General features: G+C 67.7%; 43 protein-coding genes and 3 pseudogenes. 19 read left to right on the top strand and 27 right to left on the bottom strand.

All coding sequences use genetic code 11. The features are described from left to right. Positions 1–349 precede the first annotated feature (349 nt). The 6 genes from AC0I8G_RS24160 to AC0I8G_RS24135 form a co-directional block, all read right to left on the bottom strand. The gene (locus AC0I8G_RS24160; protein ID WP_471732221.1) at positions 350–2647 is read right to left on the bottom strand and encodes an FtsX-like permease family protein; all 2298 of its coding nucleotides are present in this window, start codon (positions 2645–2647) and stop codon (positions 350–352) included. A 74-nt stretch (positions 2648–2721) separates the two neighbouring features. Continuing rightward, complete coding sequence (locus AC0I8G_RS24155; protein WP_471732224.1) at positions 2722–3375, bottom strand: ABC transporter ATP-binding protein; 654 nt, start codon at positions 3373–3375, stop codon at positions 2722–2724. A 57-nt stretch (positions 3376–3432) separates the two neighbouring features. Further along, a complete protein-coding gene (locus AC0I8G_RS24150; RefSeq protein WP_471732220.1) occupies positions 3433–3804 on the bottom strand; it encodes a hypothetical protein in 372 nt (123 codons plus the stop codon). A 484-nt stretch (positions 3805–4288) separates the two neighbouring features. Continuing rightward, positions 4289–4552, bottom strand: a complete 264-nt coding sequence (locus AC0I8G_RS24145) for a hypothetical protein (RefSeq protein WP_471732219.1) — start codon at positions 4550–4552, stop codon at positions 4289–4291. A 102-nt stretch (positions 4553–4654) separates the two neighbouring features. After that, positions 4655–5872, bottom strand: a complete 1218-nt coding sequence (locus AC0I8G_RS24140) for an MFS transporter (protein WP_471732218.1) — start codon at positions 5870–5872, stop codon at positions 4655–4657. After that, on the bottom strand, positions 5869–6669 hold the full coding sequence (locus AC0I8G_RS24135) for a methyltransferase domain-containing protein (protein ID WP_471732223.1): 801 nt from the start codon (positions 6667–6669) through the stop codon (positions 5869–5871). The genes AC0I8G_RS24140 and AC0I8G_RS24135 overlap by 4 nt, the downstream gene beginning before the upstream one ends. Before the next feature lie 449 nt (positions 6670–7118). Here AC0I8G_RS24135 and modA point away from each other — a divergent pair, with 449 nt between their 5' ends. The 3 genes from modA to AC0I8G_RS24120 all read left to right on the top strand — a co-directional run bounded on the left by modA (position 7119) and on the right by AC0I8G_RS24120 (position 9038). Further along, the gene (gene modA, locus AC0I8G_RS24130) at positions 7119–7934 is read left to right on the top strand and encodes a molybdate ABC transporter substrate-binding protein (RefSeq protein WP_471732217.1); all 816 of its coding nucleotides are present in this window, start codon (positions 7119–7121) and stop codon (positions 7932–7934) included. Positions 7935–8120: 186 nt separating this feature from the next. Continuing rightward, positions 8121–8336 carry a TOBE domain-containing protein gene (locus AC0I8G_RS24125; protein ID WP_471732216.1) on the top strand — a complete coding sequence of 72 codons (216 nt, stop codon included), beginning with the start codon at positions 8121–8123 and terminating at the stop codon, positions 8334–8336. A 57-nt stretch (positions 8337–8393) separates the two neighbouring features. Then, entirely contained in the window at positions 8394–9038 is a 645-nt protein-coding gene (locus tag AC0I8G_RS24120) for a pyridoxine/pyridoxamine 5'-phosphate oxidase (protein WP_471732222.1), read from the top strand. Positions 9039–9070: 32 nt separating this feature from the next. Here AC0I8G_RS24120 and AC0I8G_RS24115 read toward each other — a convergent pair whose 3' ends face one another. Further along, the gene (locus tag AC0I8G_RS24115; protein ID WP_471732215.1) at positions 9071–9280 is read right to left on the bottom strand and encodes a hypothetical protein; all 210 of its coding nucleotides are present in this window, start codon (positions 9278–9280) and stop codon (positions 9071–9073) included. Positions 9281–10100: 820 nt separating this feature from the next. Next, a complete protein-coding gene (locus AC0I8G_RS24110) occupies positions 10101–11687 on the bottom strand; it encodes a methyl-accepting chemotaxis protein (RefSeq protein WP_471732214.1) in 1587 nt (528 codons plus the stop codon). A 283-nt stretch (positions 11688–11970) separates the two neighbouring features. Here AC0I8G_RS24110 and AC0I8G_RS24105 point away from each other — a divergent pair. Beyond that, positions 11971–12481 (top strand): annotated as a pseudogene (locus AC0I8G_RS24105) (GNAT family N-acetyltransferase). A 332-nt stretch (positions 12482–12813) separates the two neighbouring features. Further along, positions 12814–13665 (top strand): GAF and ANTAR domain-containing protein, encoded by an 852-nt coding sequence (locus AC0I8G_RS24100; protein WP_471732213.1) that lies wholly within the window; start codon positions 12814–12816, stop codon positions 13663–13665. On the opposite strand, the gene AC0I8G_RS24095 is transcribed toward AC0I8G_RS24100, so the two are convergent. From AC0I8G_RS24095 to AC0I8G_RS24080, 4 genes and pseudogenes are all read right to left on the bottom strand, one after another. Next, positions 13616–13948, bottom strand: a complete 333-nt coding sequence (locus AC0I8G_RS24095) for a hypothetical protein (RefSeq protein WP_471732212.1) — start codon at positions 13946–13948, stop codon at positions 13616–13618. The genes AC0I8G_RS24100 and AC0I8G_RS24095 overlap by 50 nt on opposite strands. A gap of 138 nt (positions 13949–14086) precedes the next feature. Beyond that, positions 14087–15310, bottom strand: a complete 1224-nt coding sequence (locus AC0I8G_RS24090; protein WP_471732211.1) for an MFS transporter — start codon at positions 15308–15310, stop codon at positions 14087–14089. 506 nt (positions 15311–15816) lie between these two features. Continuing rightward, positions 15817–16434, bottom strand: coding sequence for an IS5 family transposase (locus tag AC0I8G_RS24085; protein WP_471732210.1), 618 nt, complete (start codon positions 16432–16434; stop codon positions 15817–15819). Further along, positions 16434–16535 (bottom strand): annotated as a pseudogene (locus AC0I8G_RS24080) (transposase); the annotation flags it as partial. The pseudogene AC0I8G_RS24080 and the gene AC0I8G_RS24085, both read right to left, overlap by 1 nt. 741 nt (positions 16536–17276) lie before the next feature. Here AC0I8G_RS24080 and AC0I8G_RS24075 point away from each other — a divergent pair. The 5 genes and pseudogenes from AC0I8G_RS24075 to AC0I8G_RS24055 all read left to right on the top strand — a co-directional run. Continuing rightward, positions 17277–17363: pseudogene (locus AC0I8G_RS24075) on the top strand (SOS response-associated peptidase family protein); the annotation flags it as partial. A 78-nt stretch (positions 17364–17441) separates the two neighbouring features. After that, positions 17442–18806, top strand: a complete 1365-nt coding sequence (locus AC0I8G_RS24070; protein WP_471732209.1) for a mycothione reductase — start codon at positions 17442–17444, stop codon at positions 18804–18806. Between the two features lie 46 nt (positions 18807–18852). Further along, a complete protein-coding gene (locus AC0I8G_RS24065) occupies positions 18853–19458 on the top strand; it encodes an SOS response-associated peptidase family protein (protein WP_471732208.1) in 606 nt (201 codons plus the stop codon). Between the two features lie 688 nt (positions 19459–20146). Beyond that, positions 20147–21019 carry a GmrSD restriction endonuclease domain-containing protein gene (locus AC0I8G_RS24060; protein WP_471732207.1) on the top strand — a complete coding sequence of 291 codons (873 nt, stop codon included), beginning with the start codon at positions 20147–20149 and terminating at the stop codon, positions 21017–21019. A gap of 65 nt (positions 21020–21084) precedes the next feature. Further along, the gene (locus AC0I8G_RS24055) at positions 21085–21831 is read left to right on the top strand and encodes a potassium channel family protein (protein WP_471732206.1); all 747 of its coding nucleotides are present in this window, start codon (positions 21085–21087) and stop codon (positions 21829–21831) included. Positions 21832–22221: 390 nt separating this feature from the next. Here the strand turns inward: AC0I8G_RS24055 and AC0I8G_RS24050 are convergent, their stop codons facing one another. The 3 genes from AC0I8G_RS24050 to AC0I8G_RS24040 form a co-directional block, all read right to left on the bottom strand. Further along, complete coding sequence (locus AC0I8G_RS24050; RefSeq protein ID WP_471732205.1) at positions 22222–22671, bottom strand: hypothetical protein; 450 nt, start codon at positions 22669–22671, stop codon at positions 22222–22224. A gap of 134 nt (positions 22672–22805) precedes the next feature. Next, positions 22806–23024, bottom strand: coding sequence for a hypothetical protein (locus AC0I8G_RS24045; RefSeq protein WP_471732204.1), 219 nt, complete (start codon positions 23022–23024; stop codon positions 22806–22808). Between the two features lie 400 nt (positions 23025–23424). Next, positions 23425–23733, bottom strand: a complete 309-nt coding sequence (locus tag AC0I8G_RS24040) for a hypothetical protein (protein ID WP_471732203.1) — start codon at positions 23731–23733, stop codon at positions 23425–23427. A 216-nt stretch (positions 23734–23949) separates the two neighbouring features. Here AC0I8G_RS24040 and AC0I8G_RS24035 point away from each other — a divergent pair, with 216 nt between their 5' ends. From AC0I8G_RS24035 to AC0I8G_RS24005, 7 genes are all read left to right on the top strand, one after another. After that, positions 23950–24282, top strand: coding sequence for a histone-like nucleoid-structuring protein Lsr2 (locus AC0I8G_RS24035; RefSeq protein WP_471732202.1), 333 nt, complete (start codon positions 23950–23952; stop codon positions 24280–24282). Positions 24283–24664: 382 nt separating this feature from the next. After that, complete coding sequence (locus AC0I8G_RS24030; protein WP_471732201.1) at positions 24665–25207, top strand: hypothetical protein; 543 nt, start codon at positions 24665–24667, stop codon at positions 25205–25207. Positions 25208–25405: 198 nt separating this feature from the next. Next, positions 25406–25777, top strand: a complete 372-nt coding sequence (locus tag AC0I8G_RS24025; protein ID WP_471732200.1) for a hypothetical protein — start codon at positions 25406–25408, stop codon at positions 25775–25777. Positions 25778–25924: 147 nt separating this feature from the next. Further along, positions 25925–27151 (top strand): ATP-binding protein, encoded by a 1227-nt coding sequence (locus tag AC0I8G_RS24020; protein ID WP_471732199.1) that lies wholly within the window; start codon positions 25925–25927, stop codon positions 27149–27151. A gap of 89 nt (positions 27152–27240) precedes the next feature. Beyond that, the gene (locus AC0I8G_RS24015; protein WP_471732198.1) at positions 27241–27492 is read left to right on the top strand and encodes a hypothetical protein; all 252 of its coding nucleotides are present in this window, start codon (positions 27241–27243) and stop codon (positions 27490–27492) included. Then, on the top strand, positions 27458–28651 hold the full coding sequence (locus AC0I8G_RS24010) for a PDDEXK nuclease domain-containing protein (protein ID WP_471732197.1): 1194 nt from the start codon (positions 27458–27460) through the stop codon (positions 28649–28651). Before AC0I8G_RS24015 ends, AC0I8G_RS24010 begins: the two co-directional genes overlap by 35 nt. A gap of 900 nt (positions 28652–29551) precedes the next feature. Further along, positions 29552–29725 (top strand): hypothetical protein, encoded by a 174-nt coding sequence (locus AC0I8G_RS24005; protein WP_471732196.1) that lies wholly within the window; start codon positions 29552–29554, stop codon positions 29723–29725. 39 nt (positions 29726–29764) lie between these two features. On the opposite strand, the gene AC0I8G_RS24000 is transcribed toward AC0I8G_RS24005, so the two are convergent. From AC0I8G_RS24000 to AC0I8G_RS23970, 7 genes are all read right to left on the bottom strand, one after another. Then, on the bottom strand, positions 29765–30013 hold the full coding sequence (locus tag AC0I8G_RS24000) for a hypothetical protein (RefSeq protein WP_471732195.1): 249 nt from the start codon (positions 30011–30013) through the stop codon (positions 29765–29767). Between the two features lie 66 nt (positions 30014–30079). After that, positions 30080–31138 (bottom strand): aminotransferase class I/II-fold pyridoxal phosphate-dependent enzyme, encoded by a 1059-nt coding sequence (locus AC0I8G_RS23995; RefSeq protein WP_471732194.1) that lies wholly within the window; start codon positions 31136–31138, stop codon positions 30080–30082. Between the two features lie 10 nt (positions 31139–31148). Next, on the bottom strand, positions 31149–32387 hold the full coding sequence (locus AC0I8G_RS23990) for an alpha-hydroxy acid oxidase (protein WP_471732193.1): 1239 nt from the start codon (positions 32385–32387) through the stop codon (positions 31149–31151). Beyond that, positions 32384–33751 (bottom strand): FAD-binding oxidoreductase, encoded by a 1368-nt coding sequence (locus AC0I8G_RS23985; RefSeq protein WP_471732192.1) that lies wholly within the window; start codon positions 33749–33751, stop codon positions 32384–32386. Before AC0I8G_RS23985 ends, AC0I8G_RS23990 begins: the two co-directional genes overlap by 4 nt. Continuing rightward, on the bottom strand, positions 33748–34527 hold the full coding sequence (locus tag AC0I8G_RS23980) for an amino acid ABC transporter ATP-binding protein (RefSeq protein WP_471732191.1): 780 nt from the start codon (positions 34525–34527) through the stop codon (positions 33748–33750). Before AC0I8G_RS23980 ends, AC0I8G_RS23985 begins: the two co-directional genes overlap by 4 nt. Continuing rightward, positions 34524–35435 (bottom strand): amino acid ABC transporter permease, encoded by a 912-nt coding sequence (locus tag AC0I8G_RS23975; RefSeq protein WP_471732190.1) that lies wholly within the window; start codon positions 35433–35435, stop codon positions 34524–34526. Before AC0I8G_RS23975 ends, AC0I8G_RS23980 begins: the two co-directional genes overlap by 4 nt. After that, positions 35432–36343, bottom strand: coding sequence for an ABC transporter substrate-binding protein (locus AC0I8G_RS23970; RefSeq protein ID WP_471732189.1), 912 nt, complete (start codon positions 36341–36343; stop codon positions 35432–35434). Before AC0I8G_RS23970 ends, AC0I8G_RS23975 begins: the two co-directional genes overlap by 4 nt. A 278-nt stretch (positions 36344–36621) precedes the next feature. Between AC0I8G_RS23970 and AC0I8G_RS23965 the strand changes: the two genes are divergently transcribed. Both AC0I8G_RS23965 and AC0I8G_RS23960 read left to right on the top strand, forming a co-directional pair. Next, complete coding sequence (locus AC0I8G_RS23965) at positions 36622–37419, top strand: IclR family transcriptional regulator (RefSeq protein WP_471732188.1); 798 nt, start codon at positions 36622–36624, stop codon at positions 37417–37419. Positions 37420–37487: 68 nt separating this feature from the next. Next, a complete protein-coding gene (locus AC0I8G_RS23960) occupies positions 37488–38822 on the top strand; it encodes an LLM class flavin-dependent oxidoreductase (RefSeq protein ID WP_471732187.1) in 1335 nt (444 codons plus the stop codon). Between the two features lie 56 nt (positions 38823–38878). Here the strand turns inward: AC0I8G_RS23960 and AC0I8G_RS23955 are convergent, their stop codons facing one another. The 5 genes from AC0I8G_RS23955 to AC0I8G_RS23935 all read right to left on the bottom strand — a co-directional run. Continuing rightward, the gene (locus AC0I8G_RS23955) at positions 38879–40012 is read right to left on the bottom strand and encodes an amidohydrolase (protein ID WP_471732186.1); all 1134 of its coding nucleotides are present in this window, start codon (positions 40010–40012) and stop codon (positions 38879–38881) included. Beyond that, complete coding sequence (locus AC0I8G_RS23950; protein ID WP_471732185.1) at positions 40009–40683, bottom strand: DUF1028 domain-containing protein; 675 nt, start codon at positions 40681–40683, stop codon at positions 40009–40011. The genes AC0I8G_RS23955 and AC0I8G_RS23950 overlap by 4 nt, the downstream gene beginning before the upstream one ends. Next, on the bottom strand, positions 40680–41102 hold the full coding sequence (locus AC0I8G_RS23945) for a RidA family protein (protein ID WP_471732184.1): 423 nt from the start codon (positions 41100–41102) through the stop codon (positions 40680–40682). Before AC0I8G_RS23945 ends, AC0I8G_RS23950 begins: the two co-directional genes overlap by 4 nt. After that, positions 41102–42391: a flavin-containing monooxygenase gene (locus AC0I8G_RS23940; RefSeq protein WP_471732183.1), complete on the bottom strand. Its 1290-nt coding sequence runs from the start codon at positions 42389–42391 to the stop codon at positions 41102–41104. Before AC0I8G_RS23940 ends, AC0I8G_RS23945 begins: the two co-directional genes overlap by 1 nt. 100 nt (positions 42392–42491) lie before the next feature. Continuing rightward, positions 42492–43506: GMC family oxidoreductase (locus AC0I8G_RS23935; protein ID WP_471732182.1), on the bottom strand; the 1015-nt coding region annotated here is incomplete at its 5' end.

The following is a 43506-nucleotide window of genomic DNA, read 5'->3' as shown; positions in this document are numbered from 1 at the left end:
TCGGGTTTGGGACGTCCGGTCCGAGGCATGCGACGAACCTACGACTTATCGAGCGAAACTCAAGTGCGGGACACTAGCTACCTGCTAGCAAACGACTGGCACGCATCCTGGGTACATAGAGCGACCGGCAGTAGGAGCGTCCCTTAGTGCGGCGGGTGGTGACACAACCGGGCCAGTGGTGGTGGTTGCAGCCCTCGGTGATGAGCCGGGGCAGGACGCTGATGGCGGCGGTGAGGTGCGGTGGCGGGGTCTGTGCTCATGAATGAGCCAGCCTTACGTACCCCAACGTTGCCCGCCTTGCCTGAACAGGTGTTCATGCCACTACCGACGAATCCTCAGTGCGCAAGTTCTAATCAATGTCTACTGATCTGGAATTCATCGCACGAACAATTCCTAGACCACCAATAGAAGCCGCCAGTAGCAGCAGCAGCCAAATCCGACCGTACCCTGTGCCGTCATGCCCGCCCGAAATCCATGAAGCCAGGAAGCCCGCTAGCACGGCTATAACAGACCCGAACACCGGAAGCGCCGTAAGTCGGAGAACCAGACGATGCTGGATGCGCGACCCGCCTCCAATAAGTGACACGGTCCGTCGCACGCGCCATGTCGACTGCGCCAAAGCGGCACCACAAGCCATGAATAGCAGCACAATGGTGCAAGCGCCCACAATCGTGATCGAACGTGTAATCATTTTCTCCGATTGTTGTCCATTGTCGCTTGTTTCAGAAAACTGCACTGCAGGAGCGAGCAAGAGGATCATCCCCCGAATACCGGCCTGATCAGAAAGAGATATAGAGTCAAATCCTAAGAATTCGACTCTCGAGCTACTGGAAGGCTTGAGGTCAAGATCAACTAGTTGCTCAGTATTTGAGGCAGAGAATATGGCGCCCGGGAGCGCCCCACCCAAACCAACTTGCGGTACAGCAGGCAAAATTTTGGTCCCAACAATTTCGCCTTGAAGATCATAATCGACCAGGCCTATCTTCCCGTCTTCGATGAGACCAGGATCCGCCCGAACAGCATCGTTTTTGTTGGAGACCGTTGCTACGATATTGACGGGCGATGCCGTATTTTCTGGATAACAGTTAGAAGGAATCTGCGCGTCGTTGCTTCCGGCGGGCAGCTTTTCTACGCAGTGGACGAAGGTCGGGCTCGTAGCCCGGAGTGTATGAGAGTCCTCGATAGGAAGTTGGAAACTTCGAAGACTTGTCCCCCCTGCCTCCGTGTAGGCCGCTGCCACTTGATCAATTTTCTCGCTGGGCACTTGATCCGCAACTAGTGAGCCGACCGGCTGAAAAGGAGTGGAGTAACGGGCAGATATCTCTTCTTGATGGACCTGGCGAACGGCAAAACTTGACAACGAGTACGATGCAATGGATCCGATAAGCGACAACGCCACAAAAGGCAAACTAATTTTGGCGATCAATCGAGCAAGAGTCGGGGCTAAGCCATGACCAAGAATAGAGTAGCCCACAATGGGCACCGTTACAGCTACGATGGCCCCGAGCGGCCAAGTCAAACTTCGAGGTGCAGGGAAAATCCGTAGCGCAACTAGTCCGGAAAAAATCGTCAACAATCCTAGAACTGTTATTAGACTAGGGCGTGCCCATCGTTGCGCAGCTTCGAGATGGCGTGCGGCGCCAAGCAGTGATGGGAAACGAACCTGCACCAGTCGGAGTGCCAATACCCCAAGGACGACCGGCCCGGCCACGGCAACTACAACGACTGTGAAAACATGGAGCCATGGAACGCTGATGGACAGCCACGACTGTCCAATCGCCTCGCTAATCCTATGTTCGAAAAGTCGAATGACGATAATTGCCAGAAGACCGCCCGTGATCGCACCGACTGTCACATAGGCGGTGGCCGCGGTGAATGGGACGCGCCACGCTCTCGCACGCGGCAGGCCAGCTGCTCGAAGCGTGGATACATCCTGGGTGGCAGTGCGCGCATTTGCTGCGTAGATAAGCCCTATCAGGAGTACTAACACCAAGGGCAATGTCCGAGCTACGTACCGAAAAGCTGTTAATGAAGTACTGGACAGGCTGTCAATTCGCGCTTGTTCAAGACTTCTGACTTCCCGATAAAGAATGGTCCGGTCAGCGAGCCGGTCGTAGAGTTCGCCTCCTTGAGCAAGGGGGTCATCGTTTGTCACCCAGGTTGCGTTTGTTGCTCGACTCCGGAAGCCGGCCTCGCCAAGAGTGATGATGCTCGATGCGTGGGAGTTGGCTGGATCCCGTGTAATTCCCACAACACGCATTCGTCGCGGCTCATCCGTATCCTGCGTGAGTGTTACGTAGGATTGCTCGCTAACTCCGAGCGACGTAGCAACGTACTCAGGCAACACCACTTCGGCGTCCGTTTTTGGGGGTTCGCCGCTAACTAAGCGCCCCGGAAAGATCCCCTGCTCAGAGGAAAGGACCGAAACCGGAGCCGCCTTACTGCTGATTTGCAGAACGCCCCTCTCCTCCACAATTGGATGGAGACTGTCGTTGCCTGCCAGGAGACCAACTTTTGCCGGATCATTCAACTGAAGAGAATATGAATTCTCTCCGTAAGCAGCCGAAACTGACTCTTTCGCGGACTTCACGGCTGACGAATAGATAGTCGCTGCGCAGCAGGACAGGAAGATCAGGAGAGAGACCATCGCTGTAAGCGGAACAAGCACTCGCCGCCTCGCACTGCCATACCTCCAAGGCAGTCGAGACGTTGCAGTATCCGTCATGATTCGATCTTCTCTAGACGGCCGTTCTCAAGATGGTAGACCGCGCTCATGGCGTCCGCCACCTCCTTGTCGTGCGTTGCTATTACAACCGAGCGGCCCTGCTCAAAAGCAAGATTGGCGAGCAAGACAGCAATGTCGCGGCTATTCTTGCTATCCAAAGCTCCCGTGGGCTCGTCTGCGAGGAGGACCGCACTTTGAACCGCGATAGAGCGCGCAATGGCGACTCGTTGCTGCTCCCCGCCAGAAAGGGTCATGGGCTTCCGGTTTTCATAGCCCTCTAATCCGACGAAGGCTAAAGCCTCTCGTACACCAGTTGGTGTGATCTTGCGGCCGCGAACTTCAGCCGCCAGTTGAATGTTCTCTCCGACACTAAGGAAATCGATCAGTCGGTAATCTTGATAGATGAAAGACACTTGGTTATTTAGGGTTTTGTCTCGGGATATTGCTATTTTTTTGCCCGAAATTTTTACATAACCTCGACTGGGCGCCTGTATGCCACCCAAGATTCTTAATAGAGTTGACTTTCCACTTCCGCTTGGGCCCATGATAGCGGTCGGCAAAGATCCAACTTCCAAGTTCAAGCCATCCAGTACCGTGCTAGAGGTAGCACCTTTGCCGTAAATGACTGTCAGGTCATGAACTTCGAGCATGATCACCAATCTATATCAGGGGGGGTGCTTGATGCACCCCCCCTCATGGGTTAGGTCTCAGAGACTTGCGATCTCAGTTTTGTCGCCGTAGACGTCGACTCGAGATTCCCAGCCCGAGACGTAGTGGACGTTCAATGCAGTAAACCACTGGGTCGTCTTGTTGGATGCGCCACGAATGAGCAAGACGCCGTGAGCTTTCGAGTTGGGGTTCAGTCCTGTGCACCAGGCGTTCACGCGCCTCTGGTCAAGGCCGTAAGCGATCGTCTTGGGGTCCTGACTCGAGTAGCAGGTTCCGCCCGTGACTGCCTGGGCTGGTGCTGCGCCCGCGACTGCTGCTCCTGCGGCGATCGCGCCCGCCAACAGCAGACTGGAGACCTTCTTGCTACGCATGGTTCCTCCTGGGTTCGAGGCCAGCTCAAGTCCGACCATGATCGGCACCGTAGCGCCCATACGCGGTGACGCTCTACGCTTTGCCGAGACTCGTCAGGGCGAAAATGTCCCCAAAAAGGGGGGGTTGACCGACCGGGGGAACTCACACAGAGGCGCAGCCCTCTCGGTAGCGATTCGATCGTCACGTTTGGTCGGCGACCTCACGACCTGACCATGTCGATGGTAAGAGTGACGGCAGTAGGCGGCCAAGTCTTCGTTGGCCCCTCGGCGGGCTGCTCGTTAGCAAGACCGCATTGAGCTCGTCAGCATGCGGAGCGGCCCAGCGCTTTCGCCGTCTTCCGCCTATCGCGGGTCGCTCTAGTCGATGCGTTGGACGTCCGCCGACGGGCCGTATTGCCACTCCCCTACCCGCGACCATCCGTCGCGGGCCAGGGCCTCGTCGAGCTCGTCGTGGCTCCTTCTCCGTACTACTGCGCCCTGACGCCACCGCGCGGTACCCGTCGGCGGGCCAAGCCTGCGCCCGTCAGCCGATGCGCTGGACGTCTGCTGTGGGTCCGTAGCGCCAGGGGCCAACGCGCGACCAGTCCTCACGAGCTAGTGCCTGATCGAGCTCCTCGTAGCTCCAGAGCAGGAGCACGGGCATGGTTCCTTGGTGCATGCGTTCCATCGCCTCGGCAGGGTTCATGGTGTCGTCGACGGGGATGCGGCTGTGCTCGGTCCCGTTGGCCATGGTGAGCACCAGCTCGTCGCCAGCGAGGGTGGCGATGCAGCGCGCAGTTAAGGACACCCTCCGAGGATGCACCGGCGCAAGATGGTGAACGTTCTGGCCGCGTCAGAAGGCGCCAGCGCGCAACCTCACCGTGAGGATGGCGGGGGCGGTGAGGTCCGATCAGCCTGCCGGGCGGCGAGCCCCCGGGTCGTGCGCGGTACGTACCTGTTGGTTGTAGCGACGAGCTACGAGCAGGACACCAGCTAGGCCGAGGACTATCAGCCCCAGACACAGCACCATCACGCCGCGGTAGCCCGCGGCGGTTCCCGCGCCCAGCGCGATGACCGGGCCGGCGAGGACGGCCGCCAGGCGCCGAGTGTTGGTGAACAACCCCGATGCCAGCCCCGGACGCGGGATCAGCTCCTGGAACAGGGTCAAGCCCACACCCACGACGATGGCGAAGAAACCGGCGTTCAGGACTTGCGCCGACAGCAGCAGCACCGGCCCGTGCACCTGCGTCATGACCGCGTAGTACGCCACCCCGAGCAGGCACCCGGCGATGAGCAGACGCACCTGCGACCAGCGGCGGGTAGCTCGGCCCACCAGCAGCAGAGCCGGGATCTCCAGTCCTGCCGCCACGCCCAGCGCCACCCCCGCCCACACCAGGTCCAGGCCCACCGTGCGCGAGACGAACAAGCTCATCACCGTCACCGCCGAGATGTTCGCCGCCTGCAGGCAGATGAAGACCACCACGATCCCGACCACCAGAACACGCGAAGGCGTCGACCGCTGACCCTCCGCACCTTGCTGCGGCACAACCTGTCCGCGGGCCTGTCCGTGGGTCTGCCCTCGCCGTTCGCGTCGGCCGCGGGTGAGCATGCCGGCCGCTACCGCGACCGTCGCTGCTGCGACTGCGGCCAGCACCCCAAGGACGGCTCGCTCACCGAAGGTGGTGATGACCACGGTGGCCAACGGCGGGCCGGCCACCCAGGCGAAGGAGGTGATGGCCCGGACGTTGATGACCGAGGTAGCCGCAGAGCCGGTGTGCTTCAGGTGCGCGAACAGCAGGGAGTTGCCGACCCCGGCCGGGGCACCCAGAACGGCCAGGGCGATGACCACGAGGGGCAGGGAGGTCGTCAGCAGTAGCGCCGCCGCCAGGGCCAGCGTGCACAGCCCGCACACCAGCATCGGACCCAGGTACTCACCGCGGCGGTCGGCCACCATCGGGATCACCAGCGAGGCCAGGAACCCAGCACCGTTGTAGACCGCCAAGACGACCCCAACTTCGGTGGGGTCCGCGTCGTAGACGGTAACCAGCAGCAGTGCCAGCGCTGGGTTCAGCAGCGCAAACTGCAACCCCCACAGCAGCGCCGCAGACGGCACCAGGAACCGGCTCACCGCCCCAGCTCATCGGCCGCGGAGCGTCCGATGACCAGTCGCAGCGAGCCGGCGAAGGTCGGCTGTCGGCGTAGGTGGCCGAACTGCTCGTCCCAGGCGCCGGAGTCCAGGTCGGCGCGCAGGGTCTGCTCGAAGCGCTGCTCCACCTCGGGGCCGACGAAACTCCACGCGGAGTTCGCCCGGCGCGCCCCGGGGTCCAGCAGCAGTTCGGGGCGCCCGTAGTAGGCCTCGGAGAACCCGTCCACGCACCCGAGGGGAATGTCCACCGCCTGCACCTCAACCCGCGTGCCGCCCACCCCAGCTCGGCCATCGGGGTCGGGGTCGGGGTCGGCGTCGGGGTCGGTCAGTGCCTGCTCGATCGCCGCGATCGCGGGGTAGCGGCGTGCCTCGGTGGCGATGACCTCCGGGGCGTAGCGCGTCAGCCAGGACGCCTCCAGGGCCGCGGGGTCGCAGGTCAGGACCAGCACGGGCCCGCGGGTGACGCGACGCACCTCGGCCAGGCCCGCCGTCAGGTCCGGCCACTGGTGGACGGTGAAGGTGGCCATGGCCGCGTCGAAAGCATCGTCGTCGAAGGGGAGGTGCTCGGCGGTCGCGTCGATGGCGACGCTCAGGTGCGCCGGGCGCTGCCGGCGCATCGTGGCGCTGGGTTCAACCGCACTCACCCGGCGGTCGGTGGGTTCGTAGGACCCGGCGCCGGCGCCCACGTTCAGGACGGTCACCGCCGTCCCCAGCGCGGCCCCGATCGCCGCGGCGATGGCCGGCTCGGGCTGCCGGTAGGTGCTGTAGCCGGTGCCGATGCGGGCGTAGTCAGCGTCCCCGGCGCTGCCGTCGGCGCGGCGCGTGTGAGCCGCAGCTGGACCCTTGGAGTCGCTGGACTCGACGGAGCCCGCCCAATTCTTCGGGCTGTCCGGGTCGTTGCTCACCGGGTTGGTCACCGGGTCGCTCACCGGGTCGGTCACCGGGTCGGTCACGTCTTACGCCTCCTTGTTGCGGCTTCCTCGCCGCCGCCGTTGCGTCTTGTGTGACCACAGTCGTCGCGCTGGGCTGAGACGACCAGTGGCTACAGCGCCGGTGTTCGTAAGGATCTTGCCATCGCCAACCTGTAGGCCACGGCATAGCGCGACACCTTGCGCGCCGCAGATGCGGTCTGAGGGGTCTCCTGAGGACGCTTCTGCGGGAGGTAGGGTCACTCTCGTCGAGGCTCGAACCGGACTCGATGGAGCACACCTGAACCGAGGACGTCCTGATGAAGCTGCGCGCCGCCCTGACTGTGACCGCCGCCAGTGCCCTGCTGCTGGCGAGCTGCGGCGGTGGCGACACCAGCAGCACCGCTGCCAGCTCCGCGTCCTTGAGCTCCAGCTCGTCGAGCAGTGCCCAGCAGCAGACCCTGACCGTCTTCGCCGCAGCATCGCTGAAGACCACCTTCACCCAGCTGGGCAAGCAGTTCGAGACCGCCCACCCCGGGACCACGGTGAAGTTCAACTTCGCCGGGTCCTCCGACCTGGTCACCCAGATCACCGAAGGCGCCCCCGCGGACGTGTTCGCTTCCGCCGATGAGAAGAACATGGCCAAGGCCACCGATGCCTCCCTGACCCAGGGGCAGCCGGTCAACTTCGCCACCAACGTGCTGGAGATCGCCACCCCGGCTGGTAACCCCGCCAAGGTCACCTCTCTGGCCGACTTGGCCAAGCCGGGCTTGAAGGTGGTCCTCTGCGCGCCGCAGGTTCCCTGCGGCGCAGCGGCTGCGAAGGTCGAGCAGGCCGCTGGCGTCGACATCAAGCCGGTGAGTGAGGAGAACTCGGTCACCGACGTCTTGGGCAAGGTCACCTCCGGGGAAGCCGACGCCGGCCTGGTGTACGTCACTGACGTCACCACCGCCGGTAGTCAGGTCAGCGGGGTCACCTTCCCCGAGTCCGCCCAGGCGGTGAACACCTACCCGATCGTGGCGTTGAAGGACGCCGCCGACGCCTCCCTGGCCAAGGAGTTCATCACCTACGTCACCTCCACCAAAGGCCAGTCGGTGCTGAGCGCAGCCGGCTTCGGCAAGCCGTCGGGGTCTTGACCCAGTCGCCACCGCACGCGCCACCGCACGCGCCACCGCACGCGCCACCGCACACGCCCCGGGGCCGGGAGCTCGAGGTGGGACAACGGCCCGCCCGGCGGGAGGTGGCGCGAGGTCGCGTGAGGTGGCGGGGGGCAGACTGCGCGGTGTCAGCTCGTAGACGACCGTGCAGGAAGGCTCCTCCCGATGCGCTTGTCCACCCGTAACCAGCTTCCGGGCACCGTGGTTGCTGTCGACCTCGGTGCGGTAATGGCGACCGTCAAGGTGCGCCTCGACGGCGGGCAGCAGGTGGTCACCGCCTCCATCACTCGTGAGGCAGTCGAGGAGCTGGGCCTAGTCGAGGGCAGCGCCACGATCGTGCTGGTGAAGTCCACCGAAGTGATGCTCGCCGTCGAAGACTGAGGCGCGCCATCGAAGACTGAGGCTCGCGCTTCGTGGGAGCCTGCGACGGTGACTGAGATGCGTCAGCTGCTGCGTTCACTTCCGGTCTTCGACCGAGTTCTCCCCAGCTTCGACACCGCCCAGGCTCCCGAGCAGCCGGAGCAGCTGTATGCGCAGTGGCTGCTGGCTGCCTTGGACGCCGGCGTTTCAGAACCGCACGCCGTGACGTTGAGCACCGTCGACACCGACGGGCGACCTGACGCGCGGGTGCTGATCTTGAAGGACGTCAGCGCTGATGGCTGGTTGTTCGCTTCCAGCGCGGTGAGCGCAAAGGGCCGGCAGCTCACGACGCATCCGCAGGCCGCCTTGACCAGCTACTGGCCGTTGCAGGCGCGACAGGTGCGTGTCCGCGGCGAGGTGGAGGAAGCCGAACCGGCGGCATCCGCGCGGGACTTCCTTGCACGTTCCCACCAGGCCCGGGCCGAAGCTCTCCTGGGACGGCAAAGCCGGGTCCGGGCCGAGGGGCAGGATGAGCACGAGCAGCTAGAGGACGCCGAGGAGTTGCTGCGCCGCACGCCGGACCTCGTCGCACCGGATTGGCGGCTCTACGTCCTCCGCCCGCAGGAAGTGGAGTTCTGGCAGGGAGAGGTCTCCCGTCGCCACACTCGCCTGCGCTACCGACGTGAGCAGGGCACCTGGATCCGCGAGCTGTTGTGGTCCTGAGGCCGTCCCATCGGTGATCGAGCACAGGTTCTCTATGACCGGCCGGCTCGGTGTCGGGGTGGCTCGCTAGTACGGTCAACAGTCCAGAGCAGCCGGACCGGCATGATGCCCTCGCTGATGCGCTCCAGCGCCTCGGCCGGGTCCATCGTGTCGTCGACCGGGATGCGACTGTGCACGGCCCCGTCGCGCATCGTCAGGACCAGGTCGTCACCGTCGAGCCGGGCCAACGCTCGCGCGATCACCGTTGCGTCCCGCGGGTCTCCACCGGGCGCATGAGGGGCAGGGCGGACACCAGCTCAGGCTACGACCGGGCGCACGGACGGACGTCGACTCTCATGTCTCTAGACATCGGTGACAGTTCTGCATCAGGACATCGGTGACACCGCTGCCGATCTTGGTGGTGACACTTCGCGGGCCTCGGATCTGCAGGCGGGAGGCGGGCCTGACTCCCGGCACACATGGGTGAGCAGAGCCGCATGATGATGCGACCCGTGAGAAAAGGCCTACCTCTCGGAGTTCGTCGGGGCAGGTGTCGTCCGCAGCACCCGGTGACGCACCGGGATGGGTTCGGCGTCGAGGTCCGCGCCCCGCTGGCGACAGGTGGGGCACACCCCTCGCCAAGCCAGGCGGGGACCGCGGATTCTCTTGCCGCACAGCGTCCACGGGCTGGAACTACTCACTGAACGCTCCCGCACCAGGTGGGCGCCGTAAGCGCCGCGTCCTCGCCACACCCACCTACCGCTCACGTCGATCGTCTTGATGACGCCGACTCCGTTGGCGTCGAGTCCGCTGGCATCAACTCTGCTGGTATCGACTCCGATGACGTCGACCTCGTGTGTCGGCCCGGGGCGTTCACCGGCCGGTTCGGAGACCGCGTCGTGCATGGCTGCACCTGCTTTCACGTGCCCCGGCGGCAGGGTCCGCCGCGGAGGTGGTCGGTTACGTCTCCCTCAGGAGATCAGGGATCACAAAATCAAGCGATCACGAGCTCAAGGGATCGGAGGTCAGGAGATCGAGGTCAGGCGATCGGGAGGTCAGGTGTCCTGACCTCCCGTCTCTGACTCAGGCGAGGGTGAAGTGGCTGACGAGCTCGTTCAGCTCGTTGGCGGTACGCGAGACCTCACCCGCGGTGGTGGCGGTGTGGCTCGCGCCGGAGGTGGTCTGATCCGCGGCAGCGGCGATGCCGGAGATGTTGGTGGCGATCTCCTGGCTACCGGAGGAGACCTCGGTGACGTTGCGGACCATCTCGCTGGTCGTGGCGGACTGCTCTTCCACCGCTGCGGCGATGGTGGACTGCAGAGCGTCGATGCGGGCGATGACCTCACTGATACCGCTGATCGCGAACGCAGCCTCGGTGGCGTCAGCCTGAGTGGCTGCCACCCGGGTGGTGATGGACTCGGTGGCCCGCGCGGTCTGCTGGGCCAGTTCCTTCACCTCGCCGGCGACGACGGCGAAGCCCTTGCCCATCTCCCCCGCGCGGGCGGCTTCGATCGTGGCGTTCAGGGCGAGGAGGTTGGTCTGCTCGGCGATGGAGGTGATGAGCTTCACGACGTCGCCGATCTCGCGGGAGGAGGCGGAGAGACGCTCGAGGATCTCCGAAGCCTGCGACGCACTGGACACCGCGTCAGTGGAGACCGACGAGGCTTCGGCGGTGGAGGTGGCGATCTCGCGGATGGCGGAGGTCATCTCCTCCCCGGCGGCGGCGACGGTGGCGATGTTGGCGGAGATCTCCTCGGTGGCGGCGGAGACGACCTGGGTCTGGGTGGCGGTCTCTCCGGCGCCGGAGGAGAGCTGGGTGGCGACGGTGGTCAGTTCCTCACTGGAGCCGGCGAGGGTGGCGGCGGAGTCGGTGATGCGGCGCATGGTGGTGTTCAGGCGGTCCATGGTCGTGTCGAGGGCAGCTCCGACGCGGCCGACCTCGTCGGTGGTGGTGGAGTCAACGCGCTGGTCGAGGCGGCCTTCGGCCAGGCCCTGGACGACGGTGAGGGTGCGGGCCAGGGGGGTGGCGATGGAGCGGGAGATGACGACGGCGACGACGGCGGCGATGGCGAGGGCGAGGGCGCCGATGACCAGCAGCAGTGTCACGGCGGAGTGGTAGTCGGAGGAGCCCTGCGTGGCCATCGTCTTGGCGGCGTTCTGCTCGGTGGTGGAGATGGCGTCCAGCTGGGCGACGAGCTGCTTGGCGATGGGCGCGATGGTCGTGGTGCGGGTGGCGACGAAGCCGTCGAGGTCGTTGGCCTTGGCCTGAACCACCTGCTGCTCACGGGCGCTGCGGTACTGGGCGATGAGGTCCTGGGCCTTGGCCTGGTCCGCCGTGGAGGAGGCGGGGGAGGTCTTGAGGTAGGCCTGCCACGCGGCGTCGTAGACGCCGTCGTCGGTGGTCATGGTTTGCAGTGCGGTGTCCGTGCCTGCCGCGTCGGGGGCCAGAGCGGCGTTGGAAATGTCCATGCGCACGGTGAGGAAGTCGGTCTTGACCTCGGCGATGGTCTGTACGGAGGCGATGCCGCTGGTGGAGAGGTACTGCAGGTTCGTCTGGGAGGAACCGAGTCGGGAGATGCCCAGGGCCACCACCGCCGCCAGCAGGAGGCAGACGATGCCGAAGCCGGCGAACAGCTTGGGGGCGACGTTCAGATCGCGCAGTGCCTTCATGAGATGGCAGCCTTCCGGGGGGGGCTTCGTGCTCCCAGAGGCAGGCCAGAGGCCGTGCGACGGGGGGCCGAGCGGTGCAGGCGGGCGGGTCATCGTCTGTATCGGCAGCCGGCGCAGGCAGTTGAACGATGCAGGCAGTTGAGCGGTGCCAGCAACGGTGGCTGGCGCCGCACCGTTCGTGCGCATCCATCGCGGATCGCGGCACGAGGGGGTGTTCAGGGCGACCCCCGTGCCGCGGAGCGCGAACGCTCGGTCATCCCGCGCCGCGCGCGACGTCACGCTCGTGCCGGGCGACCTCCTCACCGGCCTCGTGGAGTTGCTACGGGACGCCGTCCAGGACGGCGCCAGCGTCGGCTTCGTCCGAGTCCCTGGGGTCTCCGACGCTGAGCAGTGGTGGCGCCGCTACCTCGCGGGCGGGTGGATGTGGGTCGCAGTCGAGGAATCGCAGGGAACGGCGCGGGTCGCCGGGACCGTCAGCCTGCGCGTGGACCAGCCCGAGAACGGCCCCCACCGCGCTGAGCTGACCAAACTGCTGGTCCACCGCGACTTCCGGGGACGGGGACTCGCCTCCCCGTCTGGTGACCGCGGCCGAAGAAGTGGCTGTGCAGGCCGGCCGAACCCTGCTGGTGCTGGACACCGAGACGGGCAGCCCAGCGGAGGGCATCTACGAGCGGTGGGGCTGGCATCGAGTCGGGACCATCGAGGGTTACGCGCTGAACCCCGACGGCGGTGTGCGGGGCACGACGTTGTTCAGCAAGGTGCTGGAGGAGCCGCTGAGAGCTGCCGACGACTGACACGGGGGACGCTGAGAACCCGCCTGCATGCCAACACACCGCTGAACGCAGCGACTTGGTCACGTCGAGGAGCAGAACGCAGGGTCATCTTGCGGTACGCGCGGCAGGGGCCGGGTCTGGAGAATGCTTCTCTGACGACACCCTCCGCGCTGGAAGTCGGCGAGCATCACTCGAGGTCACTGCTGTCGGGCGGGGCGTTCTCTCCTGAGCCGAACGGGACGCTTCCAGTCAGGATGTGAAGCTGCCGACGGTGTGATTGCCTACTGACCCGGGTGCAGCAGCCGCTCGTCGCACCAGTCTTGACGGCTGCCGTCTCCCTTGGACCACCACCCGTGAACCTCGTCGACCACTTCCGCGCCGCCTGGATCTTCGAAGCCGCTCATCACCACCTGGACCTGCTGCCCACCGTTCTGGCCCGCGCCATTACCCAGGTCCTGCCCGTGGACGCCGCCGGCATCAGCTTCTTCGGAGCAGAACAGCGCGTCCCCCTGGGCGCCAGCGCTCCCGAGGCCGTCACCGCTGAACGCTCGCAGTTCACCCTCGGAGAAGGACCCTGCTTCACCGCGCACGACACCGATCAGCCGGTCATCGCTGACGAAGCCACCCTGCGAGGTCGCTGGCCCGCCCTGCACGACCTGCTGTGCCGGCACAGCCCCTACCGCTCCGTCGTCGTCCTGCCCCTGGGCCACGGCGCCCACCTCAGTGGCGCCATCGATCTGTACTCGACACAATCTCGCCCTGACACCCGGCTGGACCTGCGCTCCGCGCAGACGGTCTGCGATCTCACCCACTACGCACTGACGTACCTGTGGTCAGCCACCGACCTTGATCTCGGCTCCGACCTTGATCTCGGCTCCGACCTTGATCTCGCCTCCGCCGGCGATCTCGGCTCTGCCGTCGACGTCGAACCGGGCCAGGTGGCGTCATCCAGTGACGGTCTGAGCCGGTTCGTGGACCCGGCCCACCCCCGGGCGTGGCTGAACAGCGCCGCGGTCCGCGCCCGCCAAGAAGTATGGATCGCCGTCGGCATCTGCAACGCCACCCTGCACCTGGACACCTCCGACGCCTTCGCCCTGCTCCGCGCACACGCCTACACCCAGGACCAGACGCTGGAAGAGACCGCCGCCGACGTCGTCACCGGCCGCACCCCAGCGCAGTCCCTGACTGAAGCTGATGACCACTGATTCCGGTGACCACGACCGCGACGGCTCTGCCGCGGGCAGAGCCGAGCGTCTCGCCCACGTAGGTCGGCGTACTCGACAAGTCCAGGACCAAGCCCGAGCCCTGGTCAACACGGCGACTCAGCTGGCGGGTGAGGTCGCCGCCGTCGAAGGCAGGGTGGCCCAGACGTATCGAGAACTCGCGGTCACTGCGATGCAGCAGGGCCGACACGAGGACGTCGCCCGCCTCAATGCCCGCGCCGAGCACGCCCAGCGCTTCACCCGAGCCGAGACGGACCAAGCCCACCGCTGATTCCACTGCTGCGGACGCGAAACGACTCACACACCACAGGTCTCCATCAAACCCGGGCCTTGACGATCTATAGGACCATCACAGGACAACTTGTGTGGGTGATGCGCGCAGCGCCGTGGGCAACGTCCGCTCCTATCTACGGGCGATCTGGTCTTCAACGAACACGGGCTTTGCGAGCGTGATCGCGGGAATGGCCGCCACGAAGGAGACCGCGAGCAGGAACAGCAGCGGCAGGGTCCACCCGTCGCTCACGTCATGCAGCACCCCCACCAGCAGCGGACCGAGTGCGCCGAACGCGTACGCGACCCCCTGGGCGAAACCACTCAACGCGACGGTGCCGGCCTGGGTTCGGGTCCGCATGTTGATGAGCACGAGACTGACTGGGAAGAGGATCGACCCCGAGCCGATGAGCAGGACCCAGACCAAGGTGAGCGTTGCCGGCGCGAGTAGCAGACCGAGGTAGCCGAGGACGAAGCCCGCGACACCAGCAGCGATCAGCCAGCTGACACTGGGCAGCCGCGCAACGAGCAGGGGCGCGATGAGGGCGCCAGGCACGCTGACAAGACCGGTGACCGCGAGTAGCACACCCGCCTCAGTCGCCGTCGAGCCGGCGACATCGCCGAGGATTTCGGGCAGCCACGCGAAGGCCGCGTAGGTGCAGATCGTGCTAGTTGAGAAGAGGACCGTGATCGAGAGTGCTGCCCGTGAGCGCCACAGGCGCGTCACGATGGCGGGCGCCGACGCCTCGACGGTGACGGCGTCTCTGAGTCGCCGGCGGCGCTCCCGCACGGTGATGACCACCCACGGAGCGAGCGCGACAATTGAGCTCAGTGACCAGATGCCGAGTGAGGAGCGCCAGCCGAAGCGCTCGGCTACCGGTGCCGCGAGGGCCGCGGGCACAGCAGTGCTCACCCCAACGATGCAGGCGTAGACCGCGGTCAGCAGGGCGACCCGGTCGGGGAAGTAGCGCCGGACGATGGAGGGGAGCAGTACGTTGCCGATGCCCGTGCCCGCGAACGCGACGGTGCTGCCGACGACCAGCACCGCGAAGCCCGGGGCGAAAGCACGAACGAGGTGACCCGCGGTCATGAGCACCAGCGCGAGGACGACGCCGCCCTCGAGACCGAGGCTGCGTGCAACACGTGGCGCGATGAACCCGGACGCCGCGAACAGGACGGGTGGCAGGGTGCCGAGCACCCCGACGCCGATGTCCGACAACGGGATGTCCACGCGGATGTCGCTGAGGATCGGCGACACCGCCGCAACCGCCTGGCGAAGGGTGAAAGCGACGAGAACGATGCCCAGCAACGCGGCTGTACGTCCCGCCCACAGCGGAGGGTGGCGGTGCTCGAACATCCTGTGAGTCTAGGAAGGGGTCAAAGACTGACTGGATGATTCGGATGGGGGCGCCCGGAGCCGACTGGGGATTTCTCGTGGCCACACGAGCTCGTCGACGAGCAACTGGCCACCGCAGGCGCCCAGGCCAACGGCCCGGGAGCCCACGTGCAGCAGGGTCAGTGCACCACCGACCGGGGGTCTGCTGCCCTAATCCATGAACGGGAGACCCGGCCTGGCTGAGACGGTGTGAGGTGCTACCTGAAGCGATGGTGGACATGATCCTGATCAGCCTCTTGCTGGATGACCTGACCGTGGCCTGCCCCTCGCTCGCCGTACGGGCAACAACGACAGCGGGATCGACGACAGCGGTGGAGTTTGCTGCACCGATCAGTGACAACTACGTCACCGATCAGTGCAGCAGACCCGCTCTTCGGACCTGTCGATGGAAGGCGAGCCTGAGCTCGCCAGCGAAAGTATGCCGTTCGGCGCCGGGTCAGGCGCTGGTCTGCAGGTAAGTGACTGTTTCAGATATGGAGTGAGTGCTGCCTCGGCCTAGTCAGCCGACGCAGCATCATCCGCGTGTAGGCGATCTGGACCATGGTGAGGGCCGTACTCGCCAACCGTTCGAAGTCGCGAGCCAGACGACGGGCCCGGCTGATCCAGGCGAAGAAACGTTCCACCACCCAGCGCCGAGGCAGGACGTGGAAGCCGACCGTTCCCGGCGCTCGACTGATGACCGTGGTGGTGATGCCCAGTTCCGCGGCACGCTCGATGAAGCCGCGGCGAAAGCCCTGGTCGCACCACACTTGACGCAGGTCGGGGAACTGTTCGGCGAGTTCCTCCAGCAGGTCGATCCCGGCAGCGGTCTCACTGATGGCCCCGCCGGTGATCTGCACCGCCAACAGGTTCCCTTCAACGTCGACGGCGGTCATCCGCTTGCGGCCGTTGACTTTCTTGCCGGCGTCGTAGGAGCGGCCGTGGCCTGCTTCGCTGCTGCGGACGCTCTGGGAGTCGATGACGAAGGCCGTCGCCGCAACGGCCCGCCTTTTCCCAGGCGGTCCAGCACGCGAACTTCGTCGACCAGCTTCTGCCAGGTCCCGTCTTCTTCCAGTCGCCGTGACCAGCGGTAGCAGGTCTCCCACGCCGGTAGGTCGTGTGGCATCGCCCGCCACTTCGCACCGTTGTCGACGATGTAGAAGATGCCGTTGAGGACCTCGCGCAGGTCCTGGCGAGGGCGGCCCATCCGTCCCTGCTGAGGTAGGAGGGGCTTGATCAGCTCCCACTCCGCATCAGTCAGGTCGGATGGGTACGTTTTGCGATCACCAGCCACCGCACCAGCATGCCCGACATGGACCCACATCTGAAACAGTCACTTAGGGACACGTTGGCGTAGCGAGGCCCGGCGCTGCTGAACCCCCCAGTCGGACAGACCACTGCGCGAACCAAGGTGGGGGTTACGCGTCGCAGACACCGGTGACTGCGGAACCGGGTTGATGACGGGTCCACGCCCATGATGCGCGTGATGGGCGTAAAAGCCGCCGATCACGCTCAGACAGTGGTTGATCGTTCGAGACGCATGCCCGACCTGTCCGGAGCTCGTGGATGAGTGGCCACGCCGGGCTGGGCGTCCCGGTGTCGACTTCATCCAGCCGACCAAGGTCGCGACCTCGGTGCTGGTCGCTGCTTGCCAGTCGACCTCGAGCATCCACAGCAGCCGGAACCAGCGCAGCAGGTCGTAGCTGTAGCTGCGACAGCTCGCCGGACTCGCGTCACTCAGGGCCAGCTCGCGTAGGTAGCTGGCCACCGGTCTCACGGACTGCCCTCGGTCGCAGACCACGAAGGGCGGGAAGCGCTCACCTGTCGCTTCCACCGCTCCGCGGGGAACCAAATCGCAGGCCCCCTCGCGCAGCTGGTCACGAAGGGATGGCGGCGGTGCTGATGACCCGGACGATGCTCGTGGGAAGTTCATATGGTGCAGTCAACAGGGATGATCAACGCCCGGATCGAGACCGTCACGGAGAAGCCTGCCTTCAAGCGGGCAGCGGCCAAACGCAGGCTACTGGTGCCCGCTTATCTGGTACCCGTCTGAGCTTGTCACTGATGGACCCATGAGGTTCCCACCGGGGCGGGGCCAGGCATGATGATCGGCGTGCCTCACTTCGACCTCGTCATCATCGGCTCGGGTTCCGGCAACAGCATCGTGGACGAGAGGTTCGCCGACCTGAGCGTCGCGATCGTCGAGAAGGGCGTCTTCGGCGGTACCTGCCTCAACGTCGGCTGCATCCCGACGAAGATGTTCGTGCTGCCGGCCGACCTGGCCACGAGCCCGGCCGAGGCCGCGCGGCTCGGCGTCGACCTGGAGTTCAAGGGCGTGGACTGGCCGGCCGTCCGGGACCGGATCTTCGGCCGGATCGACCCCATCTCCGCCGGCGGCGAGCAGTGGCGGGCCGGCAACGACAACGTCACCCTCTACCGGACCCAGGTGCGCTTCACCGGGCCGAAGGAGCTCCTGACGGCCCAGGGCGAGACCCTGACCGCCGACCGGATCGTCATCGCCGCCGGCAGCCGCGCGGTCGTCCCGCCCATCGAGGGGATCGACGCGGTCACGGTCCACACCTCCGACACCGTCATGCGGCTCGACCGGCTGCCGGAGACGATGATCGTCGTCGGTGGCGGGTACATCGCGGCGGAGTTCGCCCACGTCTTCGCCGCCTACGGCACGGCCGTCACGGTGCTGCTGCGCTCGGACGCCATGCTGCGCAACGAGGACGGCGAGGTCTCGCGACGATTCACCGAGCGCATGGCGCAGCGGGTCGACCTGCGCCGCGCGGTCCAGGTGAGCCGGGTCGAACCGCTGCCGGGGGACCGGGTGCGGGCCGTCCTCGACGACGGGACCGTGCTGGAGGCCGACGTGCTGCTGGTGGCGGCCGGCCGGACCCCGAACTCCGACCTGCTCGACCTCGGCACCGCGGGCATCGGGTGCGAGGAGGACGGCCGGATCGAGGTGGACGCCTTCCAGCGCACCACGGTCGAGGGGGTCTTCGCCCTCGGGGACGTCAGTTCCCCCTTCCAGCTCAAGCACGTCGCCAACCACGAGGCGAAGGTGGTGCAGCACAACCTGCTGCACCCGCAGGAGATGATCGAGACCTCGCGCCGGTTCGTCCCGCACGCGGTGTTCTCCGACCCGCAGGTCGCCTCGGTGGGGCTGACCGAGGAGCAGGCCCGCGAGATGGGCCTGCCCTACGTCAGCGCCGTCCAGGAGTACGGATCGGTCGCCTACGGGTGGGCGTTGGAGGACCAGCACCACTTCGCCAAACTGCTGGCCGACCCGCAGTCGGGCCGTCTGCTGGGGGCGCACGTCATGGGGCCGCAGGCCTCCTCGCTGCTGCAGCCTCTGATCCAGGCGATGGCGTTCGGCCTGGACGCGCGGACGATGGCCCGGGGGCAGTACTGGATCCACCCGGCCCTGCCGGAGGTCGTCGAGAACGCCCTGCTGGCCCTGCCCTTGAGTTGATCGCGGTGCCCGGTGGGTCCGGGGTCCCCCTGTAGGGTTTCCCGTCGTGGACCTGGGGCTCGCGGGACGTGTGGCGCTGGTGGTGGGTGAAACCGGCCTGATCGGTTCCGCCGTCGTGGAACGGTTGCGCGCCGAAGGGGCCACCGTCGTCGCGGCGTCCCGGCGCACGACCGACGGGTTGGTCCTGGACGGCAGCGACGAGAACTCGGTGCGGGCCGGGGTTTCCGCGGTGCTGGCCGAGCACGGCCGGCTGGACGCGTTGGTGGTCACGGCCGCCCCGTCGGCGCGCACGCTCGACCCGGCCAGGAACTCCGACCCCGCCCAGGTCCTGGCCGCCGTCGAGGCCTTCGCCGGACTCTACGAACTGTGGCCGGACCCGGCCAAGGACGAGAACGACCCCGACCGCTGGCTGTGGACGTTCACCACCCAAGCCACCCAAGCCACCGACGCCCTCGGCCACATCCACGACCGCACCCCGGTCCTCCTCCCGCCCGACATGCGAGACGACTGGCTGGACCCCCAGCTGACCGACCTGGATCTGGTCCGCCAGGTTCTGGATGCTTTGCCGGAGCCGACGTTGAGCACCCGAGAGGTTTCCCCCGCGGTCAACTCGCCTCGCAACGACTCCCCGGACCTCATCGCTGCTGTTTGATGAGCCAGCCCGCAGGGGCTGGAGGTCGCCCTGGTCGGGTACGTCAGGTCGGCGATCCGGGCTCGCCGTCTCCTACCGGTGACGTCCCACCGGGCTGGTCGGCGTGAGGTTTCCCCCGGCGCTCACGTCGACGTGGCCTGCTCTCACGAGCGCCGACATCGTCGTGTGCCACCCATCAGTCGCCGACGGACTGCTGGGGGTGCGCTGCAGCCGCACTACGGCGGAGGACTGGTAACGCAACGGCAGCAGGGTGACGGCAACACCCGTGCAACACCCGCGCAACGTCAGTGCGACACCACGGCAACACCGCGGCGACACCGAGTACCCGCGTCCGTCGAGTGGCTCCTGTCAGAGTGGACGGGTGGCGACAGGCGCGCAGACGAGGACGAGACGACGGCGGAGCAGGTGCCGCCTGATCGGGTTGGCTGCAACCAGTGTTGTCGTAGCAACCGTGCTCACTGGCTGCACCCCGAGCACCTCATCGACCACGACAGCCAGCCCAGACGTCTCCTCTACGGTCAGCGCTGCGCCGAGCGCACCCGCCCCCACCACCTCCTCTGCAGCGCCAACCGGGGCGACCGCGAGCGCCGGGGGTGCGACTGGCGGGGGTGCGACTGACGGGGGTGCGACTGGCGAGGGTGGCGGTGGTGCGGGAGCTGCGGCGGGTGGTGCACAGGGTCAGACGGCGGTGGCGGTGCTGGCGAGGCTGGAGGTGAAGGGCCGGGCCCCGAAGACCGGGTACAGCCGTGAGCAGTTCAGCGACGGGTGGGTCGACACCGACCGCAACGGCTGCGACTCCCGCAACGACGTCCTCGCCCGCGACCTCACGGGCGAGACGTTCAAGCCCGGCACCCGCGACTGCGTCGTCGCCACCGGCACCCTGGCCGATCCTTACAGCGGCAAGACCATCGCCTTCACCCGCGGGCAGGACACCTCCTCCGCGGTGCAGATCGACCACGTCGTCGCCCTCTCCGACGCCTGGCAGAAGGGCGCGCAGCAGTGGGACGCAGCCAAGCGCGTCACGTTCGCCAACGACGGTCTGGAGCTGCTGGCGGTGGACGGGCCGTTAAACGGGCAGAAGAGCGACGGTGACGCCGCGACCTGGCTGCCTCCGAACAAGACCTACCGCTGCGCCTACGTCGCCCGCCAGGTCGGGCTGAAGGCCACGTGGGGGCTGTGGGTGACCGCCGCGGAGCACGACGCCATCGCCGGGGTCCTCGCGTCATGCCCCGGCGAGGTCCTGCCCATCGACCCGGCCGCGAGCGCGAGCAGTGGCGGCAGTGCCGGTGCCGGTGCCGGTGCCGGTGCAGCGGTCAGTCAGTCCGCGGCGCCTGCTCCCCCACCGGTTCCCGCTCCTGCTCCTGTCCCGCCGCCTGCGAGCGCCGCTGCTCCAGACCCGGCGCCGGTACCCGCACCCACGCAGGCAGACGCTGGCACCGATCCCGATATGGGCACCTGCAAGGCCGCGAAGGCCGCCGGCTACGGCCCTTACGTCGAAGGCCAGGACCCGGAGTACGCCTTCTACCGAGATGCGGATCACGACGGCCAGGTGTGCGAGTGAGTCCCACCTCCAGCCGGGCCGGTGACCGCTCTGGCCCTGACTCTGGCCCTGACTCTGACGCTGACGTGGTCGGCGCCCGCCGTGCCCATCGACCTCGACTGCGCTCGCTCACCCTTAGCGTCGCTGCACTGGCCTGGCTCCTCTCCTACGCTCTGCCCATCCTCAATCCCGACCTCAACCCTGCCGCGCGCACCAGCTGCACGCTCGTCTCCGCCGCCGTGTGGGCGCTGTTCGCCCTGGACTACGCCTGGCGGTTGTTCCATTCCCCACGCCGGCTGCACTTCATCTGGACCCACCCCCTGGACTTGGCCTTGCTGGCCCTGCCCGCCCTGCGTCCCTTGCGCCTGCTGCGACTCATTACCGTCCTGCAAGTCCTCAACCGCACCGGTGGCACCTCCCTGCGCGGGCGGGTCAGCATCTACGTCGCCACCGCCACCGCCCTCGTCGGCTTCTGCGCAGCCCTCGCCGTGCTCGACGCCGAACGCGGCACCCCAGACGCCACCATCACCACTTTTCCCGACGCCTGCTGGTGGGTCCTGACCACCATCACCACCGTCGGCTACGGCGATCGCTACCCCGTCACCGGCACCGGACGCCTGGTCGCGGTCGGACTCATGCTCGCGGGGATCGCCCTGCTCGGGGTGGTCACCGCCTCCCTGGCGTCCTGGCTGATCGAACGCGTCAGCGAGGAGCAGGAACAGAGCACCGCCGCGACCCGCGCCGACGTCAACGCGCTCACCCTCGAGGTGCGCCAGCTACGGGCGGAGCTGCAGGCACAACGCGAGAAATCCGACACCCCACCCAGTCTGTAGTTACTGCTCAACGCAACGATGAGCAGACTTACCGGCTACCTCCCGGCCCTGTCTTACTTCTCCTTCGACCTGACCTGTTGCTGCGCAATGAGAACGCTCCACGCCGACGCCGCGGCCGAGGTCACGTTCGAGCTGGTCGGCGATGTCGTCAGCCGCAATACGTGCTTCACGTTTCCCGACCCGCTCCGGTGAGGCACACCCTGCGAGCGCCGGTCCGGTGAGTGCTGCCACCGTGAGCAGGGCGAGGGCGGTGCGTTTCACACTCACGATGATCGCAGGAGCGGTGTCAGCGGGTCCTGAGTAGCCGTGTCTGTTTATCACCTGTTCTGCGGATCGTGAGCGTCGGTGTTCTCGCCCGGTTGCACCGTGACCGTGACCTCCCCGTGGAAGTCAGGTCTTTCGGTTGAAGGCGCCGCGTGCTGCCGCCACGGTCATGCCGGCGAAGACGACTCTCAGCAGCGTGCAGAGCGTTGCTGACGTCCAGTCCGGAGCGCTGTCGGCGTCGACCAGATTGCTCGGGTCGTCGGGGTCGTCGGGGTCGTAGAGGGTGAGGAACCGTGGACCTACGGTGGGTGCGATGTTGAAGTTGGCGCGCTCGAGGTCGCTGGCGTGCATCGTCTTGCCGTCAGGCAATTGCAGGTCGGCGTCGAACCACTTACCGTTGTAGTCGGTGATGACGGCACTCCCCAGTCGGCCGTGCTCGCGCAGGGCGGTTGCCTGCTGGATCAGGACGAGAGCGACGAGTAGGGCTGCGACTGTGGCGATGGCGCAGAAGTTCCAGGTTCCCAGCTGAAAACCGGTCCCAAACAGACGAGCTCTGCGCTGGCGCGCGAACCTCACCCGCACCTGGCGGGCCCCTAGCGAACCCGGCGTACCCCCACCCGACCGCCCACTCGAAGAACCTCACCTCAACCGGTTGTCCCGCAGTGAGGTTACTGCTCCCGTCTACTGGCGTTTTGGATCAAATGGGAACATCAGTTTCTCGTGTTCTCATCAGACCGCAGGTCGCGCTCCAACCTGCGCATCATCTCTTCAGACCGCGCCAAGTCCGCCAGAACATTCGGCAGGTCCACCCCCACATCAGCTCCCAACCCTTCCAGGGCCGCAGCGACGCTCTTCAGGCTGTCCGCGGCCTCCCTCGCAGCCGTAGCCGCATCGTGCCCCTGCCCTGAACCGTTCAACTCATCACTCATAGCCCCACGATCCCACTACTCCCGGTCATTTTCATCACCACGGGTGCCGCACGAACCCAACCGCGACGGCAAGCGCGGGAGCCAACCATCAGCAAGACAAGTCAGTGCTCACGCATCACGCCCGCACCAGAGAGTCAGGGCCCAGCTCAGGGCGGTGTCCAAACCTGCGAGGCAGGCGGTGTCGACCAGGAGTGCTGCGCCGGCGGAGGAGATCAGAGAGTCGCCGTCCGCAGCCGTGGTCAGGTGGTGGGGCGGGATTCAGTCTTCACTCACGAAGTGCCTCTCTGCGTGGTGGCTATCTGCCTTCACAAGCAGCATGATCACCTGCAGAGCAGGCACTTCGCCACATTTACGACCCGTGTCAGCATCCCTGGTCAGGCTCTCCGTGAGGAGATCGAGGCTAGATCCAGTCTTGAACCTTGGCCTTTGTCTCGCGAGCGTCGGACCAGAGTGCGACGTCGAGGCGTGCGCACGCCGCGACCAGTGCAGGCAAGTTTGCGTTCAACATTTCTTGCTGCACCTGCGCAGCGGCGAACGCGGCCAGGTCTGAGGCCGGCGTCGATTCAGCGCCGTCGACCGTCAACGTGGGCAGGCGCACGGCGAGCTCCTCGAGGACCGGGATGACTGCTCGCAGACGATCCAGCGCGGCGCGGGTGGCCTGGACGGCGTGGCGAGCCTCGAGCTGAGACAACGACGGCGGGACGGTCATGGCAACTCCAGTCGGCAGACACCGGGACAACACGATCTAAGGACCATATCGTTCCCTGCCGACACTCACTCCCATTCTTAACGAGTCAATCACAATCGCAATCAATCAAACAACCTGATTCGAATTCGTCGCGGATCTGAAAAAAGTTAGCTACTGGCGCCAGCCTTCAATACTCTGAGCACCTTCAATGCTTTGAGCATCTGTCATCATGCGCACATGGCCACCCGCACCACCACGCAACTGATCGACGACGTCGACGGCACCAGCCCCGCCACCGAACGCATCGCCTTCACCCTCGAAGGCGACAGCTACGAGATCGACCTCAGCACCGACCACGCCCACCAACTCCGCGCCGGTCTCAACGTGTTCATCCAGCACGCCCGCCGCACCGGGAAGCAGACCATCGGACACCGCGACAACTACAAACGCACCACCCTCACCCCTGATCACCGCATCATCCGCGCCTGGGCCTTGGACAACGGCCACAGCGTTCCTGCCAGCGGCCGCATCAGCCTGACCGTCCTGCGCGCCTACGAAGATGCCCACTAACCCCAGGGCGGTCCAGTCCCAGCCAGTCCCCGCCTGCGAGCGCCGGTGGGTTTGACGGTCCGGGCGCGCTGGAGGTGTGGAGCTGGCCGACCCGGGAGAGCAGACGATGGGGGCGACCGGCCGGGTCTGTGATCGGGACCTCGTTCGATGGACGTGATCGATGAACTGATCACCGATGAGGGGGCTTCGTCAGCGACGACACGATTGCTCTCGGAACTGGGCCCGCGAGCTCAGGTCCTAGCCCCTGCACCGTAGCCCGTGCTCTCAGCGTCGCCGTGTGGCAGGCTCAGTCCACAGCAAAGGCGACAGCTCGCTGACTCACCGGGTTCGATCTCGGGCTGGGGAGGTGCAGCTGGTACCGGGAGCAGGCAGGAGTCACGACGTGCCCCGCATCATCACCCGCGGCAGCCGCATCGATGCACGCCGCGCCACCACGGTTGGTCTGGCCTCCTTCGCCACCCTCACCCTCGTCCCGCTGCTCGCCCACGCCAAGCCCAGCGAACGCGCCGTCCTGCTCCTGGCCGCGGTCCCCGCCGCCGCGCTCTTCGGCTACCTCGCCGGCTACGCCGCAGGATCGGCCACCCATCTCGAGGCGGCTGCACTGCAGAATGCGCAGGTCACGGACCGCCAACTGCGTGCCGCTCAATTTCAGGCTGCTCAGCCGTCTGCACCGGTCATCAGCATCGTCAGCGAAACCGTCCCCTGCTCCGGGTCCGGTTCGCCCGTAGGCAGCGGCCATCTCGCCGGCCTCGCCCGACCCCCCGCAGGTCAGCCCGCGAGTCAGCGCCACGACGGGCTGCACCTGGTACCCGCGCCCAGCCGCGAAGCCTCCCCTGCCGGACCTGCCGCCGAAGCTGCTCCTAGCGGGCTCAGCTACAGCGGTCCCCACCTCACTCTGATCGTCACCCAGCACCCCACCAGCTGACACCTCAGCTCAAGACCACCCCCGGCAGCTCAGCCAACTCCGGCTACTGGGCTTCACAAGTGCAACAGCACCGAGTCCGCTTCAGCGAAGACGCCGCGGCCGGCAGGGCGCCTAGGCCCGTAAGCGCGACTCACGTCACTCGTGCACCCCCCACATCTCGCCCCACCCCCTTGGACTCCCCGCACCGGAGGACCCGCCATGACCCAGGCCAGCCACCAGCCCGCCAGCGCCGACGACGCCAACCCTCGTGCCGGCGCCGGCACAGGAATCAGCGGCCGCAGTAACACCGGCTACGGCTACGGCGACCCCGGCTACGACGTCACTGACACCGAGCACCCCGCCACCCGCCATGCCCAAGCCCGCCAAAGCAATGCCCACCGCGCCACCTACGCCGCCGAAGCCCTCCACCGCCACGGCCAGATCAGCCACAGCGACGCCGACGACATGCACCAAGCCCTCGTCGAGCTCCTCACCGACCTGCACCACCTCTGCGACGCCTGCGACCTCGACCTCGCTCCCCTCTTCGAAGCCGCTGGCCTCATCCACACCCGCGAAACCCAAGCCGCCTGACTGCACACCCTCCAGAGCGCTGCAGCACTACAGCATCTATGGCAGCGACGGGCTCCTGAGACCTGAGTCCCCGACAGCAGGCTTTAGCCGCCTTATCTTGCTTTACCTACCCTAGATAAAGTGGGATAAGACCGCTAAGCTCACCCCATGAGGGCCTTGACCAACCCCTACACCCCCAACGCCGGCGCCGAACCCGAAGCCATCGTCGGACGCGACGACCAACTCGCCTCCTTCGACCTGCTCCTGGCCCGACTCACCCGCGGCCGCACCGAACAATCCATGATCATCACTGGGCTGCGCGGAGTCGGCAAGACCGTCCTGCTGGGGCAGTTCCGCACCAAAGCCCTCGAGCAGGAATGGGTCGTCGTCGAGCAAGAAGTGAGCAAGCACGACGAAGCCGACTTCCGCCGCGACATCTCCTCCCGCCTGCGCACCGCCCTGCTCCAGCTCTCCCCACGAGTTCGCTGGACCGACCGCCTGCGCCACGCCGCCGCGGTCCTGAAGTCCTTCAGCCTCTCCATCGACCCCTCCGGCACCCTCACCGGCTCGCTCAGTGCAGGGATGGACGTCGAAGCCGCCGAAGGCCACGCCGACCACGCCGACCTCGCCATGGACCTCACCGACGTCTTCCTCGCCCTGGGCGAAGCCGCCAAAGAACAAGAACGCGGCGTGGTCCTGCTCTTCGACGAAGTGCAGTTCCTCAGCAAGACCCAACTCGAAGCCCTCATCCAAGCCCTGCACAAGATGGTCCAACGCAAACTACCCATCACCCTCGTCGGCGCCGGCCTCCCTCAGATCGCCGAACTCGCCGGGGACGCGAAGTCCTACGCCGAACGCCTCTTCAAATTCCCCGGCATCGGCAACCTCGACCCCCACGACGCCAAGCTCGCCCTCGCCCGGCCCGCCGCCGAGGAAGACGTCACCTACCACCCCGACGCCCTCACCGAAGCCGTCACCATCACCGGCGGCTACCCCTACTTCATCCAGGAACTCGGCTACGCCGTCTGGACCGTCGCACCCGGACCAGAAATCACCCTCGACGACGTCCACGCCGCGATCCCCGCCTACGAAGCCAAACTCGACGCCTCCTTCTTCCGCGTCCGCCTCGATCGCACCACCGACCTCCAACGCGCCTACCTACGCGCCATGGCCCAACTCGGCCCCACCCCCCAGAAAGCCGCCGACGTCGCCGACCTCATGGGCCGCGCCTCCACCAACCTCGGCCCCACCCGCGCCGAACTCATCAACATGGGCCTGCTCTGGACCCCCCAACACGGCTACGCCTCCTTCACCGTCCCCCACTTCGACCGCTTCCTCCTGCGCGCCATCCCCACCCTCGACGTCCCCCCACTACGCACCCGACGCCCCCGCTGACCCACCCATGAGGCTTGCACCGATTACCGAAACGTGGCAGCGAGAACCCTGCATCACGAACGCAGAGACGAGGAAACAAGGAGCTGACTGTGGACCGCAAACCACCGAGAGACCCCCGAGCCACCGATACCCCTGAACTGCAGCACGTCCACGCCGAGGAGTGGGACGTCATCGGTGAACGCAACGGCCTCTGGGTCCGCTTCAATCAGGGCATCACCCGCGCCGAAGCAGAGGAACGACTGACCGCCTTCCGCTTCGGCAGCCCCAACGTGACGTGGCGCCTCATCCGCCGCACCACCAGCACCGTTGAAGAACTCATCGACATCCCCCCGGCCGAGTAGTTCCACCGGCGCCCGCACCGATACCGTCGACCTCCCCAAACAGCAGCAGGCCGCGCGCGAAACATCTTCGTCATCGACGGGAGCTTTCTGCACCCCCGCGATCTGCGGGGACGCTGAACGTAGTCGCTGTGGCTGGAGGTCGACTGGGGCACCACCCTGGTGCGCTGCGCCGCGCGCCGCCAACACCGAACTCCTACGCCTGTACTACTCCATCGGCCGCGACATCCTCGAGCGCCAAGACCACGCCGGTTGGGGTGGGAAGGTCATCGACCGCCTCGCCGCCGACCTGCGCGACGCCTTCCCCGACCTCCGCGGCTTCTCCGTGCGCAACCTGCCCTACATGCGCGCCGTCGCCGCCGCCTGGCCCAAGGAGAGCGACTTTCTGCAGAGTCCGTCTGCAGAATTGACCTGGAGCCACGTCACCACCCTCATCACCCGACTCGACGACCAGCAGCTGCGCACCTGCTACGCCACCCACGCCGTGCAGCAACGCTGGTCCAGCAACGTCCTGCAGCACCAGATCATGTCCCGCCTGCACACCCGCAGCGGCGCCGCCCCCTCCAACTTCGCTGTCACCCTCCCCCCACCCGATTCCGACCTCGCCCAAGCCCTGACCCGCGATCCCTACGTCTTCGACCACCTCGCCCTCACCGGCCCCGTCAGTGAGAAACGCCTCGAGCAAGCGCTGATGGACAAGCTGCCAGCAACCCTCACCGCTTTCGGTCACGGCATGGCCTTCGTGGGGCGTCGGGTCCGCTTCACCCTCGGCAACGGTGCCGAGAGCGAAGAACTCATCGTTGACCTACTCCTCTTCCACCTCACCCAACTGCGCTACGTCGTCGTCGAACTGAAGGTCACCCCCTTCCAAGCCGGCATGGTCGGACAACTCGGCACCCACGTCGCCATGGTCGACGACCTCGTCCGCGACAACACCATCCACGCCCCCACCATCGGCATCCTCCTCGTCGCCGGACGCAGCGAGCAGATCGTGCGCTACGCCCTCTCCAGCACCACCACCCCCCCCAGCCGTCGCCGACTACACCTACGACACCCTCCCCCCCGAAGCTCGAGACGCACTACCCGACAGCGCCCAACTCCAAGCCCTCCTCGACGAAACCGTCCAACAAATCACCGAAGCCGACGGACTCATCGACGATGAGACCAACGACTAAACCAACGACGTCGAGGATTCCTGAGGCGCAGCTGGCTGCTGAACGTTCTGCCCATCGAGGACTCGCAGGTCTCGGTGGACATGACGGCACAGGCGGAGTTCCGAGCCGTCCTGGTCAACCCAGTGCAGCAGGCGCAGGCCTTGTAGGCCGAACGCACCGCGTTGACGTAGCACGTGAGCCGTGAGGCCTTCCCGTAGTCGTTCCCCGTCGATGTCCTTAACCGTCGAGTTGTTGCAGTTGCAATCGCGTCTCGTGTCTCGCGTGGATCGGTAGGTCTCGACGGCCACAACAGTTACTCCTGAGAGGACCTCTCATTCGCTGAGCCTTTGTCAGTAGCGCGGTGATGACTCCGGGAAGTACGTCACGACCCGGATGACTCCTCAGGTGCGCAGCTGGAGTCAGAAGAGACGTCGTCCGTGACCCACTCGGGGTGGCGCTCCTGCTCGTGAGCGAGACGACCCTGCTCAGCCTCATCCTGCGTCTCGACGTCTGGACCACCAACCCCGCAGACGTAACAACGCCATCGATGGGTGCTCCAGAGTTGAGGTGGGTAGGAGCCGGTGTAGACGGGCATGCTCCACAGTCTGCCTGGTCGTCACGATAGGAACAACTGCTTCCCCGGGTGCGCTGAGATGATCTCTTCCGGCGAAGTGAGGGGGCAGACGGCCAGCGCGCCGAAGGTACTGGAGCACACAGGATCTGGTCGGCGACGATGGAGGCGACCAAGCCTTTCCGCTGTACCCACCTGGACCCCGCGTGCCTTCATATCGTGCCACTCTCGAGGTCCCACGCTCCCTCGACCAGCGCATCGCCGGCCTGCTACTGATCCACCGCGCCGTGATCGGCACCCGCCGCGGCCGAGAAGTCCTGGGCTGCTTCGCCCAAGCGTGCTGCTGCTGCGGTTCATGCGCCAGCACGCCGCAATTGCTGACCTCGCCGTCGACAACTTCGTCAGCCTGTCCACCGCATACCGCTACCTGCACGAAGCCCTCGACGTGGTCGCCGACCAGGCCCCGGACCTACTGACCCCAGCTGCGCCTGAGGAGTCATCCGGGTCGTGACGTAACTTCCGGCGTCATCACCGCGCTACTGACAATGGCTCAGTGATCCCGAGACCACTTGAAGAAGTTTAGCTGGGTCTGCTGCTCGCGGCAGTAGGCCACGCTCCAGTCCGCATAGCGGCGCACCAACTCACCCGGTGACAGCTCGAGCAGGTGCTCCCCTTCCGAGTCCAGACCCACGTGCGGCATGCGTAGCGCCTCCACAGCAGCTGCCGCACCTCGATCAACAGCGCTGTACCGGCTCTCCTCCCCCACCAGGTGGTAGGTCATCGTAGCGTCCAGGCTCACCAAGGATCTCTCTTGAACCCCCCAGCGCAACAAGATCGAGGACAAGAAGCCGGTCCACAACACTGGCTACCGGGCCAGCAACTCCGCGACGGCGGCGAGCACCTCGACCTCCGCCTCGAGGTTCCCGACCGTGACACGGACGCCCTCACCGGGGAAAGCTCTGACGGACACCCCTCGAGCGACGCACAGCTGTTCGAGATCCACGGCACGTTCCCCCACGGGCAGCCAGACGAAGTTCCCGCGCGCGTCCGGCGTCGCGAGGCCCAGGCCGGCCAACCCCGCGCGGAACGCCTCGCGACTCGCGGTGACGCTGCGCACGATCTCCGCCGTGTGCGCCTCGTCCGACCAGGCCGCCAGCGCGGCGGCCTCGGCGATGGCGTTCAGACCGAAGGGCGGGGCGCTCGCCCGCACGGCCCGCAAGGTCTCCTCCGACCCCACGACGTACCCGGCACGCAGCCCGGCCAGCCCGTACGCCTTGGAGAACGTCCGGAAGACGAGGACGTTCGGGTGCCGGCGTACGAGGTCCGCGACGTCGACGGAGTTCTCGTCGAACTCCTGGTAGGCCTGGTCGAGCAGGACCAGGACGTGCTCCGGGACACCCTCGATCACCGTGCGCAGACGGTCCGGGGCCAGCGTCGTGCCGGTGGGGTTGTTCGGGTCGCACACGATGACCGCGGACGTGCGGGGGGTGATCGCCGCGAGCATCGCCTCCACGTCGTGCCGGTGGTCGGCGTCGAGAGGAACCCGGACGGCCTCGGCGTCAGCGATGCCGACGAGGATCGGGTACGCCTCGTAGCTCCGCCAGGCCAGCACGACCTCCGTCCCCGGCCCGGTGTAGGCGGTGAGCGCGAGTTGCAGCAGGGCCAGCGACCCGCCGCCGACCACGACCTGCTCGTCCGACACCCCCAGCCGACCCCTGATCGCGGTAACCAGGTCGTCACCGGTGAGCGTGGGGTAGAGGTGCGCACGAGCACCGGTCCGCGCGATGGCCTCGAGGATGGCCGGCGACGGCGGGACGGTCGACTCGTTGGAGGACGCGCGCCAGCGGACGGCCCCGGCTCCCGCCGCGCGGGAGTACGTCGGCAGGGCGGCGATGCGGGGACGGGCGGCGGGCAGGGAGGTCATCTCTCGGCTCTCAAGGTTTCGCAGTGTCGCCGGATCCGGCGTGGACGAGCAGGTCGGGCCCTTCGCGGCGCAGCTGCGCGACCGACGTGACCCCGAGGAGCTGCAGGGTGCGACGGAACTGCTCGAGCAGCAGCTGGAGCACGCGGGACACACCGTCCTCACCTGCTGCGGCCAGCGCCCACAGGTAGGGCCGGCCCACGAAGCACGCGTCGGCCCCCAGCGCGATGGCGGTCGCGATGTCGGCACCGTGTCGGACGCCGGAGTCGACGAGGACACCGAAGTCCTCGCCGACCACCGACCGCACCGGGGCGACGAGGTCGACGGGGGCCACGGCCCGGTCGAGCTGACGGCCGCCGTGGTTGGACAGGTGGACGCCGTCGACGCCGAGGTCGCGGGCCCGAACCGCGTCGCGGGGTCCCACCGTTCCCTTGATCACGAGCTTTCCCGACCACAGCTCTCGGATGCGGGCGACGTCGTCCCAGGTGACGGCGGCGTCGAACTGCGCGGTGATGTCCTCGATCGTGCACCCCGCGGTTCCCCCGACCCCGGGACTCACGTTCGCGAAGGTCAGCGAGTCGTGGCGCAGCACGCCCGTCCAGTAGCCCGGACGGGTTCCGATGTCCACCAGGCTGGACAGGGTCAAGGCCGGGGGGATGGTGAGACCGCTCCGCACGTCACGCACCCGGTACCCCGGGACGGCTGTGTCGACGGCCACCTCGAGGACGCCGTAGCCCGCCTCCTCGGCGCGGTGGACCAGCTGCTCGGTCAGCGTCCGGTCCTTCCATACGTAGAGCTGGAACCACCGGTCGAGGGAGGGCGTCTCCGCGGCGAGGTCCTCGAGCGACGTCGTCGCCATGGTGGACAGCACGTAGGGCAGACCGGCCGCCGCGGCCGCCGCGGCGACGGCCGGTTCCCCCAGCGGCGAGATCATCCGGGTGTACCCCGTGGGGGCCAGACCCAGCGGCGCCGCCACCGGACGGCCGAGGACCCGGGTGCGGAGGTCGGGTGCCGAGACGTCCACGAGGGAGTTCGGGACGAACCGCCACCGACGGAACGCCTCGACGTTGCCGCGGAGGCTCTCCTCCTCGTCCGCACCACCGTCGACGTAGTCGAACACCGAGCGCGGCAGAGCCCGGCGTGCGGCCCGCCGGAAGTCCTCCACGGTCCACGCCGCGGCGAGGACCCGGGCGCGCCGGTCGAGGGGTGGGGCTGCGAGCCGGACCAGGTCGCGGACCTCGTGGAACTTCACCCGGCCGCCAGGACCTTCCCGGGGTTGAGGATCCCCGTGGGGTCCAGTGCGTTCTTGAGCAGGGCCATCACCGGGACCCCGGTGGGGTGCTCCTGGGCCAGGGAGTGCACCTTGCCGGTGCCGATGCCGTGCTCGCCGGTGCAGGTCCCGCCCATGTCCAGTGCCCGCCGGACGAGGCGTTCGTTGACGGCCGAGGCCTTCGCGTACGCCTCGTCGTCACCGGGGACGAGGACGAAGGCCAGGTGGAAGTTCCCGTCGCCGACGTGGCCCACGATCGGGGCGAGCACACCCGCGTCAGAGGTGTCCTGCGCGGTGAGCGTGATGCACTCCGCGAGGCGCGACACCGGGACGCAGACGTCCGTCGACCAGGTCACCGACCCGGGGACGAGGGCGCAGTAGGCGGGCAGGGCGTCGTGCCGGGCCTGCCACAACCGGGCCATCCCCGCGGGGTCGTCGGCGACCTCGAAACCGATGGACCCGAGTTCAGCCGCGATGGCCTCGATCTCGGCGGCCTGCTCGCGCACGACCCGGGGACTGCTGCCCTCGAACTCGAACAGCAGGGTGGGGACGACGGGAAGGGTGAGCCCGGCGTGACGGTTCACCGCGTCGACGGTGGTCTCGTCGAGCAGTTCCACGCGCGAGATCGGCACCCCGGACTTCAACGCCACCTGGACGACGCGGGCCGCGGCCCCCAGCTCCGCGAAACCGCAGATGGCGGCGGCCGCAGCGGCGGGGATCCCGCGGACCTTCACGGTGAGTTCCGTCAGCACGCCGAGGGTCCCCTCGGCCCCGACGAACAACCGCGTGAGGTCGTAGCCCGCGGAGGACTTCCGCGACCTGCCCCCCGTCTTCACGACCCGGCCGTCGGCGAGCACCACGGTGAGCCCGAGGACGTTGTCCTTGAGAGTTCCGTAGCGCACGGCCGTGGTGCCGCTGGCCCCGGTGGAGGCCATCCCGCCGACACTGGCGTCGACCCCCGGCCCGACGGGGAAGACCAGACCGTGCTCGGCGAGCGCGGCGTTCAGGGCCGACTTCATGACGCCGGCCTGGACGGTGGCGTCGAGGTCGGGTTCGGAGATGTCGAGGATGCGGTCCATCGTCGAGAGGTCGAGGGCGATCGAACCCTTCGAGGAGTTCGCACCGCCCTCGAGCCCGGTGCCCCCGGCGATCGGCACCACGGGCGTCCCGGAGGCGTGCGCGAGGCGCAGCACCGTCGCGACGTCCTCGGTACCGCGGCAGGACACCACGACGTCGGGTGGTTCCCACCCGTGGTGGGACCAGTCGTGGGCCCGCCGTTCCCTCGTCGCCAGATCGGTGCGGACCCGGTCCCCCAGGAGGTCCTGCAACTGCTCGACGACGTTCACGCCAGCACCTTGGACAGGAACCCGCGGGTGCGCTCGTGCTGCGGGTCGCCGAACAGTCGCGCGGGCGGGGCGGACTCCACGAGTCGGCCGTCCGCCATGAAGTGCACGACGTCGACGACCTCGCGGGCGAAGCCCATCTCGTGGGTGACGACGATCATCGTCATCCCGTCGCGAGCCAGGTCCTTCATGACCTCGAGGACCTCCCCGACCAGTTCCGGGTCCAGCGCGGACGTCGGTTCGTCGAAGAGCATGAGCTTGGGTTCCATCGCCAGCGCCCGGGCGATCGCCACCCGCTGCTGCTGGCCGCCGGAGAGCTGCGAGGGGTAGTGCCCGGCCCGGTCGGCCAGCCCCACCCTGTCGAGCAGCTGCAGCGCCCGTTCGGTGGCGTTGCGACGGCCCCGCCGCCGCACGACGACCGGCCCCTCGATGACGTTCTCCAGCGCGGTCCTGTGCGCGAAGAGGTTGAACGCCTGGAACACCATGCCGATGTCCGCGCGACGTCTCGCCGTCTCGCTCTCGCGCAGCTCGTACAGCTTGTCCCCGCGACGGCGGTAGCCGACGCGCTCCCCGTCGACCCACAACTGACCGCCGTCGACCTTCTCGAGGTGGTTGATGCAGCGCAGGAACGTCGACTTCCCCGAACCCGAGGGACCGATAATGCAGGTCACCTCGCCCGGGGCCACCGTCATGGAGACGTCGTGCAGGACCTGGTGGTGGCCGAAGGACTTCGAGACGGCCCGCGCGCTCAGGAGCGGTTCGGCGACGGTGCTGCTCACTTCGCGACCTCCACGACAGGGGCGGGACAGGCGCCGACGCCCGCGCGCAGCCCACGACCCAACCGGCGTTCCAGGTAGAACTGCCCGACGCTGAGCACCGCGGTCAGCACCAGGTACCAGACCGCCGCGACGACGAGCAACGGGATGGTCTGGTAGTTGCGCGAGTAGATCTGCGACGCGCTCGTCATGAGTTCGGAGAACCCGATGACGATCACCAACGACGACGTCTTCAGCATGCCGATGATCTCGTTCCCGGTGGGCGGGACGATGATGCGCAGGGCCTGCGGCAGCACGACCCGGCGCATCGACTGACCCGAGGTCATCCCGATCGCCTTGGCCGCCTCGCGCTGTCCGGCCGGAACGCTGAGCAGTCCGGAGCGGACGATCTCGGACATGTAGGCGGCCTCGTTGAGACCCAGGCCCAGGATGGCCGCGGTGAAGGCGCTGATGACGGAGTTCGTGTCGACCTGGAAGAACGTCGGGCCGAACGGGACACCGAACCCCAGGACCGGGACCAGGGCCGCGAGGAAGAACCAGAAGAGCAACTGCACGATCGCCGGGGTCCCCCGGAAGATCCACGCGTACACCCAGGCACCACGGGCGACGACGGGGTTCTCGGACATGCGCCCAATCGCCACCACCGTCCCCAGCACGATCGCCAGCGCCATGGACACCGCGGTCAGCAGAATCGTGTTGAGCAGACCGCGCAGGATCTGCTCGCTGAAGAGGAACTCCCCGACGACGTCCCACTGGAACCGCTCGTTGGAGACCATCGACCCGACCACCCAGACGACCACGACCGCGATCGCCGCTGCGGCGACCCAGCGACCGCCGTGACGCAAGGGAACCACCGGGAGTTCCTCGGAGCTGATCTCGTCCCGGGTCCTCACCCCGGTGGAGCCGGTCACGAGACCGCGCTGCCGTTCACGGTGATCGCGTCGAGCTCACCCTGCGGCTGGTCCCAGTCAGCCAGGACCTTAGTGTAGGTCCCGTCGGTCTTGAGGGCCTGCATGGCCTTCTGGATCGCCGTGATAAGTTCGGTGGAGCCCTTCGGCACGACGATGCCGAACGGGATCTCCTGGTACTTCGGCCCCATGACGAAGGCGCCGTCGGACTGCGCGGCGACCGTCGCCCCCGAGGAGGAGTCGACGAGGAACACGTCGGCGCGTCCGGTCTTCAGGGCCTGGATCGACTCGGAGTCGGCACCGTAGGTGGTGACCTCGATCGGGGCCTTGCCCTCGGCCTCGCACTTCGTGCTCTGGGCCGCCGCGTCGTCGGCGTTCACGGTCCCGCTGCTGACGGCGACGGCCACCCCACAGAGGGCGTCGAGGCCGGTGTACTCAGCGGCCTTGGCCGGTGTGGTGAGGATGCCCGGACCCGCGGCGAAGTAGTCGACGAAGCTCACCTGCTGCTGACGTTCCGCCGTGTCGGACATGCCCGACATCGCCATGTCGTAGCGACCCGCGGCGAGCCCGGGGATGATGCCGTCGAACTTGGTGTCCTGCAGTTCCAGGGGGACCCCGAGCTGTTCGCCGAGCGCCTTCGCGATGTCGGCGTCGATCCCGACGATGGTCTTGCCGTCGGTGTCGTACTGCTCGAAGGGCGGGTACCCCACGCTCGTCGCGACCGTCAGCTTGCCGGCCTTCTGCACGTCGGCGGGCAACGAGGCGTACAGCGGGGCGGAGGTGTCGGCCGCCGAGGACCCGGTGGTCGCGGCCTCGGAGTCGTCCCCACCGCAACCCGCGAGGACGAGCGAGGTGGCGCTGACGAGGACGACGGCGGCGGCGAGGCCACGACGGGTGACGCTGCGAGCCATGAGTTCTCCAACCACGAGGGGGTCCGGTACGTGCATCCGCTCGGTGCGGGCGAACCGGGGGGGTCGCAGCGAACGGTACGGATCTCGTGTTTCGCGCGTATGAAGTTCTCGTTTCGCCTGTGGCGCGAACGTCGACCCGCGAACTAGCGTCCGAGCGCACCGGGACCGCAGCCGGTCGCCGTACCCGGCCCGACCTGCGAGAACGGTATCCCCGCCCGGAGGACCGCGAGTTCCACACGCCCCGGGTCCCGGGCGGGGCCGGGCGGAGAGGATCTGAGATGTCGGACACGGCCACACCGTTGCTCGGCCCGCGTGTCCCCGCGGCCCGCAACGCCATCGCCGCCCTGCGCGTCCTCGCGTCAAGCACGAGCGCGCTCACCGCCGGGGAGATCGCCCAGGCGCTGGGGACCCCGCGCAGCAGCACCTACCAACTGCTGCAGGTCCTCGTCGACGAGGGTGTCGTCGTCCACCTGCCGGAACTGCGCGCCTACGCCCTCGGGGTCGGTGTCTTCGAGTTCGGATCGGCCTACCTGCGCCAGCAGCCGCTGGAGAACCTCGCCCGGCCCCTGCTGAGCCGGCTCGCCCGGCGCGCCGAGGTCACCGCGCAGCTCGGCATCCTGCGCGGCAACGAGATCCTCTACCTGCTCAAGGAGGACGGCCCCCGACGGCGGACGGAGCTCGTGACCGCCGTCGGCGTCCGGTTGCCGGCGCACCTGACCGCGTCGGGGCGCAGCCTGCTCGCCCTGCTGCCCGACCACCAGGTCGAGGCGCTGTTCGCACCGCCCGGGAGCTTCGTCGACCGCACGGGACTCGGCCCCCGGACGCCGGCCGAACTCCTGCACCTGCTGCGGGCCGACCGGAAGCGCGGCCACACCATCGAAGCCGGGGCGGTGACGAGCGGCATCACCTGCATCGCCGCCGCCGCGGTGGACCGGGACGGACTGCCGATGGCGAGCGTGACCGTCTCGTTGCCCAGCGCCGACGCGTCCGACGCGGCCCTCGAGACGCTGTCGCACGGGGTGATCCAGACGGCGCGAGCGTTGTCGCGACGCCTCGACGGCCGGCCTCCCCCGTGAGGTCCGACGAGCCGGCAGAACCCACCGCGCGAAACCTCGCACGGCCCCACGACACGGAGGTCCGAGACGTGAGCAGCACCCGACAGATGGTCCTCAGCGCCCTGTTCCAGCCGCACGGTCACTCGAAGTCCTCATGGCGACACCCCGACTCCCGGCCCTCCCACCCCACGGACGTCCGGTACTACGTCGAGGCGGCCCAGCTGCTGGAACGCGGGATGTTCGACCTGTTCTTCATCGCCGACACCCCCGCGGTCCGGACGGAGAACCTGGACGCCTGGGCCCAGTCGCCGCTGTACATGAACGCCCTCGAACCCATGACGCTGCTCTCGGCCGTGGCCATGGCGACCGAGCACATCGGCCTGGGTGCCACCGTCTCCTCGAGCTTCTTCGAACCGTTCAACATCGCCCGGCAGTTCGCTTCCCTCGACCACATCTCCGGCGGTCGTGCCGCGTGGAACGTCGTCACGTCGGCCAACGACTATGCGGCCAAGAACTTCGGCCTCGACCGGTTGCCGCCGCACGCCGAGCGCTACGCCAAGGCGCGGGAATCGCTGCAGGTCGTCAAGGCCTACTGGGACACCTGGGAGGACGACGCCTTCGTCTACGACAAACCCGGTGCGCGGCTCTTCGACAAGACCAAGCAGCACCCGGTCTCCCACGACGGCGAGTTCTTCCGGGTGCACGGCGGGATCAACGTCGCCCGGTCCCCGCAGGGCCACCCGGTGATCATCCAGGCCGGGGCCTCGGAGCCCGGGAAGGAGTTCGCGGCGGAGACCGCCGAGATCGTGTTCGGCACCGGGACCGACCTGGGCGAGGCGAAGGAGTTCTACGACGACCTCAAGGGACGGATGCCACGCTTCGGCCGTGGACCCGACCAGCTGAAGGTGCTCTCGGGGTTCTCCGCCGTCATCGGCGAGTCCGAGGCGCACGCCGCCGAGAAGAGGGCCGAGATGGAGGCGCTGGTCCCCATCGAGGCCCGGCTCATCGCGCTGGTCAACGACCTCGAGACGGACCTGTTCGACCTGCCGCTGGACGAACCCGTCCCGCTGGAGAGGATCCCCGCGAGCGCGAACCACCACCGGGTCTACTTCGAGGAGATCGCCGGTCTCATCCGCTCCGGGATCACCCTCCGGGAAGTGGCGATGCGGTACACCCGCAGTTCAGCGGCGATGACCGGGACCGCGGTGCAGGTCGCGGACTTCCTGACGGACTGGGTGCGGTCGGGGGGCTCCGACGGTTTCATGCTGACGTTCCAGCACGCCCCGCGCGACATCCACGACTTCGTCGAGCAGGTGGTGCCGATCCTGCAGGACCGCGGTCTCGTGCGGCGCGACTGGCCGGGCCGGACGATGCGGGAGAACCTCGGGTTGGCCCGGCCGGCGAACCGGTACGCGACCGCCTGACCCCTCACGGACCGATCGGGTCGACGACGGACCAGGCCGTGGCCGTCGCCCCGTCGTCAGGGCAGCGGGCCGAAGACGTCGATGACGGTCCACGCCAGCGCCGTCGCGGCGTCGTGGACCATCGCGTCCGCCGACGCCCCGACGCACGCGGCGGCGAACTCCGGCTGGTGGTTGGCCGCGCCGTGGCTGTCGACGCGCACGTAGGGGTGGATGGCCCGCACGACCTGACTGACGTTGGCCATGTCGGTCGAGGCGCGGTTCATGCGGGCCACGCCCCCGCCGGTGACCGACGGCCGTCCCAGGGCGGTCGCGTTGGCCTCGTAGGCGGCCAGGGCCGCCTCGTCGGTGCGGAACTCCGAGTAGGGCTTGCTCTCAGGGGTGATGGTCAGGCTCGCCCCGGAGGCCAGCGCCCCGGCCTCGAAGCAGCGGTTCACCCGCTCCTCGAGGACGGCGAGATCGGCCAGGGACTCCGCGCGCACGTACCAGCGGCCCTCGGTGCGGTCGGGGATCGCGTTAGGCGCCTGCCCGCCGTTGGTCACGATGCCGTGCACCCGGGAGCCGGTGCTCAACTGCTGGCGCAGCAACCCGATCGCGACCTGGGCGACGACGAACGCGTCGTTGGCGTTGACGCCCTGGTCGGGGTAGGCGCCGGCGTGGGCGGACTTGCCGCGGTACTCCACGTGGGAGTGGGCGACGGCGAAGGGTTCGGCGCGGGCGACGTCGGCCGGGGCCGGGTGCGCCATGAGGGCGAGGTCGAGGCCGGTGAACGCACCGCGCTCGAGCATCTCGATCTTGCCGCCGCCGCCCTCCTCGGCCGGGGTGCCGTAGACCTCGATCGTGAGGTCGAGGTCGTCGGCGACGGCGGCCAGGGCCCGGGCGGTGCCGACGGCGGTCGCGGAGATGAGGTTGTGCCCGCAGGCGTGTCCGAGGCCGGGTAGCGCGTCGTACTCGGCGACGACCCCGATGCGCCGCGATCCTGTTCCCGCGGTGGCGAACACGGCCGTCGGCAGGTCGAAGGCGCCCGTCGTCGCGGAGAACCCCGCATCGGCCAGCTCCGCGGCGACCCACACGGACGCCTGGTGCTCGGCCCAGCCGACCTCGGGGTGGGCGTGCAGCCGCTGCGCCAGGTCGATGAGCGCGGGCATCGCCCGTTCCACGGCCTGCGCAGCGGCGTCCTTGGCGCTACTCACCGCTCGTCCCCGGCCACCCCGTAGCCGGGGGCCGCGTCGGGGTTCAGTCCGCGGGTGACGTAGTCGTCGCGCTGGGGTTCCCAGACGTCGAGCAGGTCGGCGAGGTCCTCGAAGGGGTGATCGCTCCAGTCGACCCGCAGGTCGCTGACGCGCCAGCCGGAGCCGTTCATGACGGACAACCCGGCCGAGTGCACCGGGCCGGCTTCGCCACCCTCGGCCATCGCGGCCTCGTACGCCGCCAGCAGGCGGCGCTCCAGGGAACCCTGCGCGGTGAGGAAACCCTCGAGGAGGCGTTGCGGCACCTCCGGGGTGGCCAGCATGTTCCCGGCTGCCACCGCGTTCGGCGCCGCGTGCTCGCCCACGATCCCCAGGGCCCGACCACCGGAGTGGATCGCGGTCCTTCCCGCGGCGTCGACGACGAGCAGCTGGCGCCACTCGGCGCTCGTCTCGGTGGCGAGCAGTCGGGCCAGCGCGTCGGCTGCGGGTCTGCCCTGCTCGAGGAGGTCGAGCAGCTTCGGCCCGAGCCGGGGGTCGGTCACGTTCTGCGAGTGGACTCCACCGACACCGTCGCGCAGGTGCACGCACCGCGCGGCCACGGCCGGGGAGGAGGAGCTGATGATCGAGCCGAAGGCACCGGTCGCCTCCTCGCGCACGACCAGCGAGAACGTCACTGCGCGTTCCCGGAGAGCACCGCGGTGGCGTCGATCTCGACGAGCCACTCCGGCCGGGCCAGGGAGTGCACGACGATGCCCGTCGACACCGGGAAGACGCCCTTGAGCCAGCGGCCCATGGTCCGGTACACGACCTCGCGGTAACGGACGTCGACGAGGTACACCGTCACCTTGACGACGTCGGCGATTGAACCGCCGGCCTCCTCCATGAGCATGGCGATGTTGGCCATGGCCTTCTCCGTCTGCGCCTCCACGTCGCCGACGCCGACCGACTCGCGCGTGTCGAGGTCCTGGCCGATCTGCCCACGCAGGTACACGACCCCGTTCGCAACGACGGCCTGGCACAGGTCGTTGTCGAGGTTTTGCTCGGGGTAGGTGTCCTGGGTGTTGAAGGGGCGGATGCGGGTGTGGGTGGGCATCAGAGTGCTCCGCTGGTGGTGAGGGTGGGGCTGAAGGTCGGCGGGAGGTAGCTGCGCTGGATGGAGATGCTCTCGGCGAGGTAGGCCGCGTCGTGCCACACCCCCCAGATGAAGCTGGATCCGCGGCGGGACTGCCACGGCAGGCCGAGGAAGTAGACGCCGCCTTCGGCCGACACACCGCGCGAGTGCTTCGGCCGGCCGTTCTCGTCGAGCGCGCCGGCGGGCAGCCATCGGTAGTCGGAGACGAAGCCGGTCGCCCACACGATGGTGGTGACGCCCGCGGCGGCCAGGTCGAGTTCGGTGATCGGCGTCTGCACATCCACCGGCAACGGTCCGAGGACTCCGGCTTCGGGTTCAGTCGGCAGGTCCAAACCGTTCCGCTCGACGTAGGCGTCGGCCTCGGCCAGCAGCTGGAGCAGGTTCGCGTCACCACTCTCGATGTTGTGCCGCAGGTCGCTCCTGAAACGCATGACGCCGTCGGCGTAGGACTGTGTGCGCCCCACCAGGCGCATCCCGTTCGCCGCGAGCTCGCGGAAGTCCACGGTGTGCCCGCCGCGCGCGCCGCTGACGGCGATGGTGACGTGCTCGGCACCGGCCGGCGGGGTGGCCATCTCCCACTTGCCTAGGACCCCGAGCCACCAGCAGAAGTCCCGGCCGCGGTAGCTGCGCGGCGGACGGTCGTGCGGTCCGACGGACAGGTGCACCTGACGGCCCGAGCGCTGCAGCTCGTCGGCGATCTGCACGCCCGACGACCCCGCCCCGACCACGAGGACGGCGCCCGCGGGCAATTGCTGCGGGTTGCGGTAGGAGCTGGAGTGGATCTGCTCGATGCCCGCGTCGGCGGTCACGATCGGCGGGATGACCGGCGTCTGGAACGCACCGGTCGCGGCCACGACGTAACGCGCGTGGACCACGCCCTGCGACGTCTCGACGGTGAACCCGGGGCGGCCGGAGTTCTTCACCACAGCGTGGACCTCGACGCCCGCACGGATCGGGGCCTCGATCCTCTCGGCGTAGGTGGCCAGGTACTGCACGACCTGGTCCTTGGTCGCGAACCCGTCGGGGCCGACGTCGGGGAACAGCTGGTCGAACTCCAGACCGGGGAAGCGGTCGTGCCAGGCGGGTCCGTTGGCCACGAGGGAGTCCCAGCGCCCGGTGCGCCACTTCTCGGCGATGCGGTCGCGTTCGAGCACCAGGTGCGGGATCCCGCGGGCGCCGAGGTGCTCGCTCATGGCGATCCCCGCCTGTCCCGCGCCGACGACGAGGACCTCAATCTCTTCGGTGGGCACGCCGAACTCCGTTCAGTGGGTCATGCGGTGTAGGTCGAATGGAAGTGGGTCGAGTGGGAGTGGGTCGACGCCGTCATCCTGATCCAGACGGCAGCAGCGTTCAAACAGGTGTTTCACCTGCGGCGCATCGGCGGTTCAGATGCGGACGGAGGAGATCGGCCGCCCGCTCGGCGAGGACCATCACGGTTCCCACCGGGTTCACGGCGGTCAGGGTCGGGAACACCGACGCGTCGACGATGGAGAGGTTCTCCAGCCCGATGAGCCGCAGCGAGGGGTCCACGACGCTGCGCGGGTCCTCGGGCAGACCCATCTTGCAGGTGCCCGAGACGTGGTAGACCGTCTGGTGCACGGCACGTTCGCGGCGGGAGATCTCCTCGTCGCTCTGCACGTCGGGTCCGGGGAACACCTCACGCAGCACGTGCCCAGCCAAGGGTTCGGCGGCTGCGACGCGCCGGGCGAGGCGCACCCCGGCGACGAGCATGCGCTCGTCGTGCCCGTCGGGGTCGGTGAAGTAGCGGTAGTCGATCCGGGGCGGCGCGCCCGGGTCGGCGGAGTCGATCCAGACCCGGCCGCGGCTGCGGGGTTTGGCGACGTTCGAGGCCATCGAGACGTTGCGGGTGGGCAGTGCCACCCCCTGCGCCTCGACGTGATCGCCGACGGTGGTGACGGGCAGGTGCATGAGGACGTCGGGGCGGTCGGCCCCGTCGTCGACGGTGGTCAGGACGCCCGCGTCCCAGTCGGTGGCGCGGACGTCGGGGATGTCGAGGTCGACTTCGAAGATCGTGATTCCTTCGGCGTGGTCCTGCAGGTTCTCCCCCACGCCCGGTAGGTCGAGGACCACGGGGATACCGGCATCGGTGAGGACGTCCTTGGGGCCGATTCCGGACAGCATCAGCAACCGCGGGGTGTCGATGGCACCGGAGCTGAGGACCACCTCGCGGGTTGCGGAGAAGCGTTCCTCGATCCCGTCATCGCGAAGCGTCACGACCTCGCTGACGCGGCCGTCGGCCACCGCGAGGTGCACCGCGCGCCGGCCCAGGACGACGTGCAGGTTCGGCCGGCCCAGCACGGGGTGCAGGTAGGCCACCGAGGCTGAGGACCGCACGCCGGTCGCC

This window comes from Kineococcus sp. AC630, assembly GCF_979255925.1.
The sequence above is the reverse complement of the archived record's forward strand: the minus strand, read 5'-3'. Positions and strand labels throughout refer to the sequence as shown.

Bases quoted from the DNA above. Each gene is read 5' to 3' on its own strand.
- AC0I8G_RS24150 (WP_471732220.1), bottom strand. From the start codon at position 3,804: ATGGTCGGACTTGAGCTGGCCTCGAACCCAGGAGGAACCATGCGTAGC.
- AC0I8G_RS23965 (WP_471732188.1), top strand. From the start codon at position 36,622: ATGTCGGACACGGCCACACCGTTGCTCGGCCCGCGTGTCCCCGCGGCC.
- AC0I8G_RS23995 (WP_471732194.1), bottom strand. From the start codon at position 31,138: ATGACCTCCCTGCCCGCCGCCCGTCCCCGCATCGCCGCCCTGCCGACG.
- AC0I8G_RS24110 (WP_471732214.1), bottom strand. From the start codon at position 11,687: ATGAAGGCACTGCGCGATCTGAACGTCGCCCCCAAGCTGTTCGCCGGC.
- AC0I8G_RS24035 (WP_471732202.1), top strand. From the start codon at position 23,950: ATGGCCACCCGCACCACCACGCAACTGATCGACGACGTCGACGGCACC.
- AC0I8G_RS24040 (WP_471732203.1), bottom strand. From the start codon at position 23,733: ATGACCGTCCCGCCGTCGTTGTCTCAGCTCGAGGCTCGCCACGCCGTC.
- AC0I8G_RS23945 (WP_471732184.1), bottom strand. From the start codon at position 41,102: ATGCCCACCCACACCCGCATCCGCCCCTTCAACACCCAGGACACCTAC.
- AC0I8G_RS23970 (WP_471732189.1), bottom strand. From the start codon at position 36,343: ATGGCTCGCAGCGTCACCCGTCGTGGCCTCGCCGCCGCCGTCGTCCTC.
- AC0I8G_RS24155 (WP_471732224.1), bottom strand. From the start codon at position 3,375: ATGCTCGAAGTTCATGACCTGACAGTCATTTACGGCAAAGGTGCTACC.
- AC0I8G_RS24090 (WP_471732211.1), bottom strand. From the start codon at position 15,310: ATGTTCGAGCACCGCCACCCTCCGCTGTGGGCGGGACGTACAGCCGCG.
- AC0I8G_RS24045 (WP_471732204.1), bottom strand. From the start codon at position 23,024: ATGAGTGATGAGTTGAACGGTTCAGGGCAGGGGCACGATGCGGCTACG.
- AC0I8G_RS24025 (WP_471732200.1), top strand. From the start codon at position 25,406: ATGACCCAGGCCAGCCACCAGCCCGCCAGCGCCGACGACGCCAACCCT.
- AC0I8G_RS24160 (WP_471732221.1), bottom strand. From the start codon at position 2,647: ATGGTCTCTCTCCTGATCTTCCTGTCCTGCTGCGCAGCGACTATCTAT.
- AC0I8G_RS24120 (WP_471732222.1), top strand. From the start codon at position 8,394: ATGCGTCAGCTGCTGCGTTCACTTCCGGTCTTCGACCGAGTTCTCCCC.
- AC0I8G_RS24125 (WP_471732216.1), top strand. From the start codon at position 8,121: ATGCGCTTGTCCACCCGTAACCAGCTTCCGGGCACCGTGGTTGCTGTC.
- AC0I8G_RS24020 (WP_471732199.1), top strand. From the start codon at position 25,925: ATGAGGGCCTTGACCAACCCCTACACCCCCAACGCCGGCGCCGAACCC.
- modA (WP_471732217.1), top strand. From the start codon at position 7,119: ATGAAGCTGCGCGCCGCCCTGACTGTGACCGCCGCCAGTGCCCTGCTG.